General features: G+C 69.2%; 35 protein-coding genes and 1 tRNA gene (1 of these 36 cut by a window edge). 14 read left to right on the plus strand and 22 right to left on the minus strand.

Annotated features, from left to right (window positions below; translation table 11 throughout):
* Positions 1–64: 64 nt before the first annotated feature.
* Positions 65–418 carry a primosomal protein gene (locus JAV76_RS08035; protein WP_230402022.1) on the minus strand — a complete coding sequence of 118 codons (354 nt, stop codon included), beginning with the start codon at positions 416–418 and terminating at the stop codon, positions 65–67.
* 172 nt (positions 419–590) lie between these two features.
* On the opposite strand from JAV76_RS08035, the gene JAV76_RS08040 reads away from it, so the two are divergent.
* A complete protein-coding gene (locus JAV76_RS08040) occupies positions 591–833 on the plus strand; it encodes a DUF5703 family protein (RefSeq protein ID WP_198733521.1) in 243 nt (80 codons plus the stop codon).
* 23 nt (positions 834–856) lie between these two features.
* On the opposite strand, the gene JAV76_RS08045 is transcribed toward JAV76_RS08040, so the two are convergent.
* Positions 857–2203, minus strand: coding sequence for a M20/M25/M40 family metallo-hydrolase (locus JAV76_RS08045; protein ID WP_198733522.1), 1347 nt, complete (start codon positions 2201–2203; stop codon positions 857–859).
* A gap of 4 nt (positions 2204–2207) precedes the next feature.
* Complete coding sequence (locus JAV76_RS08050; protein WP_198733523.1) at positions 2208–4310, minus strand: M3 family metallopeptidase; 2103 nt, start codon at positions 4308–4310, stop codon at positions 2208–2210.
* Between the two features lie 148 nt (positions 4311–4458).
* On the opposite strand from JAV76_RS08050, the gene JAV76_RS08055 reads away from it, so the two are divergent.
* Complete coding sequence (locus JAV76_RS08055) at positions 4459–5340, plus strand: SDR family oxidoreductase (RefSeq protein WP_198733524.1); 882 nt, start codon at positions 4459–4461, stop codon at positions 5338–5340.
* Between the two features lie 6 nt (positions 5341–5346).
* On the opposite strand, the gene ald is transcribed toward JAV76_RS08055, so the two are convergent.
* Together ald and JAV76_RS08065 are read right to left on the minus strand one after the other, a co-directional pair.
* Positions 5347–6480, minus strand: coding sequence for an alanine dehydrogenase (ald, locus tag JAV76_RS08060; RefSeq protein ID WP_198733525.1), 1134 nt, complete (start codon positions 6478–6480; stop codon positions 5347–5349).
* A complete protein-coding gene (locus tag JAV76_RS08065) occupies positions 6480–7652 on the minus strand; it encodes an AI-2E family transporter (protein WP_307844082.1) in 1173 nt (390 codons plus the stop codon). Before JAV76_RS08065 ends, ald begins: the two co-directional genes overlap by 1 nt.
* Before the next feature lie 248 nt (positions 7653–7900).
* Here JAV76_RS08065 and JAV76_RS08070 point away from each other — a divergent pair.
* Positions 7901–7985 (plus strand) — tRNA-Leu (locus tag JAV76_RS08070).
* A 156-nt stretch (positions 7986–8141) separates the two neighbouring features.
* On the opposite strand, the gene JAV76_RS08075 is transcribed toward JAV76_RS08070, so the two are convergent.
* From JAV76_RS08075 to imuA', 6 genes are all read right to left on the minus strand, one after another.
* Positions 8142–11711 (minus strand): S8 family peptidase, encoded by a 3570-nt coding sequence (locus JAV76_RS08075; protein ID WP_198733527.1) that lies wholly within the window; start codon positions 11709–11711, stop codon positions 8142–8144.
* A 151-nt stretch (positions 11712–11862) separates the two neighbouring features.
* The gene (locus JAV76_RS08080; protein ID WP_198733528.1) at positions 11863–12696 is read right to left on the minus strand and encodes a serine hydrolase domain-containing protein; all 834 of its coding nucleotides are present in this window, start codon (positions 12694–12696) and stop codon (positions 11863–11865) included.
* A 38-nt stretch (positions 12697–12734) separates the two neighbouring features.
* Positions 12735–13751, minus strand: coding sequence for a dihydrodipicolinate synthase family protein (locus tag JAV76_RS08085; RefSeq protein WP_198733529.1), 1017 nt, complete (start codon positions 13749–13751; stop codon positions 12735–12737).
* 52 nt (positions 13752–13803) lie between these two features.
* Positions 13804–17172, minus strand: a complete 3369-nt coding sequence (locus tag JAV76_RS08090; RefSeq protein ID WP_198733530.1) for an error-prone DNA polymerase — start codon at positions 17170–17172, stop codon at positions 13804–13806.
* A complete protein-coding gene (locus JAV76_RS08095) occupies positions 17165–18823 on the minus strand; it encodes a DNA polymerase Y family protein (protein ID WP_198733531.1) in 1659 nt (552 codons plus the stop codon). The genes JAV76_RS08090 and JAV76_RS08095 overlap by 8 nt, the downstream gene beginning before the upstream one ends.
* Before the next feature lie 14 nt (positions 18824–18837).
* Positions 18838–19827 (minus strand): DnaE2-dependent mutagenesis accessory factor ImuA', encoded by a 990-nt coding sequence (gene imuA' / locus JAV76_RS08100; protein ID WP_230402024.1) that lies wholly within the window; start codon positions 19825–19827, stop codon positions 18838–18840.
* 190 nt (positions 19828–20017) lie between these two features.
* Here imuA' and JAV76_RS08105 point away from each other — a divergent pair, with 190 nt between their 5' ends.
* The 3 genes from JAV76_RS08105 (at position 20018) to JAV76_RS08115 (ending at position 21806) form a co-directional block, all read left to right on the plus strand.
* Positions 20018–20545, plus strand: a complete 528-nt coding sequence (locus tag JAV76_RS08105; RefSeq protein ID WP_198733532.1) for a YbhB/YbcL family Raf kinase inhibitor-like protein — start codon at positions 20018–20020, stop codon at positions 20543–20545.
* A 68-nt stretch (positions 20546–20613) separates the two neighbouring features.
* Entirely contained in the window at positions 20614–21213 is a 600-nt protein-coding gene (locus JAV76_RS08110; RefSeq protein ID WP_198733533.1) for a YbaK/EbsC family protein, read from the plus strand.
* The gene (locus JAV76_RS08115; RefSeq protein ID WP_307844084.1) at positions 21210–21806 is read left to right on the plus strand and encodes a GNAT family N-acetyltransferase; all 597 of its coding nucleotides are present in this window, start codon (positions 21210–21212) and stop codon (positions 21804–21806) included. The genes JAV76_RS08110 and JAV76_RS08115 overlap by 4 nt, the downstream gene beginning before the upstream one ends.
* A 3-nt stretch (positions 21807–21809) precedes the next feature.
* Here JAV76_RS08115 and JAV76_RS08120 read toward each other — a convergent pair whose 3' ends face one another.
* On the minus strand, positions 21810–22370 hold the full coding sequence (locus tag JAV76_RS08120; protein ID WP_198733534.1) for a TetR/AcrR family transcriptional regulator C-terminal domain-containing protein: 561 nt from the start codon (positions 22368–22370) through the stop codon (positions 21810–21812).
* Positions 22371–22474: 104 nt separating this feature from the next.
* On the opposite strand from JAV76_RS08120, the gene JAV76_RS08125 reads away from it, so the two are divergent.
* Entirely contained in the window at positions 22475–23074 is a 600-nt protein-coding gene (locus JAV76_RS08125; protein ID WP_198733535.1) for a biotin transporter BioY, read from the plus strand.
* A gap of 64 nt (positions 23075–23138) precedes the next feature.
* On the opposite strand, the gene JAV76_RS08130 is transcribed toward JAV76_RS08125, so the two are convergent.
* Positions 23139–23714, minus strand: a complete 576-nt coding sequence (locus JAV76_RS08130; protein ID WP_198733536.1) for a hypothetical protein — start codon at positions 23712–23714, stop codon at positions 23139–23141.
* A 19-nt stretch (positions 23715–23733) separates the two neighbouring features.
* Entirely contained in the window at positions 23734–24567 is an 834-nt protein-coding gene (locus tag JAV76_RS08135) for a siderophore-interacting protein (RefSeq protein WP_198733537.1), read from the minus strand.
* A gap of 167 nt (positions 24568–24734) precedes the next feature.
* Between JAV76_RS08135 and JAV76_RS08140 the strand changes: the two genes are divergently transcribed.
* A complete protein-coding gene (locus tag JAV76_RS08140) occupies positions 24735–26327 on the plus strand; it encodes an ABC-F family ATP-binding cassette domain-containing protein (RefSeq protein ID WP_198733538.1) in 1593 nt (530 codons plus the stop codon).
* Between the two features lie 12 nt (positions 26328–26339).
* Here the strand turns inward: JAV76_RS08140 and JAV76_RS08145 are convergent, their stop codons facing one another.
* From JAV76_RS08145 to JAV76_RS08160, 4 genes are read right to left on the minus strand one after another with little or no spacing between them, the layout of a single operon-like run.
* Complete coding sequence (locus tag JAV76_RS08145; RefSeq protein ID WP_198733539.1) at positions 26340–28553, minus strand: UvrD-helicase domain-containing protein; 2214 nt, start codon at positions 28551–28553, stop codon at positions 26340–26342.
* A complete protein-coding gene (locus JAV76_RS08150) occupies positions 28553–35032 on the minus strand; it encodes a DEAD/DEAH box helicase (protein WP_198733540.1) in 6480 nt (2159 codons plus the stop codon). Before JAV76_RS08150 ends, JAV76_RS08145 begins: the two co-directional genes overlap by 1 nt.
* The gene (locus tag JAV76_RS08155; RefSeq protein WP_198733541.1) at positions 35029–39789 is read right to left on the minus strand and encodes a DNA methyltransferase family protein; all 4761 of its coding nucleotides are present in this window, start codon (positions 39787–39789) and stop codon (positions 35029–35031) included. The genes JAV76_RS08150 and JAV76_RS08155 overlap by 4 nt, the downstream gene beginning before the upstream one ends.
* Positions 39789–42680 (minus strand): SNF2-related protein, encoded by a 2892-nt coding sequence (locus tag JAV76_RS08160; RefSeq protein ID WP_198733542.1) that lies wholly within the window; start codon positions 42678–42680, stop codon positions 39789–39791. Before JAV76_RS08160 ends, JAV76_RS08155 begins: the two co-directional genes overlap by 1 nt.
* A 273-nt stretch (positions 42681–42953) precedes the next feature.
* On the opposite strand from JAV76_RS08160, the gene JAV76_RS08165 reads away from it, so the two are divergent.
* The 4 genes from JAV76_RS08165 (at position 42954) to JAV76_RS08180 (ending at position 51584) form a co-directional block, all read left to right on the plus strand.
* On the plus strand, positions 42954–45182 hold the full coding sequence (locus tag JAV76_RS08165) for a HelD family protein (RefSeq protein WP_198733543.1): 2229 nt from the start codon (positions 42954–42956) through the stop codon (positions 45180–45182).
* Positions 45179–50647 carry a DUF3320 domain-containing protein gene (locus tag JAV76_RS08170; protein WP_198733544.1) on the plus strand — a complete coding sequence of 1823 codons (5469 nt, stop codon included), beginning with the start codon at positions 45179–45181 and terminating at the stop codon, positions 50645–50647. The genes JAV76_RS08165 and JAV76_RS08170 overlap by 4 nt, the downstream gene beginning before the upstream one ends.
* A gap of 44 nt (positions 50648–50691) precedes the next feature.
* Positions 50692–51294 (plus strand): hypothetical protein, encoded by a 603-nt coding sequence (locus tag JAV76_RS08175; protein ID WP_198733545.1) that lies wholly within the window; start codon positions 50692–50694, stop codon positions 51292–51294.
* Between the two features lie 128 nt (positions 51295–51422).
* The gene (locus tag JAV76_RS08180; RefSeq protein ID WP_198733546.1) at positions 51423–51584 is read left to right on the plus strand and encodes a hypothetical protein; all 162 of its coding nucleotides are present in this window, start codon (positions 51423–51425) and stop codon (positions 51582–51584) included.
* 45 nt (positions 51585–51629) lie between these two features.
* Here JAV76_RS08180 and JAV76_RS08185 read toward each other — a convergent pair whose 3' ends face one another.
* Both JAV76_RS08185 and JAV76_RS08190 read right to left on the minus strand, forming a co-directional pair.
* Positions 51630–51929, minus strand: a complete 300-nt coding sequence (locus JAV76_RS08185) for a hypothetical protein (RefSeq protein ID WP_198733547.1) — start codon at positions 51927–51929, stop codon at positions 51630–51632.
* An 84-nt stretch (positions 51930–52013) separates the two neighbouring features.
* Positions 52014–52400 (minus strand): YccF domain-containing protein, encoded by a 387-nt coding sequence (locus tag JAV76_RS08190; RefSeq protein ID WP_198733548.1) that lies wholly within the window; start codon positions 52398–52400, stop codon positions 52014–52016.
* A 174-nt stretch (positions 52401–52574) separates the two neighbouring features.
* Between JAV76_RS08190 and nrdD the strand changes: the two genes are divergently transcribed.
* Together nrdD and nrdG are read left to right on the plus strand one after the other, a co-directional pair.
* Entirely contained in the window at positions 52575–54782 is a 2208-nt protein-coding gene (nrdD, locus tag JAV76_RS08195) for an anaerobic ribonucleoside-triphosphate reductase (protein WP_307844086.1), read from the plus strand.
* 4 nt (positions 54783–54786) lie between these two features.
* Positions 54787–55341 carry an anaerobic ribonucleoside-triphosphate reductase activating protein gene (nrdG, locus tag JAV76_RS08200; protein ID WP_198733549.1) on the plus strand — a complete coding sequence of 185 codons (555 nt, stop codon included), beginning with the start codon at positions 54787–54789 and terminating at the stop codon, positions 55339–55341.
* Here the strand turns inward: nrdG and JAV76_RS08205 are convergent.
* Positions 55326–56144 carry a TrmH family RNA methyltransferase gene (locus tag JAV76_RS08205; protein ID WP_198733550.1) on the minus strand — a complete coding sequence of 273 codons (819 nt, stop codon included), beginning with the start codon at positions 56142–56144 and terminating at the stop codon, positions 55326–55328. The two genes, nrdG and JAV76_RS08205, sit on opposite strands and share 16 nt — an antisense overlap.
* A 49-nt stretch (positions 56145–56193) precedes the next feature.
* Positions 56194–57671, minus strand: the 3' portion of a protein-coding gene (locus JAV76_RS08210; protein WP_372403346.1) for an ABC transporter ATP-binding protein. 520 nt of this gene lie beyond the right edge of the window; 1478 of the gene's 1998 nt are visible here — the last part of the coding sequence; the start codon falls outside the window, past its right edge; it ends in the stop codon at positions 56194–56196.

Genomic DNA, 57671 nt, shown 5'->3' on the forward strand with positions numbered 1-57671 from the left:
CTGGGGCCCCGCCGCCGCGACCCTTCCGGGGTGAGTGGCGCTCACCCGTCCGCGACGTGACCCGTCAGCGTGACGGGCGGTGCGGCTCGATCTCGTACTCGTCGTCACCGAGCTTCGTGACGATGCGACCGCTCACGGGACCGTCGTCGTCCGCGTCGTCGTCGCCCTCCTCGTCGTCGCCCTCATCATCGTCGTCCTCGTCGTCCTCATCGTCGTCCTCGTCGCCGAGGTAGAACGGCGTGGCCTCGCTGTGGACGGTCCCCAGCGCCTCGTCGTAGACCTCGAAGGCGTCCGCGAGGACGTAGTACGCGTCGTCCACGGCGGGGTCCTCGTCGTCCCGGCGGTTGACGATCGCGGTGTAGTGGGCTTCGAGGGCGGCAACGAATCGATCGAGTGCGGCGCGAGGGTCGACGGTCATACCCTGACGGTAGCGCCGACGGTCGACGATTGGCACGTGGTACGGGATCGAGTTCGCGCCGGGCGCAGGAGGAGGACGGGCGGACCCCCTGGGACCGGTCCGGCTGTCGGCGGCCCGATGTAGCGTTGCACCGCCGGGCCTGCCCGGCTCATCGACGGACGGAGAGTGACCGATGACCGCTTCCCCACGCGCGCGGACCCGTTCCGACGACAGCAGCTGGGCCGCGCACGGCGCCCAGTACGAGTACCGCACGCTGACGATCCCGCGTGATCTCTCGGGGAACGACGCCCGCCGCATGCTCACCGAGCAGGCCGAGTACGGCAGGTGGGAGCTGGCCCGCTCCACCCTGTACATCGGCGGCGAGCGCCGCGTGTGGTTGCGGCGGAAGATCATCCGGGTCCGCAGCACGCTCTAGCGGTGAACCCTGGCGCTCCGTCGTCAGGCGGTGCGGAGCATCCGGTCGAGGACCCGCACGCCGAACTTCAGCGCGTCCACGGGCACGCGCTCGTCCACACCGTGGAACATGCCCGGGAAGTCGAGCTCGGCGGGCAGCCGGAGCGGTGCGAAGCCGTACCCCTTGATCCCCAGGCGGGCGAGCGACTTGTTGTCGGTCCCGGCGGAGAGCGCGTACGGCAGGACGGTCGCGCCGGGGTCCTCGGCGAGGACCGAGTCGACCATGGTGTCGACGAGGTGCCCGCTGAACGGCGCCTCGAGGGCGATGTCCTCGTGGATGGGCTCGATGCGCACGTGGGGTCCGGCGAGCTCGCGCAGGGTGTCCATGCCGCTCTCGGTGTGCCCGGCGAGGAAGCGCACGTCGACGGCGGCCTCGGCGCGGCCGGGGATGACGTTGGCCTTGTACCCCGCGGACAGCTGGGTGGGGTTCGACGTGTTGCGCACGGTGGCGCCCACGAAGCGTGCCGCCGGACCGAGGGCGTCGATGAGGGCGTCGACGAGCGCCGGGTCCTGCGGGTCGTACCGCAGGCCGGTGAGGTCCGAGACGCCGCGCATGAGGGCGTCGACGGTCGGCGTCATGACGTAGGGCCACTCGTGCTGCCCGATGCGCGCCACGGCAGCGGCGAGGTGCGTGACGGCGTTGTCGACGGCCACCTGGGAGCCGTGGCCGGCACGCCCGTCGGCGACGAGCCGCAGCCAGCCGATGCCCTTCTCGGCGGTCTGCAGGAGGTACGCACGACGCCCGGCGATCTCGACGGAGAACCCGCCGACCTCGCTGACCGCCTCGGTGGCGCCCTCGAAGAGGTCGGGGCGCGTGGCGACGACGTGCCCCGCCCCGAACTTTCCGCCGGCCTCCTCGTCGGCGAAGAACGCGACGATCACGTCGCGCGCGGGGCGTCGCCCCTCGCGGACCATCTGCCGCACGACCGCGAGGATCATCGCGTCCATGTCCTTCATGTCGACGGCACCGCGGCCCCACAGCAGCCCGTCGATCTCCTCGCCCCCGAAGGGGTCCACCTGCCAGTCCTCGGCCTGCGCGGGCACCACGTCGAGGTGTCCGTGGAGGACGAGCGCGGGACGCGCGGGGTCCTCGCCGGGGATCCGCACGACGAGGCTGGACCGGCCGGGTTCCGACTCCATGAGCTCGGGCTCGAGGCCCACCTCGTGGAGGAGACCCATGACGTACTCGGCCGCGGCGCGCTCCCCCGGTCCGGAGCCGTCGCCGTAGTTCGACGTGTCGATGCGCAGGAGGTCCTGGCAGATGCGGACGACCTCGTCCTCCGCGGTCACGGTCGCGGGCTGGGGCTCGTGGCTGCGGGGTCCGGGAGTCATACCGTCACGCTACCGGGTCGGTCGCGGTGGTCAGCCCTCGTCGGGCGAGGAGGGGCGCGATGTCCGGGCCGCGCCCGCGCAGATCCGCGAACGCGACCATCGGGTCGAGGGACCCGCCGCGCGACAGGAGCGCCGCGCGGAACGCGTCGCCGTTGCTCCGGTCGAGCCCGCCCCGCTCCTCGAACCAGGTGACCGTGTCGGCGTCGAGCACCTCGGACCAGATGTACGAGTAGTACGCGGCGGAGTACCCGCCTCCGAAGACGTGGTTGTAGTAGGTCGTGCGGTACCGCGGCGGGACCGCGGGCAGGGCGAGCCCGGCACGCTCGAGGGCGGCCTGCTCGAAGGGGATCGCGTCGTCGACGTCCGTGGGCACCTCGTCCGGGCCGAGGAGGTGCCACGCCTGGTCGAGGACGGCCGCGGCGAGGTACTCGGTGGTGGCGAACCCCTCGTTGAACTGTCGCGAGGCGATCATCGTCCGTACCCATTCCTCGGGCATCGGCTCCCCCGTGGCGTGGTGCACGGCGTAGGAGCGCAGGATCTCCGGGTGCCACACCCACATCTCGTTGACCTGCGACGGGTACTCGACGAAGTCGCGCGGGACGGCGGTCCCCGAGTGGGAGGGATAGCGCACCCGGGAGAAGAGTCCGTGGAGCGCGTGGCCGAACTCGTGGAAGAGCGTGACGACCTCGTCGAGCGCGAGGAGCGTGGGCTGCCCCGCCGGCGGCCGGACGATGTTGAGGTTGTTCACGACGACGGGTCGCTCGTCGAGGAGCGTCGACTGGTCGACGAGGTTGTTCATCCACGCCCCGCCCCGCTTGGTCTCACGGGTCCAGAGGTCGGCGAGGAAGAGCCCGAGGCCGGTGCCGTCGTGGTCGAGGACCTCGAAGACGCGGACGTCGGGGTGGTAGCCGACGAGGTCGGTCCGCTCGGTGAAGGACACCCCGTAGAGGAGCGTCGCCGCACGGAAGACGCCGTCGTGCAGCACGCGGTCGAGCTCGAGGTAGGGGCGCAGCAGCGCGTCGTCGAGGGCGAACCGCTCCTTGCGGACGCGCTCGGCGTAGTAGGCCCAGTCCCAGGCCTCGAGGACCGCGTCGGGGTCTGCGACGTCGGCGGCGAGCGCCGCCTGGAGGTCGGCAGCCTCGCGCCGGGCGTTGGCGGCCGCGGCGGGTGCGAGGCGGTCGAGCATGGCGGTGACGGCCTCGGTGGTCCTGGCCGTGCTGTCCTCAGCGACGTACGCGGCGTGGTGGGGGTACCCGAGGAGGCGGGCGTGCTCGGCGCGCAGCCGGGCGAGCTCGAGGACGGTGCGTCGGGTGTCGTGCTCGTCACCGGCCGCACCGCGGGTGACGGACGCGCGGTGCACGCGCTCCCGGACGTCGCGTCGGCGCAAGGAGGCGAGGACACCCTGCTGGGTGGGGAGCTGCATCTCGAGCAGGTATCGGCCGGGCTCGCCGCGGTCGGCCGCCGCCTGCGCGGCGGCGGCGATGACGTCGTCGGCGAGGCCGTCGAGCTCGGCGACGTCGTCGAGGAGGACGGCTGCGGCGTTGGCACCGGCGAGGAGGGCGCGGCCGAACGCTGCCTCGAGGATGGTGATGCGTGCGTTGAGGTCCCTGAGCGTCGCCTGGTCCTCGGGAGCGAGGTCGATGCCGGAGCGTCGGAAGTCGACGAGGAGCGTCTCGAGGAGCCGTGCCGCCTCGGGGTCCGCGGTGACGGTCCCGTCGCGGACCGCGTCGTCGAGGGCCACGACGCGGCGGTACAGGCGCGGGTCCATGTAGATGGCGTCGTGGTGGGCCGAGAGCTCGGGGGCGAGGAGCTCCTCGATGTCCTCGATCGACGAGGTGGCGTCCGCGCTCGCGACGTTGTCGAGCGCGGTGAGGGCCCGGTCGAGGACCGCCCCGGCGGTCTCGAGCGCGTCGAGGGTGTTGGCGACGGTGGGCGGCTCCGGGTTCTCGACGATCGCGGTGATCTCCTCGAGCTCGAGGGCCATCCCCGCACGGATCGCTGGCACGTAGTGCTCGTCGCGCACGGCCGCGAAGTCGGGCAGGGAGTACGGGAGCGTGGAGGGCACCGCGAAGGGGTTCGCCGGGTCGAGCGCTGTGGGCTGTGGCATGACACCCATTCATACGGGACTTCGGGCGCACGGTCGACCTCTCCCCCGGGCGGGTCCGGTCCGGCGACGGTCCCTGGCGATCCGGATGCGGCCCCGCAGGCCTCGTCCGAGGATGGGAGGACGCATCCGTCGAACCTCAGGAGGTCTCATGACGCCGCAGACGCCCGACACCCAGGACTCCGCGGGCTTCCCCGCGCAGCAGCAGACTCCGCCCGGGCTCACCGAGGACATGGTGCCCACGCCCGACCACGGCGAGTCCTCGTACACCGGGCACGACCGCCTCGTGGGGAAGAAGGCCCTCGTGACGGGTGGGGACTCCGGCATCGGGCGGGCGGTCGCTCTCGCGTACGCGCGGGAGGGCGCCGACGTCGCCATCTCGTACCTCCCGAGCGAGCAGGAGGACGCCGAGGAGACGCGCCGCCTCGTCGAGGAGGCCGGACGTCGCGCGGTCCTCGTCCCGGGCGACCTCACGCAGGAGGAGGACTGCCGGTCGCTGGTGGCCACCACCGTCGAGGAGCTCGGCGGGCTCGACGTCCTCGTGAACAACGCGGGCTTCCAGATGGCCCGGCGGGAGTCGATCGCGGACATCACGACCGAGCACCTCGACCGCACCTTCAAGACGAACCTGTACGCCCTCTTCTGGGTCACGCAGTCGGCCCTGGAGCACCTCGGCGAGGGTGGCTGCATCATCAACAACGCGTCGATCCAGGCGTACCAGCCGTCCACGTCGCTGCTCGACTACGCGTCGACGAAGGCCGCGATCACGAACTTCACGGTGAACCTCGCGGCGGAGGTCGGCGAGCGCGGCATCCGCGTGAACGCCGTGGCGCCGGGTCCGATCTGGACGCCCCTCCAGCCGGCGACGCAGCCGTCGGAGAAGCTCGAGTCCTTCGGGACCGACACGCCGCTGGGTCGGGCCGGGCACCCCGCGGAGGTGGCCCCGGCTTTCGTGTTCCTCGCGGACGGCGCGTCCGCCGGCTACGTCTCGGGCACGGTCCTCGGCGTCACCGGCGGCAAGCCGGTCTTCTAGGTCCGGTCACAGCACGTCCACGGCCTCGAGGCCGTGCGCGGCGGCCACCTCGGCGTTGACGAGGTGGCCGTCGTGCGTGGTGAGGCCCCGGGCGAGGGCACGGTGCTCGTCCTTGCGGAGGGTCGCGACGACGGCATCGCCGGGGCGGCGGCCGTCGTCGCCCGAGACGAGTGCCAGCAGGTACGGCAGGGTGACTCCTGCGAGGGCCTGGGTGCTGGTCACCGGGACGGACCCGGGCATGTTCGCGACGGCGTAGAACGTGGATCCGTGGACCTGATAGGTGGGGTCCGCGTGGGTGGTGGGACGGGTGTCCTCGAAGCAGCCACCCTGGTCGACGGCGATGTCGACGAGCACGGAGCCCGGCTGCATGGCGGCGACGAGCTCGTTGGTCACGAGGTGGGGCGCGCGCGCACCGGGGACCAGGACGGCCCCGACGACGAGGTCCGCACGGAGGACCTCCTGCTCGATGGCGAGGGCGCTCGACCGGACCGTGCGGACCGTCCCGGAGAACTCGGTGTCGACGGCCCGCAACGCCTGCGCGGACAGGTCGACGACCGCCACCTCGGCACGCATGCCCACCGCGATCTGGGCGGCGTTGCGACCCGCGGTCCCTCCCCCGAGGACGACGACCCGGGCGGGGCGCACCCCGGGGACGCCGCCCATGAGGACGCCCCTGCCCCCCACGCTGCGCAGGAGGAAGTAGGCACCCACCTGGGTGGCGAGCCGGCCGGCGACCTCGCTCATCGGGGCGAGGAGAGGCAGGGAGCCGTCGTCGAGCTGGACGGTCTCGTAGGCGACCGCCGTGGTCCCCGCGTCGAGGAGCGCACGGGTGCAGGCCTCGTCGGCGGCGAGATGGAGGTAGGTGAACAGCACGAGGTCGTCGCGCAGGTGGCGGTACTCGTCGGGGACGGGTTCCTTGACCTTGCACACGAGGTCCGCCCCTCCCCACGCGCTGTCCGCGTCGGGGACGATGCGGGCCCCGGCGGCGGCGTACTCGTCGTCGGGGATCGCGGAGCCGGACCCCGCGCCGGCCTGGACGAGGACCTCGTGGCCGGCGCGCGTGAGCTCGCGGACGCCCGCGGGCGTCATCGCGACGCGGAACTCGTTGTTCTTGACCTCGGTGGGGACGGCGATGCGCATCAGGGCTCCTGGGTGACGACGGTGGGTGGGTCGGTCTGCACGGTGTCGTCGGCGAGATCGTCGCCGGCGTCCGGGTCCATGGGAGGGTCGAGCGTGCGGAGCTTGGCGAACACCGCCCAGGCGACCGCGACGAGCGGGACCGCGATGACGGCCCCGAGGATGCCGGCGAGGAGGGTGCCGCCGGTGACGACGACGGCGACGACCACCGGGTGCAGGGACACCTGCTTGCCCATGACGAGCGGCTGGAGGACGTGGCCCTCGAACTGTCCGATGAGCGCGATGCCGATGCCCACGACGGCCGCCTTGACGATGCCGTCCGCCGCGAGCGCGACGACCATGGCGATGAGCATGGCCAGCGGGGCGCCGATGAGCGGGACGAACCCGCCGAGGACGACGAGGACCGCGAGGGGCATGGCGAGGGGGACGCCGATGATCGACAGGAAGATGCCGGCGAGGACACCGTCTGACGTGGCGATGATCACGGTCCCCCGGGTGTAGCCGGAGAAGGTGTACCAGCCGGCGTCGCCGACGACGGTCCAGGCGTCGCGCGTCCTCGCGGGGAGCTGGTTGAGGAACCACGTCCACATCTGCTCGCCGCGGGCGAGGAAGAACACCGTCGTGAAGATGGCCAGGGCGAGCGTGGTGAAGACCTTGACGACCGTCCCTGCCTGCTGGAAGGCCGTGCCGGCGATGTCGCCGGCGTGGTCGACGACCCACTGCTGGGCGTCGTCCACCCAGCGCTGGAGGTCGGCGACGGTGATGGAGACGGGCAGCGGGCCGTCCTCGAGGAAGTCGAAGATCTGGTCGGTCCCGGAGGCGAACTGGTCGGAGAGCGACTGCCACTGGCCTGCGACGGACGCGACGACGTAGGTGACGAGCCCGGACACGACGAGGAGACCCGTGAGCATCGCGAGGGCTGTCGCGAGCGCCCGGGGCATGATCCGCGCGTAGACGGTGACGAGGGGGCGCAGGACTGCGGTGAGGACGAGCGCGAGGAAGACCGCGATGAACACGAGCTGGACGCGGGACGTGGCGACGAACACGAGGAGGACGGCGGCGGTGACGAGGATGAGCCTCCACGACCACCCGGCGGAGGTGACGAGCCACCCCGGAACAGAGTCGGGGGCGGTCTGGGTCGCCGGAGGGCGGATCGATGCTGTGTTCCGCCTCACAGCCGCACTCCGCACACGCTGGCCTGCCATCCACGCTCCCCACATCGCCGGCAGATCAGAAAAAGTGCCTCTGACCAGCACGAACATCACCATCGGACACGCCGGGAGCCCGGAGCGCCACAGGCCGCCGATACCTCGCCCGGCCTCTCGTCAGTCTGCCGCAGCCCGTCGATTCATGCTCGACGTCGAAACCGTGCTAGATTTTCCGACGCACCCAAGAGGGCGGAAACGCACTCGAAGGTCCACCTGTCCGGGTGGCGGAATGGCAGACGCGCTAGCTTGAGGTGCTAGTGCCCGTATTAGGGCGTGGGGGTTCAAGTCCCCCTCCGGACACTCGTTGAGACAGCGAACGACGAAGGCTCCGACCCGCGAGGGTCGGAGCCTTCGTCGTTGGTACCCGGGAGATCCCCGGAGCGGCAGGGGGCCGGCCTCCCCGATCCCGTCACGGCGGCCGGCTCGGTGAGGAGCCGACCGCCACGACCGAGAGACCTACCTCGGGCAGAACTTGCCGCTCTGCATGTCGAGGAACGGCCACCACCACCACGGCGGGCGCGGGATGCAGGGCTTCGGCGGGTCCGTCGGAGCGGGCGTCGGCGTCGCGGCGGTCTGCGTCACCGGGACCACCTCGGTGCGGTCGCCGGACGCGTTGTGCAGGTGCAGGAGAAGGACGTCGGCGACCTCGACCGGAGCCGCCGGCGGCTGGCCCGGCTTCGGACCCTTGCCCTTGCCCTTCCCTCTGCCCTTCCCGTGCTTCGCGGTCTCGGCCCCACCCTGCGGAGCCACGACCTGCCCGCTGCTCGGGACGGTCCGGTTCACCGTGAGGGTCCCGGGCGTGTCCTGGAAGACGACGGTGCCGGTGGTCGTGGGGATGCCCCCACCGAACCAGACGGTCGGCTCGAAGACGTCGAACGTCGCCGCGTCGGTCTGGTCCACCACCACGTCGCTCGGGTCCTCCACGGCGCCGGGGGCGTAGTAGGACTCGGTGTGCACGGAGTAGCTGATGGTGGTCTCCGTCGAGTCCGCCGTGTAGCCGAGGGCCGCGAGCGAGACGGGGAGCACCACGGTGCTCGTGTCGAAGACGTTCGCGTCACGCCCGCCCGGCTGGACGTTGACCGTCTGCAGGTCCACGACCGTGCCCTCGGCGTCGACCGTCGCCGCGGCGCTCACGTCGATGTCCGTGAGGCGCGTGACGTACGTCTCGAAGTCGGTCTCGCCGTCTCCGTCGACGTCGATGGAGACGACCGGGTACCCGGCCACGCCGAGCGTCGCCGTGTCACCCTCCATCGCGATCCCGAAGGCGAGGACGCCCTGGGAGGGGTCGGCGAGCTGTGGCGCCGTCGACGCCGCACCGGCGTACCGAACGTCGAGCCCGGTGAGGGTCTGCCGTGCGGACCCCTCGGGGAACTCCTCGGCGGGGTCCTCGATGCCCAGCTGGAAGGGCGCGAAGAGCGACATGTACCCCTCTGCCCCCTCCCCCTGGAGGACGCTGCGTCCCTGGAGGACGAGCGGCGCTGTCGTGGCCTTCGCGTCGGCGAACCGGACCTCGCCCGCGGCGGACATGTCGCTCACCGGCTCGGGCGCGCTGAACACGGCGACCCGGAGCCTCGAGGACTCCCCCGACGTGGGGGTGAGCTCGACGACACCGGACGCTGCGGCGACGAACTCCCGCACCAGACCGTCCTGGACGGTCTCCATGGTCGGGTCGATCGTCCGCCGCAGGGCCGCGGGGTCGGCGATCGTCATCGTGACCGTCACCTCGGCCGTGCCCCAGGGGGCGAGGCTCACGCTCTCGGTGTCGAGCGTGTACTCGACACCCGGCACCGTGGTGCGGGGCAGGTAGGCGAGCGTGTAGTCGACCGGCTGGTCGCCGTGGTTGGTCACCTGGAGGGTGCGCTGGGCGGTGACCGCCTCGGCGCCCACCTCGACGACGCCGAACGACGCGGTCACGAGACCGCCGGCGTCGAGCGTGCGGACGGTGACGGCCGTCGTGACCGCCTGGAAGGCGTCCACGCGTCCCGTGCCCACGCGCAGCGGCCCGTACGGCGTGGCGTCGTCGCCCTCCACGGTGACGTCGTGGGTCGCGGTGTTCATCACCGCGGCCTTGATGTCGTCGGGCGTCCAGTCCGGGCGTGCCTGGGCGACGAGCGCCGCGATGCCGGCGACGAGCGGGCTCGCCATCGACGTCCCGCTGCTCGCGTCCTTCCCGGTCCCGGTGCCCGAGTCCACGGAGATGATCGACACGCCGGGGGCTGCGACGTCGGGCTTGACGATGTCGTCGTAGGACCCGTGCACCCCGCGGGAGGTGAAGCCCGCCGGGGTGTCCACGAGGGCCCCGTCGAACTGCTCGGAGGCGCCCTTGAGGTCGCTGCGCAGCTCGACCTGGAGGGTCCCGTCGTGCGCCGCGTCGGTGAGGGCCGCGGTCGCGGTCCCGGTGATCTGGAGGCCGGGGATCGTCGTGCTGCCGGCGATGCCAGACTCGAAGGCATCGAGCTCCGACGTGAGGATCACCCCCGTGGCACCGGCGGCTGCAGCGTTCGCGAAGCGCGTGCCGGACCCGCAGACGATGTTGTCGTCGTCCCACTCGAGCCAGGCGATCTTGCCCGACAGCAGGGCCGCGTCCTCCTCGTCGAAGGGCTGGCAGCCCTCGAGGTTGTCGGGCGCGACCGGAGCCGCGACCGTGCCGGACACGGCGAAGTCGCCGGAGTAGTTCACGGAGTACTGGCCCGGGTAGGGCGAGCCCGCCGCGAGGTCGCCGGGCGCCGTGACGACCATGGCGTCGAGGAGGCTGTGCCCGTTCGACGTGGCGGCCACCGCCAGGGAGCGGCCCGTGTTTCCGGGGCTGCCTCCGACGTCGGTGAGGTCACCGGCGTTGCCCGCCGCGATGACGGGCAGCACGCCGTGGTCCATGAGTGCCGCGATCTTCGCGTTGTCGGGGTCGTCCACCACCCCGTAGTCGCTGCCGAGCGACAGGTTGATGATGTCGATGGGGTTGCCCTCGGCGATGGAGCGGCCCACCCAGTCGATGGCCGCGCCGGTGAGGTCGGTGCTGCCACCGGCGTCACCGAAGACCTTGAGTGCGTAGAGGCCCGCGTCGGGGGCGGCGCCCGGCCCGAGGTCGAAGGCGTCGAGGTCGCCGCGCGTGAGGGTCGTGTAGTCACCCTCGAACGTCTCGCCCTCGGTGTCGATGCCGTACCCGAGCGTGGTGCCCGCCACGTGGGAGCCGTGGCCGCCACCTTCGCCGTCGACGGGGTTCGCGTCCGGTGCGGGCACCGGGTCGTACGCCGGCGACCTGGGGTCGGCGTTGTACGTGGGGCCTGCGAAGTCGTACCCGCCGAGATACTTCTCGGGGTCGTACCAGCCCTCCTGCGGGGCGTCCGTGGACGCCACCGCGGCGGCGTACGCCTCGGCCGTCCCGGGGCCGCCGAACCCGGCGTGGGTGTAGTCGACACCGGTGTCGATGACGGCGACCGTGACACCGTCGCCGGTCTGCCCGGTCTGCGTCCACGTGTCGATGGTCTGGACGAGGTCGGCCGAGTTCGCGTTCTGCGGGTCGGCGGCCTGCGGCTCCGGGATGCTGCGCGGCACGATGAGGCTGATCCGCACCACGTCGGTCTCGTCCGCGAGGTCGCGGATCGCGTCGGCGTCGGCGGCGAGCGCGACGCCCGGGACGCTGTACTCGGAGACGTAGAGGACCTCGGCCTGCGGGTCGTCGGCGAGGACCGTGTCCTCGATGGTGGCGGCCGTGTCGGCGATCTCGGCGGCACGCTCGATCCCCGCGTCGGACTGTCCCTGGGACTGGCTGCGCTGGGTGGCCTTGGCCTTCTGGTCGGCGTCGAGCGCGCTCTCCCCGGAGGTCTGGACGAAGACCGACACGCGGCCCTCGAGGTCGGCGATCCTCGGCGAGAGGACGGCGGAGCGGTCCGGTGCCGCGTCGATCTCGAAGCCGGTCACCTCGTCGTCCGCGGGTTCTGCGACCGCCGGGAGCCCCGAGGCCGCGAGAGCGGCCGCCAACGTCGCTGACAGGACGGCGGTGGTGCGCATGGTCTTCCGTGAACGCATTGGATCCCCTTTTCCAGATGCTCAGGTGACGACCGCGCTCCGACGTGTGACGCGGAGCACGTTGGAGAGAGAATAGGTCGAATCTGGGCAGAGGGGAACGATCTCGACCTTCTCAGCGCGCCGCCACCGGTCGTCGACCGGTCCGTGCGCGTCAGCGATCCGTGGCTGACGTGCCTCTGACCTCGTCGAGGACCGCGTCGGTGAGCACGGGCCACACCTCCGCGGACCATGGTCCGAAGTCGCGGTCGGTGAGCGCCACGCACGCGACCCGGGCCTCGGGGTCGACCCACAGGAAGGTGCCGGCCTGGCCGAAGTGTCCGAAGGTCCGCGGGGAGCTCGTGGCCCCCGTCCAGTGGGGCGACTTGTGCGCACGGATCTCGAAGCCCAGGCCCCAGTCGTTGGGGTTCTGGCGGCCGAAGCCGGGCAGCACCCCGTCGACGCCCGGGTACGCGACGGTGGTGGCCTCGGCGAGCGTCGTGGGGTGCAGGAGGGTGGGCGCCTGGAGCTCGCGGGCGAAGCGCACGAGGTCCGCGACGCTGCCACGGGCGTCGGCGGCGGCCGACCCCTCGAACGACGCGTCCTCCATGCCGAGGGGTACGAGCACGGCGTCGCGGAGGTAGTCGGGGAACGCGATGCCGGACCGTTCAGTGACAGTCTCCGCGAGGACCTCGTACCCGGTGTTGGAGTAGATGCGTCGGATCCCCGGCTCGGCGCGACGGGTGCGCTCGGTGAAGTCGTAGCCGCCCGTGTGGGCGAGGAGGTGCCGCACGGTGGAGCCCTCGAGGCCCGCGGGGTCGTCGAGCCCGAGCGCCCCCTCCTCGACGGCGACGAGCACCGCGGTCGCTGTGAGGAGCTTGGTGACGGACGCCAGGCGGTACACCCGGTGCTGGTCGCCCCGGCTGCCGAGGATCTCGCCGTCGGCGGAGACCACCGCCACCGAGACGTTGTCGACGGGCCAGGAGTCCACGAGTTCGAGGCTGCGCATGCCTCGACCCTAGAACACCCGGGACCGACGGGCGCCCGTCAGCCGGCGTGCCTGCCGGGGGTGGCGACAGGTGCTCCGTCGCCGGCCGGCGCGTCGTCGTCCTCGTCGGGGAGGGTCACCGGGGTCCGCTGACGCTTGGGGCGGGGCGGGGCGGGCACGTCGATGCCGTCGAGCGCGAGACGCACGAGCGCCCGGGCGTCGTCGGGCAGCGGCAGGAGGGGCTTGGGCAGGTGCCCGACGTCCGAGCCGAGGAGCTGGGCGACGGCGTGCACCGTGCGGATCCCGCCGTACTGGCGGGCGATGACGGACAGGGGCGTGAGCTGGCGCTGGAGGCTGCGCGCCTCGAGGGCGCGGTCCCCCGCCGCGGCCTGGGCGATGGCGACGCACACGGTGGGCAGCACGCCGGCGAGGCCGGAGTGCCACGTGGATGCGCCGGCCATGAGGATCTGCGCACCGAGGCCGTCCCCGCTGAACCCCCAGTCGAGCCGCTTGGCGGTGCGCTGCGGGAGCTCGGCCCCGATCCGCGCCATGCGTTCCTTGATGTCCGTCGCGTTGGCAGCGCTGTCCTTGAACCCGGCGACCCCGGAGAGCCTGCCGAGCCGCGCGAGCTCCTTGACGCCGAACCGGTGACCGGTCGTGGCCGGGTTGTTGTAGACCCAGATGGGGATGTTCGCCGCCGACGACGCGTCCCGGTAGAGGCCGTAGATCTCGTCGGCCTGGAGCGGCTGGTAGGACATGGGCTGCAGGAGGGCGCCGCTGGCCCCGACGGCCTCCGCCTCGGCGATGTTCGCGAGGACCTCGGCGGTGCTCAGCGCTCCCACGCCCACGATGACGGGGACCCGCCCGGCGGCGACCTCGACGGCGCTGCGGGCGATCCTCTTGCGCGTGGAGCGGGGCATGTAGGCGAAGCCCCCCGTGCTGCCCAGCACACCGACGGCGTTGGCGCCAGCGGTGACCGCGGCGTCGACCAGCTGTTCGAACGAACGGGTCAGCAACCGCCCGTCCTCCCCACGCGGGGTCAGCGGGTACGCGACGAGGGGACCGATCGGAGGCATCAGTTCAGAGTAGCCATGCGTCGGACGTTTGGGTGGTTGAAATCTCCGCGAGTCAGCGAAAGTCCCGTGAAGATGTGCCGACCTGCAGGGACAACGGTGCGAGGTGCTCGGCGACGAGGTTGGTCACGCCGTCGGCACGCTCCACGCGCCCTCGGACGACGAGCGCCGCGGACGTCCGTGCGACGCGGCGGAACCGGCTCCACAGCCCGGGCGAGCAGACGACGTTGAGCAGCCCCGTCTCGTCCTCGAGGGAGAGGAACGTCACACCGCGCGCGGTGCCGGGTCGTTGCCGGTGGGTGACCACCCCGGCCACCGCGACCCGGCGGCCCGCCTCGTGCGCGAACGTCTCGATGACCGTGAGCACGCCCGCGTCCACGAGCCCGGGGCGCACGTGCTCCGTGGGGTAGGACTCCGTGGAGACCGACGTGGCCCACACGTCGGCGACGTCCGTCTCGAGCGCCGTCATGCCGGGCAGGGTGGGCGCCGTGACACCGACCGAGACGCCCGGCAGGGTCCCCGGGGTCTCCTGCGCGAGCGCACCCGCGGCCCACAGGGCTTCCCGCCGGTCGACGCCCAGGCCCTCGAGGGCGCCGGCCGTGGCGAGGGCCTCGAGCTGCGCGGTGCTCAGCCGGACCCGCCGGGCGAGATCCCGCAGGTCGACGAACGGGCCGCCCGCGGCCCTCGCGTCGACGAGCGCCTGCGCCACGTCCTCGCTCACGGTCCGCACCGACGCGAGCCCCATCCGCACGGCGAGCCGTCGCTCCCCCGCGCCCGGCCCCCGCGCACCCCGGTCCCTGGCCCCCGTCCTGCCGGTCGCGTCGCCGTCGGAGGCGTCGTCGCCTCCGACCCACTCGGCGCCGGCCTGCACCCCGGAGGCGAGGACGTCCGGGCGGAGCACGTCGATGCCGTGCCGGCGGGCGTCGGCGACGAGGGACTGCGGCGAGTAGAAGCCCATGGGCTGCGCGGCGAGGAGCCCTGCGTAGAACTCCGCGGGATGGTGGGCCTTGAGCCACGCGCTCGCGTAGACGAGGAACGCGAAGGAGTAGGCGTGGGACTCGGGGAACCCGAAGTCGGCGAAGGCCTTGAGCTTGTCGAAGATCTGCTCCCCGGTGCTCCGGTCGATGCCGTTGGCCGCCATGCCCTGGAGCAGCCGCGAGCGCAGCGCCTCCATGCGTTCGGTGGACCGTTTGGACCCCATGGCACGGCGGAGCCGGTCGGCCTCGGCAGGGGTGAAGTCGGCGACGTCCATGGCCATCTGCATGAGCTGTTCCTGGAAGAGGGGGACGCCGAGGGTCTTGGACAGCGAGGGTTCGAGGAGGGGATGGAGGTAGGTGACCTTCTCGCGGCCGCGGGCGCGGTTGATGTAGGGGTGGACGGAGTTGCCCTGGATGGGGCCGGGGCGGATGAGGGCGACCTCGATGACGATGTCGTAGAAGCGTCGGGGCTGCAGGCGGGGCAGGGTGGACATCTGGGCGCGGGACTCCACCTGGAACACGCCGACGGTGTCGGCGGCGCACAGCAGGTCGTAGACGGCGGGGTCGTCCTGCGGGAGGCCGTGGAGGGTGAGGTGGACACCCTCGAGCTCGGCGACGAGGTCGAAGCCGATGCGCAGGGCGGTGAGCATCCCGAGGCCAAGGAGGTCGAACTTCACGAGGCCGGCGTCGGCGCAGTCCTCCTTGTCCCACTGGAGGACGGTGCGCCCGGGGGTGCGCGCCCACTCGACGGGGCACACCTCGATGACGGGGCGGTCGCACATGACCATGCCGCCGGAGTGGATGCCGAGGTGGCGGGGCAGGCGCAGGAGGCGTTCGGCGAGGTCGACGACGGTGTCGGGGATGCCGTCGACGTCGCTCGAGGGGGTGGGGGCCTCGGGCCACAGGCCCTCGCGGGTGGCGTGGCGCTCCGCGCGGGCGGTGCGCGGGGTCTGCGGGCGGTCCGGGGCACGCGTGGGCACGGGCTCGGGCGTCGCGGGGGCGGGCGCGCGCAGGGAGCCCCACCGTTCGATGCGTTTGCTCCAGGCGTCCTGCTGCCCGGCGTCGTAGCCGAGGGCGCGGGCGGCGTCGCGCACGGCGGACCGTGGCCGGTAGGTGATGACGTTGGCGACCTGGGCGGCGTGGGTGCGGCCGAACTTCTCGTAGAGGTGCTGGATGACCTCCTCGCGGCGGGCGGACTCGATGTCGACGTCGATGTCGGGGGGGCCGTCGCGCTCGGGGGCGAGGAACCTCTCGAAGAGCAGACCGTGGGCGACGGCGTCGACGGCGGTGACGCCCAGGGCGTAGCAGACGGCGGAGTTCGCGGCGGAGCCCCGACCCTGGGCGAGGATGCCCCGGACGCGGCAGAGCTCGACGAGGTCGTAGACGATGAGGAAGTACCCGGGGAAGCCGAGCTCCTCGATGACGCGCAGCTCGTGGTCGATCTGGGCGTGGGCGCCGGGCACGCGCTCGGCGTCGCGGGGGCCGTACCGGTCGAGGGCGCCGCGTCGGACGAGCTCGCGCAGCCACGTGGCCTCGGTGTGCCCGGGCGGCACGGGGTACGGGGGGAGGTTGGGGGCGACCAGCGACAGGTCGAACGCGCACTCGGCGCCGAGCGCGGCGGCGGTGGCGACGGCGTGGGGGTGGCGGCTGTGGCGGGCGAGCATCTCGGTGGCGGACCGCAGGTGGGCGGTGGGTCCGGCGGGCAGCCACCCGTCCATGTCGTCGAGGGAGGAGCGTGCCCGGACGGCGGCGAGGGTGGCCGCGAGGTCGGCGTCGCGGGGGTGGGCGTAGTGGGCGGCGGTCGTGGCGACGAGGGGCAGGCGGGCGGAGCGTGCGAGGTCGGCGAGGAGGTCGTTGCGCTCGGTGTCGAGGGGCGCACCGGAGTCGGTGATCTCGACGGCGACGTTGTCGTGGCCGAAGGTGGCGACGAGGCGGTCGAGCTCGCGTCGGGCGGCGGCGACGTCCCACCCGTGGGGCGCGCCCTCGAGCGCCTGGCGCACGGCGCCCTTGCGGCACCCGGTGAGGACGAGCCACTCCCCCGCGGCCTGCTCGCCGAGCCGGTCGAGCTCGTACCGGGCGGCGCCCTTGCGGCCGGCGTCCAGGTGGGCGGTGGCGATGGCGCTGGAGAGCCTGCGGTACCCCTCGGGGCCGCGGGCGAGGACGAGGAGGTGGGTGGACCGCGGGTCGGGGACGCCCGTGGGTGCGTCGAGGGTGCCGTCGGCCGTGGGCAGGTGGAGCTCCGCCCCGAAGACGGTGGCGAGCCCGAGGTCACGGGCGGCCTGGGCGAACCGGACCACCCCGTAGAGGCCGTCGTGGTCGGTGAGGGCGAGCGCGGACAGCCCGAGGCGCGCGGCCTCGGCGGCCATGTCCTCGGGCTGGGTGGCGCCGTCGAGGAAGCTGAACGCGGAGTGGGCGTGGAGCTCGGCGTACGCGGGGCCGTCAGTCATAGAGCGCCTCGCAGGTCCACCGTCCGCCGGTGCAGGCGAGCAGCAGGGCGGTGCCGTCCTCGAGCTCGACCTGGAGGTGGACGCGCCGTGTGCCGCCGCCCGTCCACCAGCGTTCGGCGAGCGCCCAGGGCCCGGCCCACCCGTGGACGCGGTGGGTGGCGTCGGGGGCGACGACGGTGGCGGGGTCGCCGCTGGTGGTGAGCCGGGCGGTGACGACGACGGGCGCCCCTCGTGCGTCGAGGACGTCGACGGGCAGGGGTTCGGGCAGGACGGTCGCCGGGGCGGGGTCGGGCAGGCGGCCCGGCCAGGGGCGGTCCGCGGGGCGCACGGGGGGTGCGGCGTCGCCCCAGGGCACGAGGTGGACCTGGTCGACGAGGCCGCGCCCACCCTGGAGGGTGGCGCTGAGCACGGCGTCGCCGCCGAGGAGTCCCTGGACGCGTTCGGTGGCGCGTCGGGCACGGAGGTCGTCGCCGCTGGCGGCGCCCCACAGGCGTCCTTGCTGGGCGCCGGCGGGGGCGACGTCCTCCGCGGTGATGGTCAGCCGGACGAGCGGTGAGGGGGCGGGCACCTCCTCGGTGGTCCCGGGGGCGGGGCGCGCACGGGTGAGCCAGCCTTCGAGCTGCCAACGGACGCGGTCGGTGATGCGGGGCGCGGAGAACCCGCCGAGGGCCCCGTCGTCGGTGCGCCAGGTGCGGGCGAGCTCGGTGCCCTCCTCGGTGGTGGCGCAGATGCGGATGCGCCCGCACGTCACGGAGCGGGCGAGGACGAGGGCGTGGAGCTCCTCGGCGAGCGTGCGGGCCGCGAAGGTGGCGGTGTCGACGCGCTCGGCGGGCGGGTCGAGGGCGCACCCCACCTCGATGTCGGGCTCGACGCGGCGGGCGGCGGGCGGGCGGAGGTCCGCCCCGCGGGCCAGGCGGTGGGCCCAGCGGCCGAGGTGCCCGAACCGGGTGTGGACGTCGGCCTCGGCGAGCGCGGCGAGGTCGCCGAGGGTGCGCAGCCCGAGGCGTCCCCAGAGGTCGACGAGGTCGTTCACCCGGGGCACGGTCTGCGGGCTGGTGGCGGCGTGCAGGAGCGCGTGGAGGGGTTGGGCGGCGATGTGGCTCACGGACGTGCCGGGCGGCAGGATGCGGGCGTCCCGTGCGGCGAGGATCGCGGCGAGGACGCCGTCGCCGACGCCCACCTGGCTCTCGTGACCCGTCCGACGGGCGACGGTGTCCACGAGCAGCGAGGCGAGGGCCTCCTCCGAGCCGTGGTACCGGCTCGCGCCGGCGGCGGGGAGCAGGAGGAGGCCCGGGCGGGCGACCTCGAGACCGGCGACGAGCGTCTCGGCCGCGGCGGCCACGGGTTCGAACTCGCGGGTGTCGCGCCCGTCGTCGGCGGGGAGCAGCACGAGGTCCGGGCAGCACTCCTGCGCGGCCCGCAGGCGCATGCCGCGGCGGACCGCCTGGGTGCGGGCCAGGGCGGAGGCGGCCGTGACGCGGCGACCGTCGTGGACCGCGGCGGGCAGGTCCGGGGGGACGCCGTCGGAGCGCACCGCGGCGAGGACCGGCCAGTCCGGGACCCACAGGACGGCGGTGCGGAGGGCGACGACGTCCTGCGCAGCCTCCGTGGCCTGCTCGGCCTGCGCAGCCTCGTCGAGGCTGGTGGTCACGGGACGCACAGGATTCACCCGACCCTCGGCAGGCCGGGGTCCGCCCCCGGCCCCGCGGCTGCAGGACGGGCGGAGGGCGCGTCGTGCGGGCCGACGGGCGGCACGCCCGGGCGGGTGGTGGGTGCGTCGGCGGGGCGCACGGGCAGCGCGACGTCGGCCCGCAGGGTCCGGCCACCGGCACCCCGCCCGGAGCGGGCGACGGTGAGACGTCGCGTGCGGAGCCTGCCGTGCCCGGAACCCAGTCCGGACCACCGGGTGTGCTCGGTCGTCAGGACGAGGTGCGCCCCCGGCCAGGTGGTCGTGGACACGAGGACCGACGCCCGCTCCCGCGCCCGGGACGCGAGCCGTCGCCGGTCGCCGTCCGCGAGCGCGGCGTCGGGCCCCACGACCACGACGTCCATGCCGTCGAGGAGCGCGGCGACGACGACGGCGGTGTCGGGCCCGGGGGCGGGCACGAGCACGAGCCGGTCGAGGGCCACGCCCATCTGGGCGGCGGCGAGCACCCCGGTCCGTGGTGCGCCGACGACGGCGACCCAGCCGCCGTCGCGGGTGACCTCGGCGAGCAGGGCGAGGAGCAGCGACGTGGACCCGCTGACCGTGGCCGTGCTGCCGCGTCGGATGCCCTCGGGGACGAGCGCCGCGAGCTCGGCGGGGACGGGCAGGGCGGGGCGTTCCCGGGTGGTGAGCGCCCGCACCGGTCGGTCCGCGCGATCGACGCCCGCGAGGTCCGTGACTTCGCCCGGGGCCGGGGACGGGTCGGGGGCGACGGCGAGGTGCCCGCCCGGCGGACGGGACGGGGGCCCCGGGGCGCGACCGTGGTCCGAGGTGAGCTCGGTGGTCCCCTGGTCCACCTGGACCACGGACCTCGCGCCGGTGAGCTCCTCGGCCCGACGCAGCGCGGCCCGGGCCCGCTCGGCGCGGGAGACGGGCGCCGTGCCGTCTGTACCGTCAGCGCCGTCGGTGTCATCGGTGTGGTCGGTGCGGGAGGTCCCGGGGGCGTGCATCGTGGACCTCCTCGTGCCGGGGTGGGCGGTCGCTCCCGGGCTGCCGTGACGGTGTGCGGCGGGGACGACACACCCTGTTCGAACGTGTGTTCGAACACGATACGTCACCCGGTGGCGCCACCGCCCCCCGCGAGCGGGTGATGATCCGCTCGTCGTGCGCCCACCGGTCCCCGGGTCGCATGATGGGGGCATGGACCTCTCACGCCCCGTCCCGCCCGAGCCCTACTCCCTCCTGCCCTCCGTGCCGTCGTTCTCGCTCACGAGCGAGGACATGACCGACGGGGGCCACCTGGACCCGGCGTTCTCCGCCGGCGGGAGCAACACGTCGCCGCACCTCGCCTGGTCGGGCTTCCCCGAGCAGACGCAGTCCTTCCTCGTGAACATGTTCGACCCCGACGCCCCGACGCCCGCGGGTTGGTGGCACTGGACCGTCGTCGACGTCCCCACCGACGTCACGGAGCTCCAGCCCGGCGACGGGTCCAGCGACCTCATGCTCCCGGGCGCAGCGTTCCACGTCCGCAACGACGGCGGCGAGTTCGACTACTCGGGCGCCGCCCCGCCCGCCGGCGACCGCCCGCACCGCTACGTCTTCGCCGTCCACGCCCTGGACGTCGACACCCTCGACGTCGACCCCGAGCAGAGCCCGACGCTCGTCGCGTTCACCGCCGTGTTCCACACGATCGCGCGCGCCACGCTCACCGCCACCTTCCAGGCGTAGCCGCCCGCGCAGGGGCGGCCACCGGGACCACCTGGCAGCCGCCCCGCGCCCGCGGCTACCCTGCCCGCATGACACAGCACACCGGACCCGGCGACGGCACGAGCGCGGCCGCAGCCACGGCCACCGTCCTCGGCACGCTCGAGTGGGCACCTGCCATCGAGCACCCCGAGCTGCTCGCCGACGCCACCTCGCAGGCCCTCGCCCGCTGGGCGCTCGACGTCCCCGAGGTCGCCCACGAGGTCCTCGTCGCCGAGATCGACCCGGACCTGTCCGACACCGCCGCCATGAGCGACGCCTACGCGATCCCCCTCGAGGCGTCCGTGAACTGCGTGCTCGTCGGCGGCCGACGCGAAGGCACCGAACGGGTCGCAGCCCTCGCCGTGCGCGCCTCGACGCGCGCCGACGTCAACGGGACCGTCAAGAAGCTCCTCGACGTCCGCAAGGCGTCCTTCGTGCCCACGGACCGCGCCGTCGCGGACTCCGGCATGGAGCACGGAGGCATCACCCCCGTCGGCCTCGACGCCTCCTGGCCCCTCCTCGTCGACGCCGCAGCCCTCACCGGGACCGTGGTCATCGGGTCCGGGGTGCGCCGCTCCAAGCTCGCCCTCCCCGGAGCGCTCCTCGCCACGCTCCCCGGAGCCCGCGTCGTCGAGGGCCTCGCACGGTGAGCACCCCCGACCCCGGGGCGAGCAGCGCACCGAGCACCATGCCGGGCGCCGCACCGGGCACGCTCACGGTCCGCTCCGCCCGACGCTCCGACACCGCGGCGCTCGCGGAACTCGCTGCGGTGACCTTCCCGCTGGCGTGCCCGCCGGGCACGGAGCAGGCGGGCATCGACCACGTCCTGGCGACGACGCTGTCCGCCGGGGGCTTCGCGCGCTTCCTCGAGGACCCGGCGTCCACCGTCCTCGTCCTCCAGGACGAGGCGGGGACGCTCGTCGCGTACACGGTGCTCGTGGCCGGGACCCCGGACGACCCGGAGCTGGCGGCCGCCGTGACTCCCGGGCGGACGGTCACGGTGAGCAAGTTCTACGTGCTGCCGGGCCTGCACGGCTCGGGTGCGGCGCGGCGGCTCATGACCGCCGCCCTCGACGCGGCCCGTGCGGGCGACGCCCAGGTGGTGTGCCTGGGCGTGAACCAGCAGAACGCTCGGGCCCAGGGCTTCTACGCGCGCTCGGGCTTCGAGGTGGTGGGGGTCCGGCACTTCCGGACGGGCGACCAGGTGCACGAGGACCACGTCATGGAGATGCGCCTGGGCTGAGGGTCACACGAGGCGCGCGCGGAGCCCGTCGACGAAGACGCTCAGCCCGAACCCGAACCGTGCGGTGCCGCTCGCGAGCGCGCCCGGCGCCCCGGCGGGCTCGTGCTCGGCGGCCTGGGCGTGCGACTGCTCGTCGGCGGTGTGGCCGAACACGTAGTGGAGGAGGGTGAGCGCGGCGAGCTCGGCCTCGGTCTCGTCGAGGCCCGCGTCGGCGAGGACCTCCGTCATGAGGCGCACGGTCTGGCCGCGCCCGGTCTGCAGGGCGTAGGCGGCGGCGACCACCTCGGCACCGTCGCGGTGGGCGAGGAGCGCGGCGCGCAGGCGGTGGGCGAGCTCGGTGATGCGCGTGTCCCAGTCCCCGACAGGGAGTCCGCCGTCGAGGCCGTCGAGGATGCGGTCGGCGATCGCCCCGAGGAGGGCCTGCTTGTTGGCGACGTGCCAGTAGAGGGCGCCGGGCTGGACGCCGAGCGACCCAGCGAGACGGCGCATGGTGAGGTCGCCGAGGCCGTACTCGTCGAGGATCGCGAGCGCACCGGTGAGCACGTCGTCACGGGTGAGAGCCACGCTTGACCGTACCGCAGCCCAGAACTATCTTGAACACCGTTCAAGCACCTGAACGGTGTTCAAGCGCGGTGCGCGGAGCGCGCCGCCCGTCCCCCTGGAGCCTCATGACCTCGCCCGAGCTCGCCGGCAGCCCCGCCCGCACCGTCCTCGCCGACCGTGTCCCCGTCCTCGCCACGAGCCGCGCGCTCACCGACACGGTCCTCGTCGTCACCGGGACGCTCGTCGTCGCGCTGCTCGCCCAGCTGAGCATCCACCTGCCCTTCACCCCGGTGCCCATCTCCCTGGCGACCTTCGGGGTCCTGCTCACCGGGGCGGCGCTCGGGTCCGGGCGCGGCGCGGCGAGCATGGGCCTGTACGTCGCGGCAGGCGTGCTCGGTGCACCGTTCTACGCCGAGGGCGCGAGCGGCTGGGCCTTCGCGTCCTTCGGGTACGTCCTCGCCTACGTCCCGGCCGCGTTCCTCGCCGGGCACCTCGCGCGCCGCGGCGCGGACCGCACCCCGCTGCGCACCGTCGCGCTCGTGGCCACGGCCACCGTGGTCGTCTACGCCGGGGGCGTGCCGTGGCTCATGGCGTTCCTCGACGTGGACCTCGCCACGGCCCTGACGCTCGGCGTCGTGCCGTTCCTCGCGGGCGACGCCGTGAAGGCGGCCCTGCTGTGCGTTGCGCTGCCGACCGCGCGCAAGGTCGTCACGCCCCGCGACTGAGCCGTCGGCCGGGCCGGGCCGCGCACCGCGGACCGGCCCGGCCGGTCAGCGCGGGCCGGGCCGGTCAGCGCAGCGCGGACTCGACGTGCACGACGGGCGGGACGTCCGCGTCGGCGAACTCGTCCGGGAGCTCGATCACCGTGGTGGTGGGCGCGTAGTCCTGCGTGCACATGACGTCGCCGGCAGGCCCCTCGACGTCGACGTGGATCTCGCCGTCGACGATCTCCATCGAGACCGGGGTGAGCGGACACGACGAGCTGCCGTAGGTGACGACGTGGATGGTCCCCTCGTCGAGCATGACGACGGCGCCCGAGTCCTGGCCGGAGAACCCGTCGGGCGTCCCGGCGTGCTGGTCGACCACGGTCACCGACAGGCCGGTGGCGTCGGGCACGGTACCGGGGTCGGCAAGGTCCGTCCCCGGGTCGGCGGGATCGGGCGCGTCGCCCGTGCCGCCGTCGGTGGTCGTGGGCGCCGGGCCGGGGCTCGCGGTGCTCGTCGGGTCCGCTCCCCCGTCGTCGGGGTCGTCGCGCAGGGCGAGCACCACGACGGTCGTCACCGCGACGGCGAGGACGACGAGCGCGGCGACGACGATGGTGCGGCGCGAGACGGACCGTGGGGCGGGCGCGGGTTCCTGGGTCATCTGCCCACGGTAGCGACGGTCAGTGGGTCTTGCCGACCTTCCAGTAGCCGCAGAACACGATGTTCTCCTTGGGGACGCCCGCGGCGACCCAGTGGCGGCGGAGCCCGACGGGCAGCGCGGACTCCCCCACCACCCAGCCGTAGAAGGGCTCGGTGGGCACGGGCAGCGCGCGGGCCGCCTCGAGGGCGGCGTGCCCGGGCTGCTCGTCGGAGCCGCCGCGGGCCACCCAGCGGACGTCGACACCAGCGGGCGCCTCGAGGTCCTGCCGGTCGTCGCCGGTGGGGATCTCCACGACGACGGTGCCGGTCGTGTCCGCGGGCAGGGAGCGGAGGATCCCTGCGACGGCGGGCAGCCCGGTCTCGTCGGCGACGAGGACCACGTGCCCCAGGGCGGGGTCGGGGGCGAAGCTGATGCCCTCGTCGAGGACGGCGACCACGTCGCCGGGGGCGCAGGTGCGGGCCCACGTGCTCGCGGGACCCGCGGTGCCGTGGGCGTCGTCGCCGTGGAGGACGAGGTCGACGTCGAGCTCCGGACCCTGCGGGCCGTCGTCCCGGAAGTCACGGACCGTGTAGTTGCGCAGCACGGGGCGTGACGTCTTGGAGATGGTGAGGAACTTCAGGTAGGCGAGGGTGCTGAGCTTCTGCGGGAGGCGTTCGAGGGAGTCCTCGGCGACGGGGATGAACAGGCGGAACCACTGGTCGAACCCCATGGGGCGGAAGCGGTCGATGTCGCGTCCGCCGAGGGTGACGCGCACGAAGCTCGGCGAGATGCGCCGGGTGGCGAGGACCTCGAGGACGAGGAGCTCGGACGTCTCGGGCTTGAGGCGGGTCTGGGTGGCGCTGGTGCGGGGCATGCTCGCTCCGTCGTCGAGGGTCAGGTAAGCGCAGCCTAACCTGCGTGCGCCGTGGGCAGAAGGGGTCGTGGACGCGCGCCCGCCGCGCACGGCCGCTTTGTAGACTCGGGGCTCGCCCTGTGCCGGACACTCCTCCGAGCTGCGCGCCCTTCCCTCGAGAGGTCCCCATGAGCCTGATCCGGCTGCACGACGTCCACGTCCGCTACGAGTCCACCCCGATCCTCCGTGAGGCGTTCTTCCGCCTCGACGCCGGCGACCGGGTGGGTCTCATCGGGAAGAACGGGTCGGGGAAGACGACGCTCCTCAGGCTGGCCCTCGGGCAGGTGGAGCCGGACTCCGGGACGGTCACCGTGGAGCAGGGCACGCGCATCGGGTACTTCTCGCAGTTCTCCGAGCTCGACGGGCAGGCCACCATCACGGAGGTCCTCGACGGGTTGTTCGTGGAGATCAAGGCCGTGGAGGCGGAGCTCGCGTCCATCGACGAGGCCATCGCGGCGGACCCGTCGGACGGCCCGGCCCTGGACCGGCTGGTGCAGCGGCAGGCGGAGCTGTTCGAGGAGATGGAGCGCCTCGACGGGTGGGACTACGGCCGGCACATCGACACCGCCCTGACGACCCTGGGGTTCGACGAGGCGCACCGCACGTGCCCCATCGACGCCCTGTCGGGCGGGTGGCGCAACCGTGCGGCCCTCGCGAAGATCGTCCTCGAACGGCCCGACGTGCTGCTCCTCGACGAGCCCACGAACTTCCTCGACGTCGCCGGTGTGGAGTGGTTGGAGGCGTGGTTCCGTGACTTCCGCGGGGCGGCGATCGTGGTGTCCCACGACCGGGCGTTCCTCGACGCCGTCGCGACGCGCACCGTGGAGGTGGAGAACTTCCACCTCCACGAGTACTCGGGGAACTTCGCCGAGTACGTGGTGGAGAAGCAGTTCCGGTTGAAGACCCTCGAGTCGCAGTTCGTGCACGAGTCCGAGCTGTTGGCGTTCGAGGCGGAGGGCATCGCGGACCGCCGCGAGGCCGCCCGGGCGGGCAAGGGCCTGGGGAACAAGCTGGCGAAGATCAAGAAGGCGCGGGCACCACGCCCGGTGGACCAGATCATCACGGAGATCTACGGCGGCCTGCACGTCAAGGACGTGCTGTGCCGGGTGGAGGGCCTGAGCAAGGCGTACGGCGACAAGGTCCTCTTCGACGGGTTGAGCCTGGAGATCCGGCGCGGCAACCGCATCGTGGTGACGGGCGCCAACGGCAGCGGCAAGTCGACGCTGCTCCGCGTCCTCACCGGCGAGGAAGCGCCCGACGCCGGTGAGGCGGCGTGGACCAAGGGCACCGAGACGATCTCCTACAACGAGGTCCTCGACGCCCTCGACCCCACGGACACCGTGAGCCACGCCGTGAACTCCATGCCAGACAGTCTGGCCCTCACCGCGACCCGCAAGTCCGTCAACCGGTTCCTCGCCATGTTCCAGTTCTCCGACGCGGACCTCAAGCAGAAGATCGGCAACCTCTCCGGAGGTCAGCGCGCCCGCGTCGCCATGGCCCAGTGCCTGCTGTCCGGGGCGTCCGTGCTGCTGCTCGACGAGCCCACCAACCACCTCGACCTGTCCAGCACCCAGGTCATGGAACGCGCCCTCGTGCACTTCCCCGGCGCCGTCGTCGTCGTCAGCCACGACCGCTTCTTCAGCGACAAGGTCGCCAACCGCACCATCGTCTTCGGGGCGCCCGGGGCCGGGGCAGGCGAAGTGGTGGTCAGCGCGGCGTAGGTGGGTGCACCGTCAGGCCAGGAGAGGCGAGGTGACTCCGCTCCACGAGACCGCGAGCTCGTCTCGTGCACGTGTCGAGGCGACGTAGAGCAGGGAACGTTCGCGGAGGATCGCGTCGTTCCATGAGCTCTCGGAGTACTTCTCGGAGCGCAGTCCTGCTGGGATGGAGCTTTCGCTCATTCCGAAGAGCAGCACGCGGGAGAACTCGGTCCCCTTGGATCGGTGCATGGTCATCACGACCGGCATGCCACCTTTGATCTCTTCGCGGTCGACGGCTCGTGCGCCCACTCCTCGTTCTCCGAGGGCTGCGACGACTTTGTCGCGGAGGAGTCGGTCGCGGACGAGCACCGCGATGGTGTCGGGGACGACCCCTCCAGCCAACCACCCCTTGATGGTGTCGGCGGCGTGGTCGTACTCCTCGGCGATTCCGGTGCAGGCACGCAGGGACGGGACGGGCCCTGACCGCGCGGACCGGTAGTCGGAGGACTTCTCCTGCTCGTCATCGAGGTCCGTGTAGGTTCCCGGTGCGAGGACACCGAGAGCAAAGGCGAGGTTCTGGGCGGTGGTGCGGTAGTTGAGGGTCAGTCGACGTGAGCGGCCGACGATCGCGATGCCGTATCGGGAGAGCACGACCTTCTGCCCGTAGATTCGCTGGTGGGAGTCTTCGGCGATGAAGAGGTCGTCCGGGCGTTGCTCGGGTCCGGCGAGGGCACGCAGCAGCCGCCATCGTGAGGGTGTGAGGTCCTGGCCTTCGTCGACGAGGACGTGGTCGGCGACGTAGCCGCTGCCGTTCACGCTGAGCGAGTTCAGGTGCTCGGCGGCGACTGCTGCGGCTTCGTCGAAGTCCATCTGACGGTCGAGCGCTCCGTGGTTCCGGTATGCGGCGATGACTCTCCACACTGCTCGGCGTCGGGCCCGGTCCAGAGAGACGCCTCGGCCGGGCCGGCGGACCTTGAGGTACTCGGCTTCGGTGGTGATCTGTGCCGGCAGCACGACGGTCGCGTACTCGGCGTCGAGGAAGGACGCGCTGCGCAGCTCCGTGGGGAGCTCGTCGCCGTGGATGTCGAGGACCTCGTTCCAGCGGGCGTTGCCCGGTCGGAGGGCACCGACACGGGCTCCTGCACCCAGGACCGCCGCGGCGGCGACGTGTCCTGCTTCACCCGCGTGCTTGAGGACTCGGGCTGCCAGTGCGTCGATTCCTGCGACGTAGACCCCGGGGTCGCCGAGGGTGTTGGACACGGTCAGCTGGGGGTCCAACCGGTAGAGGTCTCGCTTCATCGCGTCGGCGAGGTTCGTCGTGTACGTGGTGACGATGACGCGCCGGCCCTGGCCGCTTCTCGCCAGCGATCGCGCACGGTGCAGGACGACGACGGTCTTGCCTGTCCCGGCACCACCGGAGAGCCGGAAAGGGCCCTTCCACCGTCCCGTGACGTACCGGCGCTGCTCGGGGTGGAGGAACACCCGCCAGGAGCCGAAGTCTCCTTCGTCGATCGCGCGCCGCAGCTCGTCGTTGCTCTCGATGTACGTGAACGACAGCTTGGCGGCAGCGTGGTCGAGGCCTCTGAGGATGGCTTCGTCGTCGTTCGTGGAGGCTTCGACGGGCTGGTCCAGGGCGAGCCGCTCTCGCACCTCCGCAAGGTTGTGGCCGGAGGCGAGGTCGATCAGCGCCAGGCCTTGCCACTCGACCGCGCCGCCTGCGATCTCGAGGAGGTGGTCCTCGGTCGTCGCAGCGAGCGCGGCATCGGCGAGGTCCCGGTCGATCCCGAGGAGGTCGACGAGGTCGGTGCTCGTGATTCCGAGCGCGTCGAGCACGGGGTGGGGCGCATCGTCGACGGCCTCGACGACGGGTGGTTCGCGAGGTGCCTCGGCCGGGGTGTCGTACGTCGTCTCGCTCGTGGGTTCGACGGTTCGGATCTCGGTGATCCCGTTGACGGGGTTGACGGTGAGTGTCGTCTTCTTCGCGAGAGCGATGGCGTCGTCGTGGGGCCAGATGCCGTGGAAGACGTAGGTCGGTTCGGCAGCTCCGGTGATCTTGAACAGCACTGCTCGGAAGAAGTCGTCGACCCGTCCGGTGCGCACACGCTGGTCGACGGAGTTGTGGATGGGTTCGATGTGGAGACCCGGGGAGGCGTCGTTCTCGGTGAGCTTTTCGAGGAAGGCGTAGGCCTTCTTCTTCAACGAGGGTTCGAGCTTGTTGCTCGACTTGGACATGATGATGTTGGGCATCACTTCTCCAGGAGGGCGTCGCTGAGCGTGGGGCTATCGAGCGGAAGGACGGTCCATCCTGCGCTGACGAGGTCGGTGCGGTCTGTGTGGTCGAGGTCGTGGTCGAGTGCGACCTTCAGGGTGGGCCAGCACACGAAGACGGGGATCCCGTCTTCGACTTCTTCGCCGACCTCTGGCGCGGGGAGGCCGGCCCGTTCGAGCTGGACGAGCACCTCCCGTTCAGAGGCAGACAGGGGTGCGTGGCCCCCGGTTGCGGCGGGGTCGGCTTCGAGGATCACTCGCCACTCGTGGGCGAGGTCCACTCGTGGGCTTTGTCCGAGGGATGCGGCGGGGGTTCCGGTTGCTCCGAGGTCGATCTGGCTCAGGGCGCCGAGGACTGTGGTGTGCGTGCGTAGGTTGATGGCGTTCGACAGGTGGATCCAGCGCTGCCACGCGGCTCGGTGGTCGGGGCCGGTGACGGCTTCGTCGCGGTCGTCGAGGAGGATGGCGAGCTCGACGTTGCTGGTCTGCTCCTCCCCCTGTGCCCGGGCGAGGAGCACGAGCGGCCCTTCTCGCCATCTCCATGCGGCTGTCGTTCCCGTGATGTCGGGTTCTCCGAGGAGGTGGTGTGCGGCGTGCGTCTCGAGCGGTGTGTCGGCGTCGAGCATGCACTGATCAGCCATGGGCGCGAAGAACCACGGCAGGGTGTCGGCGAGCTGTCTCGTGCCGGTGGTGTCGGTCTTCTGGATCCATGCCATGAGGAATCCGATCGCTCCTCCGTTGGCGGCTTCGACAGCGGATGGCGGGAAGGTGAATCCGGCTTCCATGAGGACTTCGACGGTGTGCGAGGAGAGCCACGACGGAGCGAGCCCGTGCCCGGACCCGACGCCCGCTCCCGCCGTCTCGCTCGCTTCGAGGTCGGCGTGGGTGAGCGCAAGGACGACGTACCCCTCGTCGCGCAGCCCGGCACGCTTCTCGGAGTCGACGGCGATGATGTTGTGCGTTGGGCTCGCGTGGTAGAAGTGCCCGTCGGTGAAGATCGCCACGCGAGGGACGTTGGGGTCGTCGCAGCGCAGCACGAAGTCGGGCTTGACCGGTCCGAGGGGCAGCTCTGGCTCGAAGGACCAACGTCGTTGGCCGCCTGGGATGGTGATCTGCAGGGTGTTGCCGTGCGGCCCTGGAAGTTCTTTGACGGTGGCGCCGAGGGCTTGGAGTCGTCGTGTGAACAGGGTGCGGAACCGGATCTCGAGCGGCGAGGCGTGGGCTCCGCTCGGCGGCTCGATCTCGGTGACGTTCCACCCTGATGCGTCGCCGGGGGCCACGGCGTGGGGATCGTCGTCCTGACCGTCAGGGCCTGGCGTTCCACCGAGCAGGATGTCTCGGAGGTGACGTTCGGCGACGGTGCGCGAGACGGTGTCCGGCCGGTTGTCGGCGAAGGGCAGCAGGCACCGGTGGCAGGCGAGGCGGGACTCCTGCGAGCAGGGACAGTCGCGGAGGATCTGCCATGCGGTGGTGAGCACGTCCCACATCGTGTGGTGATCGCTCAGACCTGCGAGGTACCCGGTGCCGCCGGGGACCGAGTCGTGGAGGAGCAGGGCCCTCGCGGTCTGGCCCCCCGGGCCACCGGCGGTGGGTGGCAGTGGGTCGGCGATGAGCGACACCGTGATGTGGTCTGGCGAGCCGCCGAGGCGTTCGCGCAATCCCAGCATGACCGCGGCCGAGAGACTGGGTTCGGCGAACGTGTCCGCGCTGGTCACGGAGTGGGGTAGTCGGATGACGAGCCCTTGGGTCCGCAGGCTTCGGGAGAGCATGAGGTCGACTGTGCTCTCCTGGGCACTCGTCCGGTAGACGCACCAGGGTTTGTGCTCACGCGTGTTGTTGGTGCCGTCCCCTGAGCTGAGGTGACCGCAGGCCGCGCAGACTCGGAACCCGCCGACTGGGCACTCGTTCCCGGCCACCGCGAAGGTGGATCCGAGTCCTGCGAGCTTGCCGGTGTTGAACCAACGCACGTCGAGGTGGCTGAGGTATTTCACGCCGAAGTCGTAGCCGTCCACGAACCACTGCTTGACGATGGTGGTCGGGTCGATGTCTGCGGCGACGACGATGCTGTATCTCTGGCGAACGCGTTCGTCGCGGGCGTCACTAATGGCGGCCTCGTCGCGGCGCACCTCGGCGGAGACGCGCCGCAGCTCGAGCGCTCTGACGCGTTGCTTGGCGTCGGCGATGTCCAGGGAGAGGCAGCGCGGGCACTGCGTCGGTGCTGGCTGGGTGGTGTGGATCTCCTGGGCGTACCCGCAGCACGGGCACAGCGACCAGTCGCGGACGTCTTGTCCGTCGGGGCCGAGGTCGACGGTGTCGACGACGATCTCCATCCCCCGGGCGTAGAAGGTCGACCCGGGGGCGAGCTCGCGGAGCGCGTTCGCGGAGGAGCGCTGGTAGTCGTAGGCCTCGCTCTCGAACTTGCCGCTGTCAGGGTCGATCCAGGTCAGCGCGACATCGAGGGTCACCGAGTCGTCGAGGAGCGTGTAGTTGGGGAGGATTCCGTACTCCTCGAGGACGGCGATCCAGTGATCGCCCCGGAGGTCCTTGAGCTGGGCGCGGAGCAGCCGAAGCGTGCCCGCAGCGGACTTGGCCGCAGCCTTGTCATCGTCGTTCGCCGCGGGGAGGTCCGCGGCGACGTTGAGCTTGGGCAGGGCCTTCTCCAGCGCCGCGATCTGGTGCTTGAGGTCTTGCACCGCGAGGTTCCACCGCGCGGAAGCGGTCTCGAGGTGCAGGCGGATTCCGCTCGACCCTGTGTCGGCGGAGGGCGTGGCCCAGCGCCGCAAGAGTGCCACCGCATCGTCGCCGAGATCGGAGAAGGCGCCGAGGAACGTATCGAGGCGTTGTTCGGCTTCTGTCTCAGCGACGGTGGCGAGCTCCCCGAGGAAGGTCCCGGGGTCGGTCTTGCTGATGGCGGCGGTCGCCTTCTTGGGGTGGGGGCGTGCCCTGTCGCGCGCGAAGGCGTCGACCAGGTGGGCGGTGTACTGGCGGCGGAGGATCTCTTCGGCTGACAGGTAGGTGGCGGGAGGTCGCACCTGGCCGTTGATCATCGACAGGGGGTCACCGAGCCGCGGGAGGTGCTCGCCGCGTCCGGTGACGAACGCCAACGACAGGGCGTTGCCGGTGAGGCGCCCGGCTCGTCCGATGCGTTGCAGGTAGGAGGCGACGGTGCGTGGGAGCGATGAGAGGAGGACTGTCGAGAGGTCCCCGATGTCGATCCCCATCTCGAGTGTCGGGGTCGCGACGAGGACGTTCGGAGCGTCCGGGCTTGCTTCCCCGACCTTGAACTCGTTCTCATACCGCAGCCGTGTCTCGTCGTCGAGGAGGCTGGAGTGCTCTCGGGCGACGATCCGGCGCATGTCGGCGGAGGCATAGAGGGTGCGGTAGAAGTTGGTGTCCTGGCGTTCGGGGCGGATACGGCCGGGACACCGGCCGAGCATGCACGGTGCGCCGTCCATCTGTCCGTGGACCTCGACGGTCACGGGTACCTGGTGCCGGCACGTGTCGCAGACGAGGAGGTGCCTGCCCGCGGCAAGATCCTCGTCGGTTGTGGGGTGGACGACGACGCCGCTGGCCGGGATCGCGTACACGGTACCGGTCTTGGTGGGGAGAGCCGTGAGCACGCCCTCTCGCGTGAGTGCGTCGAGGAGCTGGCGGGCGAGGACTCCAGCGAAGTGCACGGGAACCGAGAGGGTGCGCGCGGTCCACTGGGTGTACCAGCTCTGCGGGCTGGTGACGGAGTCCAGGAGCGGATCCTTGGTTCCTGTGGCCGGTCCGGTGCGCGGGAAGGCTGGGGCGGAGCGTCCCGGCGGGAATGCGGGCATCCCTTGGTTCTTGGTGCGCCCGCCCCACAGGCGGTATCTGTTGCCGTCCTCGCCGATGTACTTGGCAAACCACTCGTGCTGGATCGCTCCGCGCTCGCGCATGCGCTCGAGGGTCCCGCGGACCCACCGGACCAGATCGGCGTCGCCAACGGTGACGAGGCCTTCACCGAGGTGTTCTTGGCTCGACCCATCGGTGAGGACACGACGCCCGATGGTTGCGAGCCGCGCGGGAGTACCTGCTTCGACGCCGATGGCTACCGACCCGGTGGCCTCGAGCGTGCGCCCGATGCGCGAGAAGAGGCCGACCTCGAGGATGGTGTCGAACAGCACTCGGCGCCGGACGTTCTTTCGCACCCCAACCGGAATGGTGAGCTGCCGGTCTGCCGTCCAGAACGTCTTGAAGCCGGTGGTGTCGACGAGATCGGGGTGCAGCATGCGGTATCGGCGGAAGGGGTCGTCACCGGCTTGTCGCATGGCTTCGTCGACGATCTCGTCGACGGATCGGGGCATGTCTCCGACGGCTGCGCGGAGTACTGCGCGCATGGTGAGTGTGTGGGATCGCGCTTCGACGAACCCGGCGCGGTGTGCGGCGTCCTGGACTGAGTCGGTGAAGACGAGGGCCTTCTTCTCTGCGGCGTCGAGCTGGGCGTCTCCGAAGAGCGTCGAGAGGGTCACGGAGAGCAGGGTGGCGATCGCGGATCCGAGGAAGCGGATTCCGTCGCGTTGCTGGCAGGAGGGGCAGTGGTCCTTCATGGAGAGGTCGTCTGCGTCTGGTCCCACCTGGGTGAGGACGGGGAGGATCCAGCCGTCGAGCAGGTCGGGGTCGTCGTCGGCGGGGGGCGCGGTGAGGAAGGTGCGCTGGCGGACATGGAGCCAGGCGAGGTTGGTGGTCTCCGGGTCTGGTCCGGCCTCGTTGAAGAGCGAGTGGTCGGCTTCTCCGGGTGCGAAGAGCAGCGCGCGGAACCGTCCTTTGCGTGATGCGTGGTTGCGGCGGATCGACGTGTCGTCCGTGTGCAGGTCGTGACCGACGGGTGCGAGCTCGACGCCCCATCCTGAGCGCCCGCAGTGCCGGCAGTACAGGGCGGGAAAGGCGGGGCGTCCTTCCCATGCGAAGGCGTCGGACTCCCCCAGTTCCACTCCCCCGTCGTCGCTCCACAGATATTTGGTGGTCGCGGCGGCGACACGGTCGATTCGGGTGAGCTCACGCACCCACATGTGGAGGTCCACGGTGAGCGCTGGGCGCCCGGAGATGGCGCGGACGTGCGAGAGGGCGGCGGTGAGGTGCACGAGCATCGCGAGGGCGTGCTCCGTGGTGATCGTCGTGCGGTGTTCGAGGAACAGCTCGTCGGCGAGGACGTCGAGGGCCTGGGCTTCGGAGGTAGCTCGCACGAGCTGCTGCACGGCGGGATGCGCTTTGGCGAGGTCGAGGAGTGACACGGAGCCAGCACCAATAAGGGCATGAAGTGTTGCTTGGTCGACGCCGAAGGCGGCAGCAAGGAACGTCGTGGCGAGGTCAGGGCTGTCGTGGACTGCGTCGAGCTTCTCGATCAGCTCGGGGTGGTCGAGGTCCGCGAGGGCGACGGGGCTCAGTCCTGCGGCGCGCACGCGGTGCGCAGCGGCGGCGTCTGCCCATCCGTCGAGGGTGAGTCTGGATTCTCCGACGACTGTGGTCGCGTCGAAGGTCTCACCGAAGACGGTGGTCGCGAAGTCGAGCATGACTTGCGGGTCGCCTTTGTCGCCGAGCGTCGCCGATGTGGCGATGGGCGTGATGCGACCGAGTGGGCGCGCGTGGTCTTCCGCTGAGAGGCCGGCTGCGTCGAGGGCATGGGCATCCGTGGGCCAGGACGCTTTGAGGGTGATACCGAGGCGCCGCAGCAGCATGGCGACGTCGGTGCCTTGCGCTCCGTCGTAGGTGTGGAACTCGTCGAGGACGAGGTACTGGAGCGACGTGGCGCTCTGCTGCCAGAGGTGGTGATCTTCGTGGCGGAGCAGGAGCTGGTCGAGCATCTTGTAGTTGGTGAGCAGGATGTCTGGCGGGGTGTCGCGGATGACGACACGGTCGGTGATGAGGCCCTCGGCGGTGACGACGGTGCGGACTTCGTCCTGCTGCCCCGTGTAGAGGGCGGCAGTCACACCGGCGAGCTCGGGGCGTGTGGTGATGAGCTCTGCCAGGCGGGCGGCTTGGTCGTTGGCGAGGGCGTTCATCGGGTAGAGGATGAGCGCTTTGATGCCGGGAGTGTTGTTGCGGCGCGCGCGGAGCACGTGGTCGAGGATTGGGAAGAGGAATGCCTCCGTCTTCCCCGACCCTGTGCCGGTCGTCACGAGAGTTGGCTCAGGGCGGCGTGGTTGGCCTGCGGGGGTGATGCTCACGAGCCTGCTGAACGCTTCAGCTTGGTGCCGGTACGGCGGGTAGGGCAACTCCCACGACAACAACCGGTCCCATCCGGGCGGGGCTGGTTGAAAGGGCAGCCGGAGCCGAAGGTAGGGGCCTTTGAAGATGCCGGAGGCCGGCTCGGTGAGGAAGTCGTGCAGGGCGCGGCGGGCGTCTGCATCGGCGAGGGCGAAGGTTGTGGTCAGGTAGTCGAGGAGGCCCGACTGGATTTGCTCAGCCTGCCGGGTGGGCAGCAGCTCGCTCATGCCTGAGCCGCCTCGAGATCTACGGCCTGACCCTGCTCTTCGAGGATCCGCTCGAAGTGTGTGTAGGCAGCTCGCATGTCTGCTTCTCGATCAAGAAAGGTGAAAGGCAGCTCGTAGACGTAGGTGTTGCCTGCCGGGTTCGTGGCGGTGCGCTCCTCGAGGGTGAGCGCGTCGCCCTTCTTCCGCCAGGCAGTGCGGACCGGTGTCGGGACAAGACGACCGTTGGCGTCGTAGAGGTAGTCGTTGCGGTCGTAACCGACGAGGACAGGGAACTGAGTGCGGTAGATCGAACACAGCTCGTCAGCGGTGACACCCAGCATGAGGGCAACGATCGCGTCGATCTCGACAAGAGCTTGGCGGCGGTCGATGGCGCGGCGGAGGGGGGTGTCGGAGGTCCAACGAGAGCCGACATCGCCAAGAGCTTCCGTGAGGCCACTTTTCGCGTGACCGATTATAGCCCATTGATCGCGGGAGAAGGCGCCATCATAGGCTCCTTCCCATAAGTCCGCATAGGCCTCGCTCACGCAGTTCAAGCGAAGCGACCTCAAACGTAGATTAGCACCGAACACGTGATCACCCACATAGGGCAACCGGCTTGCAGAGCCAATTCGGATCGTCGACTTGGGGGCAACCCGAATAGCAAAATCACTGAGCAATGATGACATAAAACCAGCAATTCCAGCCAGAGCAGCACCCGTGCCGCCGGGAAGCCCAGCCGAGTAGATTCCATCGACGTGCGCCGCGCCCGGCGGGATCATCGAAGGAATCAATGTTCGTTCACCAGTGTTGGCCGCCATGCAACGCCAGGCGACGCGGTAGTGGTCGCGGGCGGGGTTGGGTTCTTCTTCGGTGCCCCAGTCGGTGTAGGCGACGTCGTACTCGTAGTCGTCGCCCGCACGCTTGTAGGACGTGACCGGGATCGCGTCGGGAGCCAGGGTCTCGAAGTCTGTCGCCGACCAGTCGAGGTGGTGAAGCAACGTGGAGTTTGGATTCTTATATAGAGGGGTAGCAACATACAAGTGTGGACCCTGGAGGATCACGTCATCCCATGAGCCAGGGGCGCCCCACCGCGACTCAAAATAGCCCTTGGTGCGGTCGTTCTTCTCGTGCCAGCCGGACGAAAACTTCAGATCGAGAGTTCCGATGCGCGGCGCCTTCGAGAGCTTGCCCAGCACATCAGATACCGATCTATTGACGGTGTACAGCATGCGAGTGCGCATGACAGGGACATCCGTCGACTCGAGGACGGCGTGCCAGGTCTTCAAGACCGCCTCGTCCACGGTGATGACGCGACCAACGTGCGGCCGCTGATCCCACTTTCCTTCATCATCCTTAATTCCAGGCTCTACGCCATCGCCGTTGTGGGAAAGCGACCTACCGACCATGTCCGGATGATATAGAGATACCGCATGCAAGAAACTTACTGATTCCCGCTCCGGACCGTAAACATTCACTCCGTAAGTCTTCTGATGCTGTATTTCGAACAGGCTGAGCTCATTAATGAACTGCCAATGGCGCCGAGTGCGCCGGTACACCGCAGACCGCAGCAATCCAGCTTTTTCGTCTGTGAAGTGTGATTCTAGGTGAATCAACACCTGGACCCCCGTTGGCGCCCCATGACGCCATACCTTCTCCATGAAGCAGCGGTAGAGGTCGGGTTGCAAACCTGCTAGATGCGGATATTCCAACTCAGATCCCACGAATGCTGCAGTTGCTGTAACCTCGCTCGTCTCGTCGAGAACCAAGTCCTTGATCCCCGGGACGGTCAGAGTCTCGACGCGCTTTATCGCGCGGACCCGTTCGCTGGGTTTGAGCTCCAGCTGCCACCAGGGGTCGCCCTCAGCAAGCAGGGCGTCCACGTCGGAACGTGGCCGCACCCACGGCGGGTTCCCGACCTGGAGGTCGAACCCGCCGCGCGCGAAGACGGTTGCGAAGTCGAGCTCCCAGTGGAAGAAGCCCTGCTGGGCGGCGATACGCTCCGTGACCTGGAGCCACGGGTGGCGGGTCAGCACGCCCTCGACGTCGCGGGCACCGACAAAGCGCCGCTCGAGCTCCTCTGCCTCACCCAGCTCGTCCCAGCTCAGGCTAGACCCGAAGGTCGAGGACTGGCGGGGCTTCGCCAGCGCGGACTCCGAGTGGGACCCGAGGAGCTCCTGCAGGCCGGCGATCCACTGATCAACGGTGGGCGGCGCGACAAGGAGCTCCCCACCATCAGTCGTCACACGGCGCGCGTCCTCAGTCAGTGGCCAGAACCACAGGGCACACCAGGCATCCATGACTCGGCGCAGTCGCTGATAGGAGCCGTCACGGTCAGCGAGCGCCTCCTCGATCTCCTCCCGGCTGACGACCGGGCCGCTGTCAGACCCTGCGCCGGTCGTGTCACGGCCCCACACGTCGATCGAGCGGCGGATGGCGTCCTCAGCGATCTGGCGACGACGCAGGGCCAGCTGCCACAGCTCCTCGACGCGGTAGCCGAGGATGACCAAGGCGTCCAGCTGCTTCTTCGTGGGCTTGGTGAGAACAGACTTGCGCCACATGTTCAGCGCCGCACGGGCGTCCGGCGCCAGGTCCTTGGCTTCCTTCGCTTCGGTGGCCGACCCCCAACCAGCGGCAGGGAGCAAGAAGTGGTGGATCCGACCGGAAACCTCGGGGCCGACGGTGCCCTTCTCAGCATCAGCGGCGAGCGACACTACGCTCGCCTCGGTCGCAGCAGTCTTCAACCACGACTTCGCGACGACCTGCGCGAGGGAATAGGTGGCGCGGCGGGCGCCGATGAGGGAGTTGCCACGGCGCAGGTGCAGACCGAACCATGGCGCCTGCAATCCGGCGACCATCGTGTCGAGCCAGAGCGAGATCTCGGCGAGCTCGATCGCGGTCGCGTTGAGGTCCACCCCGTACACGTTGTGCAGTGCGATGTACGCCTTGGTGCGCTGCAGCTCGATCGGGTAGGCGTCGGGGTCGATCTTCTCGCCGAGCTCGCGCTGGCGCTTGGTGAGGTACTGCTCGGCGAGCTGTCGCACCGCCTCGATCGCGAACGCCCCAGAGCCCAGCGCGGGCTCACAGACCGTCATCGACAAGATGTCCTCGGCGGTGTGCTCGTCGGTCACGAGCTCCTCGAGAGCCTGCCCTACGGTGAAACGGGTCAGCACCTCAGGGGTGTAGTAGGACGCCGACTGCTGACGGTCACGGCCCGCCAGCCGGTAGACGAACGTCCCCGCTCGGTGGCGGACAGCCCGCTCCTCCCCCGTGGCCTCAACCTTCTCCATGACAAAGTCCTTGTCGGAGATGCCCGCGCTGCAAGCAACCGGGACCACCCACGAGCCCTTCTCCGCATCACCGCCCTTGGCCACCTCGAAGAGGTCCTCCGTCGCGAAGAACCCCGTGTAGCTCATGAGGCCCTCATACACCGCACCGAGCTGGTTGATGCCGAGCTCGGCGTACGAGATGAAGCCGCGGTCCTTGCCCCGTGACTCCTTGCTCAGCAGCAGCTTGCCCAGAACCTGCTGGAGGGCCAGGTTGCCCAGACCGACCTCGTCGATGAGGGCGATCGCTTCCGGGCGGAAGAGGTCGGCGCGCAGGCTGTTGAACTCCAGGCCCTCGACAGCGGAGCCACCCGCGGTGCCCTCGCTCACGCCCGCGTCGTCCGCACCCTGGTCACCATGCCCGCGATCGACCAGGTCGAACAGCACCCCGAGCGAGTCGAAGAGGTGCGTCCCGACCTCCGCCCGCGGGGTCGCCAGTTTGACCAGAGTCAGCTCACGCAGGCGATCGATGCTGTACCCCTGTTCGTATTCACCCGCCCCTACAGGAAGGACCTTGAGCTCAGGAGACGCCTCGGCGTAGAGGAGAAAGAGGATGCGGTAGAGGTACCGCAACGACTGGGTCGCGAGCACCTGCCCATACGAGGCATCGAGCGGACCGAGACCCTGCGCCGACCGTCGAGCGAGCACCTCGTTCGCGATGATCTCGATCGAGCGCCGCACCCCCTCCCGCAGGTCCTTCGAGACGCCGACCGTGTGCTTGACCGAAGCCTCCTGGACACCTGTCCACCAGATCACGCCATCGGCATCCGGAGCGAGTGACTCGACACCGACGCACGCGATCGCCCGGTCCAGCTCCCCGCCCCGCCTGGTGTCGTTGCGCTCGGCCACCAGCTGCAGGTCGACCGCCAGGTAGCGGCCCTCCGGCCACCGCTCCTTGTCCGTGATGAGCAGCCATCGGCCGGCCAGCACCAAGGCGAAGTCAGGTCCGTCGTCGCGCACGAAGAAGGCCGAGAGCAGACGCGACGCGGACGTGATCGCGGGCGCGTCGTCAACGGCGAAGGGCTCGAGGAGCGTGAGCGCGTCCTTCTCCAGCAGCTCCTCGATCGCCGCAACCGGCCGCGCCTCCACGATGATGAGCGGCGCACCGTCGCCAACCCCCGGAGTGGAGACCTTGCGGACACCGCACTCCTCCTCGATCACACGCCCAGGACCGGTGTACCCGAGGACGTCGAGCAGGCGGGCGTAGACGTCATGCACCGCGTCGACACTGACAGCCACGCCACCCTCAGGAGTGAGGAGACCACCCAGGAGCGTCTCGATCTCCCCGCGCGCCCCCGTGAAGACGGCCCGGGCGGACACCCCGTGCTCGGTAGCATCCCAGGCCTTGCGGCGTTCGAGGACCTTCGCCTGGAAGGACTCCTTCGTCGCATCGGTCGTGAAGTAGTGCTCGGAGATCCAGTCCTCACCGATCACCAGGGCATCGCTGGCCGCCATCAGTTCGTTCCTTCGTTCGACTCGACCGCGTGGTCCAACGGCACCAAGACCACCAGAGGGCGCACCAGGCGCTGCGAGGGAGCCATCTGCTCCACGAGCTCGCGTTCCTTCTCCACGCTCACGCGACGGACCTTGAGGTCCGAACGTTGGATGAGGGCATCAGCCTCGTCCTCCCACGTGGAGAGACGGTGCGACCACTGATCCACCCGCTGGGCAGCAGAATCGGAGGCGGCTGCGAACAGCTGCTCCATCTCGACCTGCGCGGCACGGACCGCGGGAGCAACCAGAGCCGTCAAGGCATCCACCCCAGCCACCGCTCCATGGTTCGAGCGCCGCTCGTGGAGCCCCACCGACGCGAGCATCTCCGCAGACGACGAGAACTGCGTCTGCAACGCGAAGTCGGTGTTCGTCGGGTTCGGGAACTCCACGGACGCGAAGGACGACGCAACCATCTGCCCACGCCTGTTCGTCAACGTCCCGACCAGAAGAACAGTCGGATGGTCGACCGGTCCGCGAACCGCGAAGACCGAATCCCGATCCAAGCTCGCCAGCGCGCGGTCAGCGGCCCAGTCGAGGACCGGGTGCAACGCACCGAGGTAATGCGCCTCCGGCCACGTGGACCCCTCGTCCTGCAGCGCACGCGCAAGCGTCTCCTTGCCCCGCGCCTTCGTCACAGCAAGCATGAAGCGCTCAGTGACCTTCCGCTCCGACAGGTAGCTCTGCGGCAAGTCCTCGAGGCGGCGCGCCAAGTCTGGGGGCGGAGTCAGCTCCACCAGGGAGTGCGTCGGATGCTCGGACCACCCCACCCCGCCCGGCAGAGCGTGCGCCGGGGATGCGTACGACTCGGTGAGGGCATCGCGAAGGAAACTCAGGTCGTCAGGGTAGAGACCCGTCGAGCCAGCCTGGGGCCCGGTCTGCACGATCCCGGCAGACGGCGTCGCGCTGGCCGAGGCCGACTTGTTCAGGCGGGCGAAGAGCCCTGCGACCGTACCCTGGGAAGCAACCTGATCGGCATCGTGCACCACCGTCTCAAGAGCCACGTCGCCAGCCAAGACGCTACGGATCGCCTTCTCCTCGGCCTCCACGTCGTACTTCCCCATGAGCGACGCCGCGTCCCCCAGCGCACTGTGCGCCTCGTGCTCCTTCTCGATGAGCTTGGTGAGGACCCGGACGTCACCGGAGAAGTGACCGCTCGTCGGCTCGAGGAGCAAGGACGTGATCTGCGGTGAATGGCGCTGGCCGTACCGGTCGATGCGGCCGTTGCGCTGCTCGATGCGGATGAGGCTCCACGGGATGTCGAAGTGGATGAGCTCGTGGCACTGCAGGTGCAGGTTCACGCCCTCCGACGCGACGTCTCCGGTGACCAGGACGCGGATGTCCGAGGACGCCTGCTTGAAGGACTCGATGATCGCCATCTGCTCGACGTCCGTCAGGCCACCGTGCAGCACCTGGACCTGATCGGCAGACATCTTGAGGTCCTTGCGCAGCCGGTCCCGCAACCAGTGCAGTGTGGGAACACGTTCAGCAAAGATCACCGCTCGTTCCGGCGTGCCCTTGGCAACCCCGATCCGGTGCAGCTCGTCGAGCAGCGCGTCGTACTTGGCTGAGGTGCCGCTCACCGCCGTCGTGCTCAACGTGAGGAGGCGCTCCAGCGCCTCCTTCTCCGGGTTGGTGTGCCCGGATGCGGGCTTGATGCGCTTGAGCCGCTCGGTGACGGTGGCCGTGAGAGCAGCCGGGGAGGAGAGGAAGGCCTTCGCGAGTGTCCAGGGGAAGAGCGAGTTGCTCGCCCCCGGTGCGCTACCGGACGAGGGGTGCAACCACGTGTCGCTCAGCTCCGTCGCGATCGCGTCCTCGACCGGGGAGGCCTGGACCAGGCGATTGACAGGTTCCTTGCGTGGCGCCCACGCTCCACCCACGACCTTTGCGACCTCGGGGCTGTTGCGGTGACGACGCACCACGAGGCGCTTGACCTCGTCCTCGATGACCTTGCCGTCCGGTGCCACAGCGGTCGGTTCGAGCAGGCGGATGAGCTCGGCGAAGGACTCAGCTTTGCCGTTGTGCGGGGTCGCAGAGGCCAGGATGAGCGCCTCGGTGTTGGGGGCGAGGATCCGCGCGAGTCGGTTGTTCTGCGCGGAGGAGTTGGTGATGTTGTGCGACTCGTCGATGACGACCGCATCCCAGCGTTGCTTGCGCAGGTGCTGGATGTACTTCTCGGACTTCAGCGTGTCGATCGAGATGATGACGCGCTTGTAGAACGCGAAGGCGTTGCGCGTGGCCGGCAGCTTCTGTCGGATGCGCTGGATGCCCTGGCTGTCCAGCCGGATGAACGGCAGCGCGAACCGCGACCACATCTCGTGCTGCATCTGCTCGAGCACGTGGCGCGGGGTCACGATGAGGATCCGGTCACCTCGACCGCGACGCACCAGCTCGGAGAGAATCATGCCGATCTCGAGGGTCTTGCCCAGGCCCACAGCATCCGCCAACAGCACCCGAGGGCGCAGGTTCGACGTGTCGAGAGCCTTCCGGACCGCGATTCGCTGGTACTCCAGCGGGTCCGCGAGCGCAGCGTCAGCCACGGTAAGGGAGTCGTCGTCCAGCGGGATGGCGGTCTTGCGGAGGGTGGACTCGAGCCAGAGGCGCGCCCTGCGGTACTCAGACGACGCATCGGCCTTCACCGTGGTCGCCGACGGGTCGAACGGCACGATGGTGTCGAGGCTGTCGTAGAACATGGCCGTGGTGTCACGCACCAGCTCTGAGAGGCCCTGGACCGTGATGAGCGGGCCGTCAGCCGTCTGGTCCACGCCGGTGACCAACCAGTCCTCGTCGCGGACCCGGACCACCGATCCCGGTGCGACGTTGAGCGTGGTGACGGTCCCGGCAGCTGCACTCATGCACATGATCCTTGCTCTGGCGACGCGGACGCGTCATCTCCCCTGATCCACGCCCCTCGATGGTCGCCGATAACAGGCTGACCACAGGGAACGTTCACAACGCACTCTATCCACAAGGAGAGGCCGTACGGTTCAGGCGCCATGAGGAGAACCGCGTCTCACCCGGTACAGCTGCTGGCTGCTCCAGGGGTGATTCACCCCAGCTCCATCTGAGCAGCTCTACACGGCGTCGGTGGATCCCACTAGCCTTCCGCATATCCCCCAGGAGGCAGAATGTCGACCACGCACCCCGAGATGCTTGCTGAACAGGCATACCTCGACGCGGCGCACGAGCAGCTCAACCGAGGCCACGCCGATGCGGAGGTGAGCCTGCAGACGTTCGTTCCGGGCGACCGAGCAACGAAACGCGCGCTGCAGCGTGCTCTCGACATCCTTCGAGATTCACGCGGAACCGGTGCTCTCATCTTCGGCCGGTTCGATCGTGACGGTGAGTCCCTCTACGTCGGGCGCAGACGGGTCCACACCGACGACAAGGATCTCCTCGTCGTCGGCTGGCACGCACCCGCGGCTGCTCGCTTCTACGAAGCGACTCCCGACGAGCCGCTCGGTCTGGAGCTCAAGCGAACCTTCATCGAGGAAGATCGCAGATTCGTCCGCATCGTCGACGAGATCCTCGCCGGGTCGGCCGCCGAGGCGAGCGGGCCATCCTCAGCAGGTCCCATGATCAGTGATGCCCTGCTCACGGAGCTGGAGCGATCACGCGACGGTGCTATGCGTGACGTGATCGCCACCATTCAGGCTGAGCAGTACCGGATCATCCGCCACGAGAGCCGCGGCACCGTCGTGGTCCGCGGCGGGCCCGGCACCGGAAAGACGATCGTCGGACTGCATCGTGCAGCATGGCTCGCTTTCAACGACATCTCCCTGCGCCGGACCGGGATGCTCGTCGTCACCCCGACGGTCACGCTGCTGAGCTACATCAGCGGCGTGCTGCCTCACCTCGACGTCAAGGACGTCATGCAGGGCGACCTCGCCGGCCTCTACGGTGGCGACGCTCAGCTCCGCTCGGTCGAGAAGGGGATCGTCGCGCGCACCAAAGGATCCGCGCAGATGGCAACCGTCCTGGCACGCGCCCTTCAGCAACGAATCGGGTCCGGACAGGACGCGATCGACATCCCGGTGGGCGGCGATCGCGTCCACCTCTCGGCCGTCACGATCGACTCGGTCCTCGCAGACGTCCGCGCCAGGGATCTCCCCCACAACGCGGCCCGCGAGCTCCTCCGCGATCGTTTCGCCGCCGAGATCCACCGCGCCTACGTAGCCCAACGCAAGGAAGCCCAGCGCCCGGCTGTGGCCAACGAGGCGACGATCCGGCGTCTCTCGGCTTTCACCAACGCCCTCGACAGACTCTGGCCGACCTTCAGCCCAGAAGAACTCCTTCGCAGCCTCTACGGAACGCAGGCCTGGCTCGTCGGAGCCGCCGCCGAGGTCCTCACCGCCGACGAACGGGCGGCCCTGTACCGCGCCCCGCAATCCTCGATCGCAGACGAACCATGGACACTCGAGGATCTCTACTGCCTCGACGAGCTGTCGTTCCTCCTCAACGGCGAAGTGATCACGTACGGGCACATCGTCATCGATGAGGCCCAGGATCTCTCCCCGATGCAAGCACGAGCGCTCGCCCGCCGCTGCCCATCAGGCTCCTTCACCATTCTCGGTGACCTCGCCCAGGCCACCGGACATTGGAAGCGCGACGACTGGAGCGAGCTCACGGATCATTTCTCTCCAGCGGTCTCAATCGAAGAGCTGACGATCGGGTATCGCGTCCCGTCCTCAGTCCTCGAGCTCGCCGCGCGCCAGCTTCCGCTGATCGCTCCGGGACTGACCGCTCCTCTGTCCGTGCGTGATGGGCTGGACGAACCCAGCGCGACCTATGTACCTGACGCCAGCTTGCTGCTCACCACTGCGTGGGCTGAAGCAGAAGCGCTCGTGAAGCTGAGCATGTCTGTCGCGATCATCATCGAGGATTCCACCTACCACCAGGCCCTGGAGGCTCTCAGAGCCCTCGGACCGGTGGGTGACGGCCTGGCCGGCGAGTTCAACGAGCCAGTCTCCCTGGTGCCGGCGAGTCACGCGCAAGGACTCGAGTTCGACGCCGTGGTGCTGGTCGAGCCAGCAGCCATAGTCGACGGTGACGGGCAAGGGCGACGCGCGCTCTACGTCGCAATGACCCGATGCTCGCAGACCCTCCGGATCGTTCATCAGCACGAACTCCCCCTCGGACTCGAGGCGCTCGACGGCACACCACCGTCCGCCTTCCTCGAGGATGCGCCAGACGAGCCACCTACAGTTCATCCAGACCCTGACCGAGAACACCTTCGGGACCTGATCGATCAGCTCGACGAACCAGACCTCACCCTCGTGCTCCAGCTCGTGTCCAGGCTGCTGAGCCCGACCGACAGACCACTCCTCACTCTCCCGAAGGCGCAGCTCGACCGATGACGCAGACGACCTCAGAAGCTCTCCTGAACGACAAGCTCCACAAGCAGCTTGACGTGTGGCGTACCAATCTCGTCGCGACCGATCGCCGTCAGAGGCTGCTCTACTTCCGGCACACGGCCAGCGCTTCTCTCGAGATCATCAAGCCCGGCGTCCACGACGCGCTGCAGTTCGTGAGCCAGGGAACGACATTCGCCGCCATCGAGGTGGACGACGACGACAACGATCAGGTGGACGACTTCGACGACCTCGATGACTGCCTGATCGTCAAGGGAAAGACCGCGAGCCAGCTCAAGGCAAGCCTCCGACGGCTCGACCAGACTTCTCAGCAGATCTTCGCCGACCGAGGGGTGTGGACCCTTTACCTTGGACTCGGAATCCTCGACTGGAGAGACCCACAGGACGACAAGGTGGTCAGCAGTCCACTCATCCTCGTCCCGGTGACACTGCACCGAGACTCACCGAGCGTGCCCTACAAGCTCAAGCGCACATCGGACGATGCGGTCCTCAACCCCGTGCTGACCTTGAAGCTCGAGAGCGACCTGGGCCTCGAGCTTCCCCCTCTCGACCCCGAGGACTTCTCGGTCGAAGCAGTCTTCGACTCGGTCCGCGAAGCAGTGAAGAACCATCACGGATGGGCTATCGCTCAACGCACCGTTCTGACGACCTTCACATTCCAGAAAGAAGCGATCTACCGTGATCTCAAGGATCACGAGGAGGAGATCCTCGAGAGCGGGCTGGTGCAGCTCCTGGCGCTCGGCCCCGACTCCCCCTCCGCGAGCAGCTTCGGGTTCGAGCCTCCCTCCGACGAGATGCTCGACCATTCCGCTCCCCCGGAGACGCTCCACAACGTCCTCGACGCTGACAGCAGCCAGCGTCGATGCATCATCTCGGCTCGCGATGGGCACAGCTTCGTCATGGACGGTCCACCCGGGACCGGCAAGAGCCAGACCATCGCCAACATCATCGCCGAGCTCATCGCGAACGGAAAGACCGTCCTCTTCGTCAGCGAGAAAGCTGCGGCTCTCGACGTCGTCCGCAATCGCCTCGCGCACGTGAACCTGGACGGCTTCGTGCTCGAGCTCCACTCCAGCGCGACAACTCGGAAGCAGTACGCCGACACGATGGGTGCTGCGCTCACGACCCGCCTCAAGGTCAGCAGTGCATTCTCGTCCTCCGACGCCAACAACCTCGCACGTCTGCGAAGCAATCTCACAGACTTCGCCCAGGCGATGAACGAGATACGCCCCTCTCTCGGACGGAGCGTCCACTGGGCGATCGGCCGCCTCGCCCAGCTCGACGAATATCGCGAGTTCAGTCTCCGCGGCAAGAACGAGTGGGGTGAGCTCTCCGACGACCGCCTGACCCTCATCACGACAACGGCTCGTCGATTGTCAGAGGTCTGGAGCCCTGTCACCCGCGGCGACGACTTCTTGTGGCGAGACCTTGTGCTCACGTCGCCGAGTCCCGGTGAGATCGAACGCCACAGGCGGCTGTCGTCAGACTCGCACCAGGCCGCCGAGGAGCTCGTCAAACTCCTGGACGCCATCGACGGGGACACGAAGCTCGCCTCGTCCCGCACAACGCGATCTGCGCACGACCGGTGCATGCTGCTCAAGCACCTCGAGGACAGGCCAGACGGAATCCCCCACCAGTGGCTCTCTACTCAGCGGTGGAGCGAGCTCGTCGCCAGAGCCTCGACCTTGCGCGAACGAACTGAGGACTACCTGGAGCGCGTCTCACGTCTCGAGGAGCGTGCCGGTCCCGGATGGACCGAGCTCGACTTCGAGAACGCTGCATCCATCGAAGGTCTCCTCCAACCCGCACCGCTCTGGCACGCTGCCGAGAACACTCCCTCCACCACGGTCAGCGCAGCCGTCTCCTTCGCAGGAACCGCACCACACGACCTCGCCCCCATGATCGAGCACGCACGACGGCTCGCTGCACTGTTCGGGGTGTCACCCGACCACCTCTCCATACACCGGGTGGTGGATCTCGTCCGCCTGGCCCAGCTGTCCACGTCGACGGCCCTTCCAGAACCCACCTGGCTCAACCCCTCTGTGACAAGAGCTCTTGATGAGTCGCGCCGAGTTCTGGAGGAGCTCGTCGAGCTGGTCCGCTCATGGCAGTCGAACCTCAAGCAGACCTTCACCGACGAGGTACTCACGCTCGACGTCAACGCCATCAAGGTCCGTCTGACAGAGACGTACACCGGACATCGCCGGTGGGCCAAGCAGGCACGCGCAGACCGCAAAGCCCTCAAGGCCGTGACAGTGGGCGGCAAGGTCAATAAGCAGGTGCTGAGCATGCTCGACGCAGCCATCGCATGGAAGTTGGCCGACCATGCGCTCTCGACGAGCGAGCACGACCACGCTGACCGGCTCGGAGGCTATTACCGACGAACCGAGACCGACTTCGCAAGGGTCAGTGACGCAGTCTCTGTCGCACAGGAAGCGCTCCGTCTTGCGGGATCTGACCTCGACGCGACTGCGCTCTCTCGCCAGCTGTCCACAGCGGGAAGCCCAGACCCCCTCCTCGTTAACACCGCAGAGAAGCTCCAGGCACTCGTGACCGCGTGGGAGGCGTCCGCCATATCCACCGTGGGGCTAGATACGACCACCTCATGGAAGTCCATACCCATCCCAGAGCTCGCCGAAGGCCTGCTGAGCCTCCACGGCACGATGGGTGCAGGGGCACGAGGGCTGGCAGACGCCGCAAGAACAGCGAGCAAGGACCTGACTGTTCGAGAAGCACTCTCGTTGCTCGACGACGCACGTGCGGCCACCGAGGTTTCCGCTGAGCTCCTGAACACGTTTGAGGGCGACTCCGCACTGCTGGGGTCCCTGTACAACGCATCCGAGACCGAATGGTCGGATGTCGACGCAGCGCTCACGTGGACAACACAAGCCCGAGACCTTCTCGTTGATCCCGTCGCCCCCATGGCCGCTGAGGCACTCGGCGCTCTCGCCATCCGATCGACAGATCTCGAACCCCTGCTGGCCAGGTGGACCCAGAGACGCGACGCCTTCCTCGGCCTCTTCACGGACTCTCGTCGGATCGAGCTCGCCGCGGAACTCGACGATGATCTCCACGACGCGATCGAGCTCCTGACCGACATGGCCGAGGCAGCAAGGACCGAGATCGACGAGTGGTGCGAGTACCGACGGCATCGTGAACTCTTGGAAGAGATTGAGCTCAACACCATCCTCGATGAGCTCGTCACCCGACGAGCACCTGCGTCGTTCGTCGCGCCAGCTGTCGAGTTCGCCGTCCTCCAGGCGTGGGCCGACGCGACGATCCACTCCGACACTCGGCTCCGCGACTACCGCGCCAAGGACCGAGATGCGTTGGTAGCCCAGTTCCAAGAGCTCGACACCCGTCTGATCTCAGAGAGCTACGCAAGGGTCGTCGATGCCTGTAACCGTCGCCGGCCGAGCTCGATCGGCAGCCGAGGAACCCAAGTGATCAATAAGGAGGCGGCGAAGAAGTCCCGTCACCTCCCGATCCGCACCGCTCTGGCGGACGCGGGGGACGTCGCCCTAGAGCTCAAGCCGTGCTTCATGATGTCGCCGCTGGCGGTCTCCCAGTACCTACCCTCCGCTCTGAAGTTCGATGTCGTGATCTTCGACGAGGCGTCGCAGGTGCTGCCCTCCGACGCGATCAACTGCATCTACCGTGGGCGGCAGCTCATCGTCGCCGGTGACGACAAGCAGCTCCCCCCGACGAGCTTCTTCAGCACCGGCGGGTCTGACGAAGAGAGCGACGACGAGGGCTTCGACGACTTCCAGTCCGTCCTCGACCTGTGCAAGGGGTCAGGGGCGCTCCCCGCGCTGCCCTTGTCCTGGCACTACCGGAGCGACCACGAGAGCCTCATCGCTTTCTCGAACTACAGCTTCTACGGCGGCAATCTGCACACGTTCCCCGGAGCACACATCAGCGGTGACTCCGTCGGCGTCACGTCGTACCACGTCCCGAACGGCGTCTACAAGCGCGGTGCGAGCCGGGACAATCCCATCGAAGCAGTAACCGTCGTCGATCGGATCCTGTTCCACGCAACCAACCATCCTGAGCTCTCGCTGGGTGTAGTGACGTTCTCGAGCGCACAGGAAGACGCGGTACTGCGCGAGATCGAGATGCGATCTGCGAAAGACCCCGTCCTCTCGGACCTGCTCAACGCGCACGACCGTCTCGACGGGTTCTTCGTGAAGAACCTGGAGAACGTGCAGGGTGACGAGCGAGACGTCATCATCTTCAGCATCGGGTACGGTCCAGACGAGAATGGCAAGCTGACGAACACCTTTGGGCCGCTCATCCGCCCCGACGGGTGGCGCCGTCTCAACGTCGCGATCACCCGCGCACGTCAACGGGTCGAAGTCGTGTGCTCCTTCGCGCCGGAGAGCATGCCTTCCTCATCGAACCCAAGCATCCGCCACTTCCAGCGATACCTTGACTACGCTCGGCGCGGCATGCCTGCGTTGGCGCTGGATCTCGACCAGTCCGAGGGTGACGCAGAGAGCGTCTTCGAAGAAGATGTCATCCGCGAGATCCGTGCGATGGGTTACGTGGCGGTCCCTCAGGTGGGCACAGCTGGCTACCGGATCGACATCGGTGTCAAGCACCCCGATCAGCCCGGGCGCTATCTCCTCGCCGTAGAGTGCGACGGCGCCGCATACCACTCATCAAAGGTGGCGCGGGACCGTGATCGCCTCCGGGAAGGTGTCCTCCGCCGGCTGGGCTGGACCGTTCACCGCATCTGGGGCATCAGCTGGGTCCGTGACCGAAAGACTCAGATCGACCGCCTGAGGACAGCTATCGAAGACGCTCTCACCGCTCCAGAGAGCACCGTCCGCCCAGTGACCGTCTCCGCGAGCGCGCCTCCCACGATCGAGAGCGTAGATCTCGATGCCGCTCCAGAATGGGCGGTTCCCTATGACCTCGATGTCAGCTACGGGTATCAGTATGTCGATGATCTTGCGGGCGCCGAAGCCCGACCGCTTCTCCGCGACTACCTTCAGCGATTGATGAAAGCGGAAGCGCCGATCCACGAAGCGGTGATCCACCGCCACATTCGCGAGGACTGGTCCGTCGGACGCATCGGCCACCGGATTCGCGACAACATCGACCAAGCTCGAGCGAATGCCCGGGTCGACGGAGCAAAACTGACAGTGGACGCGACCGGGATCTGGCGGATCGCCGGCGCACCGACTCCGGCCCCTCGGTACCCGGCAGACCTCAAGAGCGTGCGCAAGCCTCGCGAGGTCGCTATCGAAGAGATCCAGAGCGCTTTGGTCCGGCTCGTCGAGGACGCCGTGTCAGCAGACGAGGACATCCTCGCTCAGCGGGTCGCCAAGATCTTCCGTTGGAACAACACGCAGGAAGTTCAGAGGAAAATCAGCGACGCCCTGTGGGACCTCGTTTCGAACGGCACCCTCGCGAGAAAACAGACCGGGAGCCTGTACAAAAAATAAGTCGTCGAACACCCGCTATACGATAGGAAGATGAGGAGAGCGGCATGAAGGCAAAATTGGATGACGGCAGAATCGTCCATCTCAACGAAGATGGCACTTGGAGTTTCGTCGACGGTTCAGGACAGGCTCTCATTACGTCGGAACATGGATTCCGTCGAGCGAAATGGGGACAGAGCAAATCAGATGTCTTAAGGATCGAAGACAGCGAGCCCACGCTACACAAAAGCGATGCGCTTGGATACTTGGGGAAGATCGCAACCTTCGATTGTTTTATTTTCTACACGTTTGTCGATGATCGGCTTGCCAATGGCAGATACGCCTTGAGGGAAGAGCATTCGAATCTGAACTTTCACTTGTCGGATTACGAGACCCTAGAGACTTTACTCACCAAGAAGTACGGGCCTTGCACAGAGCAGCAAGAGTTTTGGAGCGACGATCTCTACCGTGATGATTACTCGCAGTGGGGCCAGGCGGTTGCGTACGGCCACTACCTCAAACTAACACGATGGTCGGGACCAGAGACTGAGGTCAAACTTGGAATCTCGGGAGACAATTTCGAGGTCCACGTGTACATTGATTATTTCGCGACGGCGCTCGAAGATGTGTTACACAGCAAGAGGCAGGATCGCTACCTGGAGGACCTCTGATCACAGTGGATCTTTCACCACCATGGGTTGCCCCAAACGATTAACACAAGTTCTTCATTAGCCTTCACATCTAGCACCGCACAAGGTTGCAATCGGCGAGCGGTTCGGCTTCACGAGCTTCTCGTCCCATGTCGTTCCCAACACAGTGGTCACCGTCAAGTGAGTATGCGCCGTCAGACCTCAAGCCGGGCGAGACGGGTGCCATCGAACCATCCGCCACCTTGTACTTCCGGGCGGTGACGGACTTCCCGCTCGTCGCCGGGTCCCAGGAGTTCCCGACCGACGACTGAGGATCTCGGCGCCCACCGCCCGTCAGTCTGGACCGAGACCGACTGTCAGGCCGTTGCCGGGCGGGGCCCGTCGTCACCTTCTGACGGGCCGAGCGTGGATCGTCGTCCCAGCGCGAAGCCCATTGCTCCGGCGAGAAGGAGACCACCGAGGATGCCGACGGCGAGCGCGACACGATGGGTGCGCCCCAGCACGGTGACATCCGGGGAGAACGTCTCGTCGCTCAGTGGCGCGTACTCGAAGCTGATGGTGGGCTGCGCGGGCGGGTACATGACCACCGCGGCTCCGAGGAGGATGCACCCGAGGACGACCAGCACGGTGACGGGACGAGTTCTCAGCAGACGCATGCGGGGATCATCCCACCGCCTGTCCCGAATGTCTGCCAGTGCGCCCGGGCGTCACTGCGGCCCGCGGCACGGCTTCCGTGTCTACTAGAACGTCCCGGGCGCCGAGGGCACGATGTCCTTGCCGAGCGGCATGAGCGACACGGGGATCATCTTGAGGTTCGCGATCCCGAGGGGGATTCCGATGATCGAGAGGAACAGCGGGATGGACGTCGTGATGTGACCGATGGCCAACCACACGCCGGCGACGATGATCCAGATGACGTTGCCGATGGTCGAGAACGCGCCGGCCGTCGGCTTGTCGACGACGGTGCGCCCGAACGGCCACAGGGCGTACCCGGCGATCCGGAAGGACGCGATCCCGAATGGGATGGTCACGATGAAGATGCAGGCGACGATGCCCGTCACGACGTAGCCGAGGGCAAGCCAGAAGCCGGCGAAGACCAGCCAGATGATGTTCAGCAGTGTGTTCACGCGGGACAGCCTGCCACAGGGATCCTGCGCATACCGCAATGGTGCGATGTCGCTCTCGGGACCTAGGACCCACTCCCGCCTGACCACAAGATCTAGTCTCGACAGGACGCCGCGCACACTGCATCTTGTGTCAGCGTCGATTCCAGCAGAGGCCATCAGGGAGCGAGACACGCAGTGACCGTCGTCGAAGAGGACCGGACCGAGCACACCCCCACGCGGGCGACCGGCGGCATGCCGAGCATCGTCAAGCGGGACGGGCGCGTGACCGAGTTCGACCCGTCGCGCATCGAGAACGCGCTCATGGCCGCGTTCGCCGCGGTCCGTGACGAGCCGCGACCCCTGGTGGGCCCCGTCGTCCAGGGACTCACCCGTGAGGTCTGCGAGGAGATCGTCCGCCGGTTCCCCCAGACCGTGCAGATCTACGAGGTCCAGAACGTCGTCGAGCACGTGCTCATGGAGAGCCGCCACTACGACGTCGCCGAGGCGTACATCGGGTACCGCGTGCAGCGGGACATCGCACGCAGCCGGTCCACGGACGTCAACCACTCCATCGGCCAGCTCCTCGACAAGGCGAGCGCCGTCGTCAACGAGAACGCCAACAAGGACAGCGACGTCTTCAACACCCAGCGCGACCTCACCGCCGGGGCGGTGGGCAAGGCCGTCGGCCTGACGATGCTTCCCGCGCACGTCGCGAACGCCCACCAGAAGGGCGAGCTCCACTACCACGACCTCGACTACCACCCCTACTCCCCCATGACGAACTGCTGCCTCATCGACTTCCGGTCGATGCTCAGCAAGGGCTTCCGCATCGGCAACGCCGAGGTCGAGCCGCCGCGCTCCATCCAGACGGCGACAGCGCAGATCACGCAGATCATCGCGAACGTCTCGTCGAGCCAGTACGGCGGGTGCACGGTCAACCGCATCGACGAGCTCCTCGCCCCCTACGCGGCGAACAACCTCCGGAAGCACCTCGCCGACGCCGAGGAATGGGTGAGCGAGCCAGAGCGGCGTGAGGAGTACGCCAGGGCGAAGACCCGCAAGGACATCCACGACGCCATGCAGTCGCTGGAGTACGAGATCAACACGCTGTTCACGTCCAACGGGCAGACGCCCTTCACGTCGCTGGGCTTCGGGCTCGGCACGGGGTGGTTCGAGCGTGAGATCCAGCGCGCCATCCTCGACATCCGCATCGAGGGCCTCGGCGGTGAGCACCGGACGGCCATCTTCCCCAAGCTCATCTTCACGCTGCGCCGCGGCGTGAACCTCGAGCCGGCCGACCCCAACTACGACATCAAGCAGCGGGCGCTCGAGTGCTCCACCAAGCGCATGTACCCGGACGTGCTCAGCTACGACAAGATCGTGGAGCTCACGGGCAGCTTCAAGGCTCCCATGGGCTGCCGGTCGTTCCTCCAGGGGTGGGAGGACGAGAACGGTGAGGACCTCGTCGAGGGTCGCATGAACCTCGGTGTCGTCACCCTCAACCTGCCGCGCATCGCCCTGGAGACCCGCGGTGACACCGACGCCTTCTGGGCGTTGCTCTCCGAGCGCCTCGACACGGTGCGCGACGCGCTGCTGTTCCGCATCGGGCGCTGCACCGAGGCGACACCGGGCAACGCACCGATCCTCTACCGGTACGGCGCGTTCGGCCGGCGCCTGGACCCCGAGGACTCCGTCGACCAGCTGTTCCGCGACGGGCGCGCCACCGTGTCCCTCGGGTACATCGGGCTCTACGAGGCCGCGGCCGCGTTCTTCGGTGGCGCGTGGGAGGACGACCCGGAGGCGAAGGACTTCACGCTCGACATCCTCCGGACGCTCTCGGGCCGCACCCGCGCGTGGACGGCCACGTACTCCTACCAGTTCTCCGTGTACGCGACCCCGAGCGAGAGCCTCACGGACCGCTTCTGCCGGCTCGACAAGGAGAAGTTCGGCGCGGTCGAGGACATCACCGACAAGGACTACTACACGAACAGCTTCCACTACGACGTGCGCAAGAACCCGACGCCGTTCGAGAAGCTCGACTTCGAGAAGGACTACGCCCCGCTGACCTCGGGCGGGTTCATCCACTACTGCGAGTACCCGATCCTCCAGCACAACCCGAAGGCCCTCGAGGCTGTCTGGGACTACGCGTACGAGCGCGTCGGCTACCTCGGCACCAACACACCGATCGACCACTGCTACGAGTGCGACTACTCCGGTGACTTCTCCCCCACGGCCCGCGGGTTCAGGTGCCCGGAGTGCGGCAACGAGGACCCGCGCACGTGCGACGTCGTCAAGCGCACGTGCGGCTACCTCGGCAACCCGCAGGCCCGCCCCATGGTGCACGGCCGGCACACGGAGATCGCGTCGCGCGTGAAGCACCTGCCCGACGGCCTGGCGGACTGACGCCGTGCGGGAGCCCCAGGCGGACTGGGTGTCGGAGCGTCTCAGCCGGGACCACATCGCCGACTACAAGCCGTTCGTGTTCGTCGACGGCGAGGGCGTGCGGTGCAGCCTCTACGTCAGCGGGTGCCTCTTCGCGTGCGATGGGTGCTTCAACGAGGCCGCCTGGAGCTTCCGCTACGGGCGGCCCTACACGACCGAGCTCGAGGACCGGATCATCGCGGACCTCGGCCACGAGTCCGTGCAGGGCCTGAGCCTGCTGGGCGGCGAACCGTTCCTCAACACCGGGGTGTGCCTGCGCCTGATCGCCCGGATGCGGGCGGAGCTGGGCCCGACGAAGGACGTGTGGGCGTGGTCGGGCTTCACCTTCGAGCAGCTCCTCGCGGGCAGCCCCGACAAGGTCGAGCTCCTCAGGGAGCTCGACGTCCTAGTCGACGGGCCGTTCACGCTCGCCGAACGAGACCTCACCCTGCCGTTCCGGGGCAGCCGCAACCAGCGGGTTCTCGACGTGCGGGCGTCACTGCGTGCGGGCGCGGCCGTTCGAGCTCAGCGCGTCGCGTAGAACACCACGGCCGCACTCGCGGCGACGTTCAGCGAGTCCACTCCCCCGGCCATGGGGATCTTCACTACGGTGTCCACGGCGTGCAGCGTGGACCGCTGCAACCCGTGCCCTTCGGTGCCGAACACGAACGCCGACCGCTCGTGCCCCTGGGCCACGAACTCGTCGAGGGTCTGGGAGTCATCGCTCAACGCCAACGCCGCCACCGTGAAACCCGCACCCCGGAGCTCCTCGACACCACCGGGCCAATCCTCGATGCGCGTCCACGGCACCTGGAACACCGTCCCCATGCTCACCCGCACGCTGCGCCGGTACAACGGGTCCGAGCACCGCGGCGTCACCAGAACCGCATCCACTCCCAGACCCGCAGCACCCCGGAAGATTGCACCGACGTTGGTGTGGTCGACGATGTCCTCGAGGACCGCCACCCGGCGCGCCCCCTGCCCGCCACGTGCCGACGCGAGGAGCTCCGTGACGGGCATCAACGGTGGTCGATGCATCGATGCGAGGGCGCCCCGGTGCAGGTGGAACCCGGTGATGGACTCCAGGACGGCCGGCTCCCCCACGTACACGGGGACGTCGGGCCACTCCGCGAGGACGTCCGCCATGGACTCCAACCACTTCTCGGCCATGAAGAACGACCGCGGTCGATGCCCCGCCGCGAGCGCCCGCCGGATCACCGTCGAGCTCTCCGCGATGAACAGGCCTTTGGCGGGTTCGTCCTTGGAGCGGAGCACCACGTCCGTGAGGTGGGTGTAGTCGAGGACACGGTCGTCGGAGGCATCGGTGATGATCTGTGGCTGCACCTGATGATTCTCCCCGACGCCGCCGCCTCCCCCGTCGACCCCTAGGCCCCTACTCCTCGGCAGCGTCCGCGAACTGGCTCTGGTACAGCCGCGCGTACGCCCCACCGGTGGCGAGGAGCTCGTCGTGGGTGCCCTGCTCCACGATGTCGCCGTGCTCCATGACGAGGATGAGGTCGGCGTCCCGGATGGTCGACAGGCGGTGCGCGATGACGAAGCTGGTGCGGTGGGCGCGCAGCGCGTTCATGGCCTTCTGGACGAGGACCTCGGTGCGGGTGTCCACGGAGCTCGTGGCCTCGTCGAGGACGAGGATGGGCGGGTCGGCGAGGAACGCCCGCGCGATGGTGAGGAGCTGCCTCTCCCCCGCGCTCACGCTCGACCCCTCGTCGTCGAGCACCGTGCCGTACCCGTCGGGCAGGGTCCGCACGAACGCGTCGACATGCGTGGCCACCGACGCCTCGAGGAGGCGCTCCTCCGTGACGTCTCCGGGGGCTCCGTACCGGATGTTGTCGGCGATGGTGCCCTTGAACAGCCACGTGTCCTGGAGCACCATGCCGATGTTGGAGCGCAGGGCGTCGCGCGTCATCGTCGCGATGTCCACGCCGTCCAAGGTGATGCGCCCGCCGTCCACCTCGTAGAACCGCATGAGGAGGTTCACCAGGGTGGTCTTGCCCGCCCCGGTCGGCCCCACGATCGCGACCGTGCGGCCGGGTTCGGCGACGATCGACAGATCCGTGATGAGCGGGACCTCGGGCGAGTACCCGAAGCGCACGTTCTCGAACGCCACCCGCCCGCGCACCTCGCCCGGTACCGCGGCGTCCTGCGGGTCGGGGGTCTGCTCGGTGGCGTCGAGGAGGTCGAACACGCGCTCCACGGACGCCACACCGGACTGCAGGAGGTTCATCATGGACGCCACCTGCGTGATGGGCTGCGTGAACTGGCGCGAGTACTGGATGAACGCCTGGACATCACCCAGCGTCATCGACCCCGACGCGACCCGCAGGCCGCCCACCACGGCGACTACCACGTAGTTGAGGTTCGCGATGAACCCCATGGCGGGCTGGATGAGACCCGAGATGAACTGGGCCCGGAAGCTCGACTCGTAGAGCGCCGCGTTCTCCTGCGTGAACGTGTCGATCGCGGACTGCTGGTGCCCGAACACCTTCACCAGGGCGTGCCCGGAGTACATCTCCTCGATGTGGGAGTTCACCGTCCCCGTCGCCGCCCACTGCTTGATGAACTGCGGCTGCGAGCGCTTGGCGATCATGGCGGTGACCACCACGGACAGGGGCACGGTGACCAGCGCGACGACGGCGAGGAGCGGGGAGATCCAGAACATCATGCCGAGCACACCGATGATGGTGAGCAGGGCGGTGACGAGCTGGGAGAGGGTCTGCTGGAGGGTCTGGGCGACGTTGTCGATGTCGTTGGTGACTCTGGACAGGACCTCCCCGCGCTTCTGGGCGTCGAAGTAGGACAACGGGAGGCGGTTGAGCTTCTCCTCGACGCGAGCACGCAGGCTGAGCACGG

This window comes from Sanguibacter suaedae (genome assembly GCF_016342785.1).
Taxonomy (GTDB): domain Bacteria; phylum Actinomycetota; class Actinomycetes; order Actinomycetales; family Cellulomonadaceae; genus Sanguibacter; species Sanguibacter suaedae.

Excerpts from the sequence above, each read along its gene's own strand:
- JAV76_RS08035 (WP_230402022.1), bottom strand. The coding sequence starts at position 418 with ATGACCGTCGACCCTCGCGCCGCACTCGATCGATTCGTTGCCGCCCTC.
- JAV76_RS08040 (WP_198733521.1), top strand. The coding sequence starts at position 591 with ATGACCGCTTCCCCACGCGCGCGGACCCGTTCCGACGACAGCAGCTGG.
- JAV76_RS08045 (WP_198733522.1), bottom strand. The coding sequence starts at position 2,203 with ATGACTCCCGGACCCCGCAGCCACGAGCCCCAGCCCGCGACCGTGACC.
- JAV76_RS08050 (WP_198733523.1), bottom strand. The coding sequence starts at position 4,310 with ATGCCACAGCCCACAGCGCTCGACCCGGCGAACCCCTTCGCGGTGCCC.
- JAV76_RS08055 (WP_198733524.1), top strand. The coding sequence starts at position 4,459 with ATGACGCCGCAGACGCCCGACACCCAGGACTCCGCGGGCTTCCCCGCG.
- ald (WP_198733525.1), bottom strand. The coding sequence starts at position 6,480 with ATGCGCATCGCCGTCCCCACCGAGGTCAAGAACAACGAGTTCCGCGTC.
- JAV76_RS08075 (WP_198733527.1), bottom strand. The coding sequence starts at position 11,711 with ATGCGTTCACGGAAGACCATGCGCACCACCGCCGTCCTGTCAGCGACG.
- JAV76_RS08080 (WP_198733528.1), bottom strand. The coding sequence starts at position 12,696 with ATGCGCAGCCTCGAACTCGTGGACTCCTGGCCCGTCGACAACGTCTCG.
- JAV76_RS08085 (WP_198733529.1), bottom strand. The coding sequence starts at position 13,751 with ATGCCTCCGATCGGTCCCCTCGTCGCGTACCCGCTGACCCCGCGTGGG.
- JAV76_RS08090 (WP_198733530.1), bottom strand. The coding sequence starts at position 17,172 with ATGACTGACGGCCCCGCGTACGCCGAGCTCCACGCCCACTCCGCGTTC.
- imuA' (WP_230402024.1), bottom strand. The coding sequence starts at position 19,827 with ATGCACGCCCCCGGGACCTCCCGCACCGACCACACCGATGACACCGAC.
- JAV76_RS08105 (WP_198733532.1), top strand. The coding sequence starts at position 20,018 with ATGGACCTCTCACGCCCCGTCCCGCCCGAGCCCTACTCCCTCCTGCCC.
- JAV76_RS08110 (WP_198733533.1), top strand. The coding sequence starts at position 20,614 with ATGACACAGCACACCGGACCCGGCGACGGCACGAGCGCGGCCGCAGCC.
- JAV76_RS08125 (WP_198733535.1), top strand. The coding sequence starts at position 22,475 with ATGACCTCGCCCGAGCTCGCCGGCAGCCCCGCCCGCACCGTCCTCGCC.
- JAV76_RS08130 (WP_198733536.1), bottom strand. The coding sequence starts at position 23,714 with ATGACCCAGGAACCCGCGCCCGCCCCACGGTCCGTCTCGCGCCGCACC.
- JAV76_RS08135 (WP_198733537.1), bottom strand. The coding sequence starts at position 24,567 with ATGCCCCGCACCAGCGCCACCCAGACCCGCCTCAAGCCCGAGACGTCC.
- JAV76_RS08140 (WP_198733538.1), top strand. The coding sequence starts at position 24,735 with ATGAGCCTGATCCGGCTGCACGACGTCCACGTCCGCTACGAGTCCACC.
- JAV76_RS08145 (WP_198733539.1), bottom strand. The coding sequence starts at position 28,553 with ATGCCCAACATCATCATGTCCAAGTCGAGCAACAAGCTCGAACCCTCG.
- JAV76_RS08150 (WP_198733540.1), bottom strand. The coding sequence starts at position 35,032 with ATGAGCGAGCTGCTGCCCACCCGGCAGGCTGAGCAAATCCAGTCGGGC.
- JAV76_RS08155 (WP_198733541.1), bottom strand. The coding sequence starts at position 39,789 with ATGGCGGCCAGCGATGCCCTGGTGATCGGTGAGGACTGGATCTCCGAG.
- JAV76_RS08160 (WP_198733542.1), bottom strand. The coding sequence starts at position 42,680 with ATGAGTGCAGCTGCCGGGACCGTCACCACGCTCAACGTCGCACCGGGA.
- JAV76_RS08165 (WP_198733543.1), top strand. The coding sequence starts at position 42,954 with ATGTCGACCACGCACCCCGAGATGCTTGCTGAACAGGCATACCTCGAC.
- JAV76_RS08170 (WP_198733544.1), top strand. The coding sequence starts at position 45,179 with ATGACGCAGACGACCTCAGAAGCTCTCCTGAACGACAAGCTCCACAAG.
- JAV76_RS08175 (WP_198733545.1), top strand. The coding sequence starts at position 50,692 with ATGAAGGCAAAATTGGATGACGGCAGAATCGTCCATCTCAACGAAGAT.
- JAV76_RS08180 (WP_198733546.1), top strand. The coding sequence starts at position 51,423 with ATGTCGTTCCCAACACAGTGGTCACCGTCAAGTGAGTATGCGCCGTCA.
- JAV76_RS08185 (WP_198733547.1), bottom strand. The coding sequence starts at position 51,929 with ATGCGTCTGCTGAGAACTCGTCCCGTCACCGTGCTGGTCGTCCTCGGG.